Here is a 47,283-nt window from a genome sequence, read left to right on the forward strand (position 1 = left end):
AGCGGGGGCGCGGCGACGGCGAGCGAGGCGGTGGGCTCGTAGCCGGTGATGTCGCGGGCGCCGTCGCGCAGGACGAGCGCGTGTCCGGGCGGCACCCGTCTGACGCCCATGTAGGGCGTGCCGTCGCCGACGGCCTCCGGGGAGTCGGGGCAGGCGAGCAGCGCGCCGAGGTGGCTGACGTCGAGCTGCGCCTCGATGAGGTCGGCGAGCGGGAGCGCGGCGGTGGCGTACGCGGTGCCGCCGTCCCAGTCGGTGTGGAAGACGGGCCGGGCGCCGGCCAGATCACCGGCGATGGTGATGCGGCGGCCGACCTGGGCGACGGCGGTGTAGCTGCCGGGCCAGGCGGTGAGGTGGCGCAGGGCGCCGCCGCGGGCGGCGAACAGGCCGACCCGCAGCTCCTCGTCCGTCGCGCCGCAGCAGCCGAAGACGGCGAGCCGGGTGAAGGGGTCGGCCTGGACGACGCGCACCTCGTCGGGCCGCCAGTCGCCGACCGCCCACAGCGGATCCGGGTCGGACCACAGGAGTTGGGCACCGACCGGCTGGATCGCACGGCCTTCCGGGGGGACCGGGCCAGATGCGGTACTGCTCCACCCCACCAACCACCGCATCGCCGCCTCCACAGGCTGTGGGCATCCAGGGCATCCAAGAAGTAGGTGCCATCATGCACAGCATGTTGACGGTTTCGACATCGAACCGGACAACTACGTGGATCTCTTGGATGTCCCTTGACCGCAGATGACCGCGGGAATCCCAGGAGTTGATCACACCGTGCGGCCCCCGCGGGCAGGCGTCCATAGGAAGCCCAGGAGGGAACCGCCACCGATCACGACGCACCGTTCCGCCGTGGCCCATGCTGCCACGACTGGGGCGCACAACAGCGCAAGGACGCCGACGCGTGTACGAGAAGAGGCCGATGCGTGGAGGAGAAGACGCCGACGCGCATACGAGAAGGCATGACCGCGCCCACGAGAAGCCATCACCGCGTATACGAACAGACCTCAACACGGCCACGGGAAAAGGGGCTTCCCGCGCCGGGCCTCCCCCTCCCCGGCCCGCCGCGGGAGCCCGGCCCTGACAGGCGATATCCGGCCAAGTTCGCCGTGGCGCGCTCGGCGGTCTTGCGGATGCCCCGCCATCCCCCGGACCGCCACGCGCCGTTCGCCTTCACGCCCCCCAACACGACAGTCCGGGAGGCGGCTTCCGCCTCCCGGACCGTTCCGCCACCCGCGGGGAATGAGGCGGCGGCGTCCCCCAGCCCACTGGATCCAGTACAGCGGGCCGACCCACGCAGGTCCCATCGAAACGTTCTCGCCGGGACTGAGACAGAGCGCACACACGGGCGCACAGCCACACACACCGGGAGCACGCGTCACGCCCCGCACGCCCGTTCGTACAAGAATCTCGCCATCCGGGACACCACCTCTTAACGGTCGGGATGCGGCGAACTACGCTGGGTTTACGAATGCCCCGCGCCCATGCCGGGGCGGCCGTCGGTGCTGTCGAGGGGTGCGCATGTCCAGGGAGCCACGCGGGCCGAACGAGAAGCTCGGCACCGTTCTCGCCCTCGCTGGGATCAGCAATGCCGGGCTCGCGCGCAGAGTCAACGACCTCGGCGCCCAGCGTGGCCTGACCCTTCGCTACGACAAGACGTCCGTAGCGCGTTGGGTGTCCAAGGGGATGGTGCCCCAAGGCGCCGCGCCCCATCTGATTGCTGCCGCTATCGGGAGCAAACTCGGCCGTCCCGTCCCACTCCATGAGATCGGCCTCGCCGACGCCGATCCGGCCCCCGAGGTCGGACTCGCGTTCCCGCGCGACATCGGCCAGGCCGTCCGCTCCGCGACCGAGCTGTACCGGCTTGATCTCGCGGGTCGGCGCGGCGGGGTGGGTATTTGGCAGAGCCTCGCCGGGTCCTTCGCGGTCAGCGCGTACGCCACGCCCGCCTCCCGCTGGCTCATATCCCCGGCCGACACCTCGGTCGCGCGCGGGCCGGAGGACGCCGAGAACGCCGAGGACGCCGCCGCCGGTGCGGGCACGAGCGGTACGGGCGGCAGCGGTGCCGACGCCTTACCGCAGCGCGTCGGACACAGCGACGTCACCAAGCTGCGCGAGGCCGCCGAGGACGCGCGCCGCTGGGACTCCAAGTACGGCGGCGGCGACTGGCGTTCCTCCATGGTCCCCGAATGCCTCCGGGTCGACGCGGCACCGCTGCTGCTCGGCTCGTACAGCGACGAGGTCGGCCGCTCCCTCTTCGTGCGCCACCGCCGAACTGACCCGGCTCGCCGGCTGGATGGCCTTCGACACCGGCCAGCAGGAGGCCGCCCAGCGCTACTACATCCAGGCGCTGCGCCTCGCCCGCGCCGCCGCCGACGTCCCGCTCGGCGGCTACGTACTGGCGTCGATGAGCCTCCAGGCCACCTACCGCGGCTTCGCCGACGAGGGCGTCGACCTCGCCCAGGCCGCCCTGGAGCGCAACCGCGGCCTGGCCACCGCCCGCACCATGAGCTTCTTCCGGCTGGTCGAGGCGCGCGCTCAGGCCAAGTCCGGGGACGGCCCGGCCTGCGGGGCGGCGCTGAAGTCCGCCGAGGGCTGGCTGGAGCGGTCCCGGACGGGCGACCCGGATCCGTCCTGGCTCGACTTCTACAGCCATGAGCGGTTCGCGGCCGACGCCGCCGAGTGCTACCGCGACCTGCGGCTTCCGCGCCAGGTGCGGCGCTTCACCGAGCAGGCGCTGGCCCGGCCGACGGAGGAGTTCGTACGGTCCCACGGACTGCGGCTCGTCGTCTCCGCCGTGGCCGAACTGGAGTCCGGCAACCTCGACGCGGCGTGCGCGGCGGGCGCCCGGGCCGTGGAGGTCGCCAACCGGATCTCTTCCGCGCGTACGACGGAGTACGTACGTGATCTGATGCACCGGCTGGAGGCGTACCGGGACGAGCCGCGGGTGGCGGAACTGCGGGAGCGGGCCCGCCCGCTGCTGGTGGCGCCGGCGTGAGGGGCTCTGCGCGGTGGCTGTCTGCGGTGGCTGTCTGCGGTGACGGCGCGGTATCGGTGACGGACCGGCTGCGGTGACGGGCTCGGTATCGATGACGGCGCGGTATCGGTGACCCGCGCGTGAGCTTTGGGCAAAGCCCACGTGATCTTCACGTACCCGTCCGGATCCCAGGCGCCGCATGGGTTTCGGGCCGCTGTCAGTGGCGCAGGTCATGATAGGGATCGACGGTCGGGCGACCGGATGGTTGTGGTGGCGCGCGGGGAGGTGCATGGCGTGGCGGCGGTGGACTGCGACGTGCTGGTGATCGGGGGCGGGATCGTCGGCATGTCGACGGCGTATGCGATCACGCGCGCCGCACCCGGCACCCGCGTGACTGTGCTGGAGAAGGAGGCGGGCCCGGCCCGCCACCAGACCGGGCGGAACAGCGGAGTGATCCACAGCGGGATCTACTACCGGCCCGGATCGCTGAAGGCGCGGTTCGCGGTGCGCGGCGCGGCGGAGATGGTGAAGTTCTGCGCGGAGTACGGCATCGCCCATGAGGTCACGGGCAAGCTCATCGTCGCCACCGAGCGCTCCGAGCTGCCGCGGCTGCACGCCCTGGTCCAGCGCGGCCGGGAGAACGGGATCCCGGTGCGCGAGCTGGGCCCCGCCCAGATAGCGGAGTACGAGCCGTGGGTGCGCGGGCTCGCCGCGATCCACGTCGGGACGACCGGCGTATGCGACTTCGGGGCGGTGGCCGCGCAGCTGGCCCGGCTGGCGCGGGACGCGGGCGCGTCCGTGCGGTACGGGGCGGGGGTGACCCGCATCGGGCGGCGCCCCACGGCGGTCGCGGTCCGCACGGCGGACGGCACGGTGCTGCGGGCGCGCGCCCTGGTCAACTGCGCGGGGCTCCAGTGCGACCGCGTGGCGCGGCTGGCGGGCGACGACCCGGGCATGCGGATCGTGCCCTTCCGCGGTGAGTACTTCGAGCTGGCCCCGTCGCGTACGTCGCTGGTCAACGGCCTGGTCTACCCGGTTCCCGACCCCGCGTTCCCGTTCCTCGGCGTCCATCTGACCCGCGGCATCGACGGCGGCGTCCACATCGGGCCCAACGCGGTGCCCGCCCTCGCCCGCGAGGGATACGCCTGGCACACCGTCCGCCCGCGCGAGCTGGCCGGGACGCTGGCGTACCCCGGCTCCTGGCGGATAGCCCGCCGCCACTGGCGGTACGGGGCGGGCGAGCTGCGCCGCTCCCTGTCCAAGCGCGCCTTCACCGACGCCGTCCGCCGACTGCTGCCGGACGTGACGCCCGACGACCTGATAGCCGCCCCGGCCGGGGTGCGCGCCCAGGCGGTGCTGCCGGACGGCACGCTCGTGGACGACTTCCTGATCTCGCAGTCGCCCCGCGTCGTCCACGTCCTCAACGCCCCCTCCCCCGCCGCCACCGCGTCCCTCCCCATCGGGCGGGAGGTCGCGCGGCGAGTGCTGGAGACGCTGTGAGCGGTCTCATGCCCGCGGCCACCCGGCAGAGGGGCGCGCCTGTCGCCTCGGCCCCACGCCCACGCGGTGGCGGGCCCACCGCGACCACTCTGTGTGCCGGGGGTGGGCCGTAGTCCTTGGGCAGGAAATAATGGAGCCCCGTGCGCCCGGGGGCGTTCCCACTCCAGCCTCGGGGCTTGCCCTCGCGCGGCCGCAGGCCCGCTCGGCTGCGAGGGCGGGCCCGCCGGTGACCACACTCCCGCCCGTAGAATCGGAAGCACTGTGTCCGAGAACTCCACCGCCCCCGATTCCCGCGCGGAGCGCGACCGCACCACACCCATCCCCGCCCGCGACCGCGGGGAGCCGCGGTTCCCCGGCGGGCCCGCCGCCGATCCGGCCGGGTCGCACCATGAGCGCCGCATCCGTTCCTTCCGCCCCCGCCGCGGCCGGGTGACCCCAGGCCAGGGCGAGGCCCTGCGCCGCCTGTGGCCGCAGTGGGGGCTGGACATCGACGGGCTGCACCGCCTCGACCTCGGCAAGCTCTTCGGCGACCCGGACCTCCCCGTCGTCCTGGAGATCGGCTTCGGCATGGGCGAGGCCACCGCGCGGATGGCCGCCGCCGACCCCGGCACCGGCATCCTCGCCGTCGACGTCCACACCCCCGGCCAGGGCAATCTGCTCGCCCTCGCGGAGCGCGACGGACTGTCCAACGTCCGGGTGGCCAACGGCGACGCGATCATCCTGCTGCGCGAGATGCTGACGCCCGCCTCCCTCGCCGGGCTGCGCGTCTACTTCCCGGACCCCTGGCCCAAGAAGCGGCACCACAAGCGCCGCCTCCTCCAGCCCGAGTTCGTCGAGCTGGCCGCCACCCGGCTGCGCCCCGGCGCGCTGCTGCACTGCGCGACCGACTGGGAGCCGTACGCGGAGCAGATGCTGGAGGTCCTGACCGCCAGCCCCTCGTTCGACAACACCCAACCGGACGGCGGCTACAGCCCGCGCCCGGGCTTCCGCCCGCTCACCAAGTTCGAGTCCCAGGGCCTGGACAAGGGGCATATCGTCCACGACCTGATCTTCCGCCGCAACGAGGCTTGACGTCCTCCCCATCATCAATAACGGGGATTCCCCTTCGTCAGGGGGTTCGGCCGGTCACCCGACCTACGGGTTCCTGCTTCACGGACCGGCCAATGCCAAAGTCTCCACAGGCTGAGAACGCGAGCCCCGCGTCCCGTTGATCCTTTGCCGCGTTCACATCGGCGTGGTCCCGGTGACCGCAGGCAGTGCACTCGAAGACCGCTTGGCTCTTGCGGCTCTTCGCGTCCACGTGCCCGCACCGGTTACACGTCTGCGACGTATACGCGGGATTGACAAGAACAATCCGGCTGCCGGTGCGACGAGCAGCATTAAGCAGGGCCATTTCGAGCTTGAACCAGCATTTATCGAGGATGGCGCGGTTGAGTCCGGTCTTCTGCCGCACGTTACGGCCCGGTCGGTCAGCGGTTCCGGACGCAGTCGCGGTCATCGCCTGGATACGCAGGTCCTCCAGCACCACGAGCGCGTTGCGGGTGGTGATACGGCACGCGGTGTACGAACAGAAGTCGGCGCGCCGGTCGGTGACACGTCGCATGATCCGCCTCATCGCCGTAACCGTCTTGGCTCGATTCGCGGATCCCTTGCTCTGTCGGGCCAGCTTCTGCTGCAGTCTGCGGTAGCGAGCCACCTCGCCAGACGTAATGAACGATCGGTCATGGAATGTGCCATCGCTGGTCACGGCCGCAACCGTCACGCCCCTGTCGATACCGACCGCAGTACCGGGCATCCCGTGCCGATCCGGTGTCGTGCACCCATCGTTCACGAGGAAGGATATGAACCACTGACCGGCCCGGTGCCGGACCGTCGCAGATCGGACCTCGCCTCCGAGCGGGCGAGACCAACGAAACCGCACCCACCCCAGCTTGGGCAGTTTCACTCGCCCCCACTTACGGCCCAGCCGCTCCACCTGGATGCGGTTTCCGGCAGGGAACCGGAACGCTGGAGACCACCGCACCTTCGAGCGCCACCTGACGTTGAATGTGCCATGCTCACGGCACGTCCGGTCCAGATCCATCAGAGTCTGTTGCAGCACTTGCGAGGGCGCCGCTGTCAACCAGGGGTGTTCGCGCTTGGCCTCAGCCATTTCGGCCGCCTGCGGGACGTAATTCATCCACGCCCCGCGTCTGCGGTATTCCCTACGCTGCTCAAGGGCTGTATTCCACACTGCGCGGCAAATATCACCTATCTCCTGGCATAACGCAGCCTGTTCCGACGTCAGTTCAAGTCGGTATCTGCGACCGGACAGCACAGGCTCAACCCCCGTCCTCCTCACACATCACGCTAACGCCAGCCACCGACAACGCACCGGACTCCTGCCCAGCTTCACCCCAAAGATGGATTAAGACTACGAAGCGGAGGAAATGCATCCAAGACGCAAGACCAACAGTCCGTTCCTTCCCTGTTCGTTAAGGTCGGTTGAGTGCACCAGTCCCCGTCCCCCCACCAGCCGCCGGATCCGCCGGTCACGCCGTACGACCAGCAGCCGTGGTTCGACGGCGCGGCCGCTCCGGGGGGCTGGCCGCACGCGCCGTACCCGGGGCATGCGGCACACCCGGGGCACCCGAGTCCGTGGGGCAGAACGAGCCGTCTCAGCCGCCTCTGGGACAACAAGGCCCTGCGCGCCACCGCGCTCATCGGACTGCTGTCGCTCTCCGGCCTGGTCATCCTGGCCCTCGTACGCGAGCAGACCGGCACCAAGGGTTTCCTGGTGGGGCTCGGCCTCGCCGTACTGCCCGTACCGCTGATCATCTCGGTCTTCCGCTGGCTCGACCGCGTCGACCCGAAACCCTGGCGGAACCTGATCTTCGCCTTCGCCTGGGGCGCATGCGCCGCGACGCTCGTCGCACTCATCGCGAACGGCTTCGCGACCGAATGGCTCATGACGACCATCGCGGACTCCTCGTCCCCGGGCGGCCGCGCCGACGCCGACACCTGGGGGGCCACCCTCATCGCGCCGTTCGTGGAGGAGAGCGCCAAGGCGGCCGCGGTCCTCCTCCTCTTCGTGTTCCGACGACGCGACTTCAACGGGATCGTGGACGGCGTCGTCGTCGCCGGAATCACGGCCACCGGGTTCGCCTTCACCGAGAACATCCTCTATCTCGGCTCGGCCTTCGTCAGCGACCAGGAGTTCGGCTACTCGGGCATCCGGTCCACCACCGCCGCGACGTTCTTCATCCGCGGCGTGATGTCCCCCTTCGCGCACCCCCTGTTCACTGCCATGACCGGCGTCGGCTTCGGCCTGGCCGCCGCGGCCGCCCGGCACCAGCGCGTCCGCCGCATCCTGCTGCCGATCGCGGCGCTGCTCGCCGCGATGGTCCTGCACGGCCTCTGGAACGGCTCGTCCACCCTCGGCGGCTACGGCTTCATCATCGTCTACGCCGCGTTCATGGTCCCCGTCTTCGGGCTGCTGACCTGGCTCACCATCTGGTCCCGCAACAAGGAGCTGCGCACCGTGCGCGAGCAGCTCACCACCTACCAGGCGGCCGGGTGGCTCACCCCGCCCGAGCCGATCGCGCTGTCCTCGATGCGCGCCCGCGGCATCGCCCGCGACCTCGCCCGCCGCAGCCAGGGCTCGGCGGCGGCCCGCACGGTCGGCGAGTACATCGCCTCCGCGACCTCCCTCGCCTTCCTCCGCCGCCGCGCGCACCGGGGCACGGCGGGCCCGGACTTCACCACCCGCGAGCGCGAACTCCTCGACCGCCTGTGGGAACGCCGCGAAACCGCCCAGCCGGCCCTGGCCCACGCGGCCCTCTCCCTCCCCCTCCCCTACCCGGGCCCGCCCCAGGGCCCGATCCCCCCGCCGTACTGGCCGACGCCACCGTACGGGGGCTACGGCTACGGCACCCCCGGCCCGGCATACGGCTCGCCGAGCCCCGGATACGGCCACGGCCCCCAACCACCCCAAGCCCAACGAACCCCGCACCCGACGTACGCGCTCCCCCCGTCGTACGCGCCCCAACCCCCACACCTCCCTGCGGGCCCGCGAGGTCAGCTCTAACCACCCAGTCAGACAACGCCAGGAGGCGCTGGGCCACGCCTCCCAAGATCATGCGCTTATATGACTAACGTGTGGGTCGACCATGATTGATGGATCTTGGGGGACCCATGTGGGACATAGCGCCTGGCGATCAGAACAAGCGGACGGAGATACAGAGCGAGTACGGCGGCAGTCGCCAGGGAGGAATCGCCCACTCCAGCTCATCGTCGAACGTTCTGCTGTTCACCAACCCCAAGCGTGGCCGCAAGGTCGGCTACTTCGACGGCTGGGGCACGGACGGCTGCTACCACTACACCGGTGAAGGCCAGAAGGGCGACCAGCAGATGGTCCGGGGAAACCGGGCCGTACTTCAGCACGTCCAAGAGGGGCGCGCGCTACGTCTGTTCGACGCAGTCTCCAGTGGTGTCTACGCATACCTCGGGCAGTTCACCCTCGCAGACCCTCCCTGGTACTACCGGGACGCGCTCGACGCGAAGGACGAGTTGCGCAGCGTGATCATGTTCCGCCTCAAGCCGATCGGCCCATCGGCCCAGCTCGGCGACGATCTCTCGTTCACACCGCGCAATGACGACGTGATCGAAGACGTCGAGATCGAGCAGCACCATACGGAACGCATGGCCGTCAGCTCGAAGAGCAAGGGACACGAAGCTGAGCGGCGTGAGGCCCCCTTGGTCACGAAGTACCGCGACTACTTGGAGATGCAGGGGCACACCGTCAAGCGCAAGAAGATCATCCCTGCCGGTGAGGTGCGGGCCCTCTACACCGATCTGTACGACGTCACCGACGAGGCTCTCATCGAGGCCAAGGGCAGCGTGACCCGTGAAGCCGTGCGCATGGCCATAGGGCAGCTGTATGACTATCGGCGCTACATCACACCCCGGCCCTCACTTGGTGTATTGCTGCCATCACAGCCGCGACAAGATCTCATTGACCTGTGCAACGCGTCGGGCGCGACGGTGATCTGGCCCGACGGGGACGTGTTCGACAGCAGCGCTGCAGACCCAATGCACTGACACTCGTCTGTCCGCAGGCGATCCAATCAGTCGCAGTGTCAGAGTCAGTTGGTACAACTTCATTGCCACAAAGCGACGAGGGGAGCTGCGATGGTCGAGCACTTTGCGGACCAGGCCACGCCAGTGCCTGGTGTGTACGAGCGGCTGATCACCTCACGCATCGAGGACCAGCTGAAGGCGCTGGACGCCGCAGGGTGGAAGACCGTCCAGCAGAAGGTCGGCGCGCACTCCTCCCCTCACGTCCTCGCGCGCCACGTCGCCGACACCGTGCGCCGGGTCTTCCTTGACCTGCCTCCCGATGAGCAGGTCATCGCGGCCAACCACATCCTTGAGTCGATCAGCACGCTCGACGGCGCCAAGCAGTGGATTGACCTCATCGCGGACGGCCCTCGACAGCTGATTGCCGTCGCCGAGCAGGAGGCGCCGGGCGTCTACTCCATGCGCCCGGCGACGCCGCTCTCCGAGACGGCACTCATCACCAACTCCCCCGAGGACCCGAACCTGGGCTTCGAGCTGCGGGCCGAATTAGCTACCGCAGACCGCGTTGACCTGCTCTGTGCGTTCGTGAAGTGGCACGGTCTGCGCGTCCTGGAGGAGTCGCTGAAGGCGGCGCGGGATCGCGGGGTGCCGATCCGCGTCATCACGACCACATACATCGGAGCCACCGAGCGGACCGCCCTGGATCGACTCGTCCGGGAGTTCAACGCCGAGGTCAAGGTCAACTACGAGGTGCGGTCCACGCGGCTGCACGCAAAGGCGTGGCTGTTTCGACGGAACAGCGGCTACGACACCGCGTACGTGGGAAGCTCGAACCTCTCCAGGGCCGCACTGCTCGACGGCTTGGAGTGGAACGTCCGCCTCTCATCGGTAGCGACGCCGCCGGTGTTGAAGAAGTTCGAGGCCACCTTCGACTCGTACTGGAGCGAGCCCTCCTTCGAGACGTATGACCCCGACAGCGACGCCACCCGGCTCGAAGAGGCGCTCACCCTGGCGAGCGGGAAGCAGCGGACCGGAACGCGCGTCATCAGTCTGTCCGGCCTCGAGGTGCGGCCATATCCTCATCAGCAGGACATGCTCGAGCGGCTTCATATCGAGCGGGACATCCACGGTCGTCACCGAAACTTGCTTGTCGCCGCAACGGGCACCGGCAAGACCGTCATGGCCGCGCTCGATTACAAGGCGCTGAAGAGGAAGCACCAGGGGCGCCCGCTCAACCTCCTCTTCGTCGCTCACCGCCAAGAGATCCTGAAGCAGTCGCTCCGCACCTATCAAGAGGTGCTCGATGATGCCAACTTCGGAGAGCTCCTCGTCGGAGGCAATGAGCCACAGGACTGGACTCATGTCTTTGCTAGCGTCCAGTCCCTCCACACTCGTTCCCTGGAAAAGCTCGCGCCGGACCACTTCGACGTCGTGGTCATCGACGAGTTCCACCACGGTGTTTCGCCGACCTACCGACGCATCATCGACCACTTCGAGCCGATGGAGCTTCTGGGCCTGACGGCCACACCAGAGCGCATGGACGGCCGGAACGTCCAGGATGAGTTCTTCGACGGCCACATCGCCGCCGAGATGCGCCTGTGGGAGGCGCTGGAGAATGATCTGCTCAGCCCCTTCCACTACTTCGGCATAGCCGACAACACGGACCTCGAAGGGCTCACCTGGAAACAGGGGTCCTACGACACGGGCGAGCTGGGCCAGCTCTACACGGGAAACCATGCGCGAGCCCGTCTCATCGTGAAGGCCGTGCAGGAGAAGGTGACGGATCCCGGCGCAATGCGGGCGCTGGGCTTCTGCGTCACCGTTGCGCACGCGCACTTCATGGCCGACTTCTTCCGCCAGGCTGGCATCAGCGCCCAGGCCCTCGATGGATCCACCCCCACCGCGGAACGCGCACAGGCCCTGCACGACCTGCGCGAGGGCAAGGTGCAGGCCCTGTTCTCGGTCGACCTCTTCAATGAGGGGCTCGACATCCCGGATGTGGACACCCTCCTCCTGCTCCGTCCGACCGCCAGCGCCACGGTGTTTCTCCAGCAACTGGGCCGGGGCCTGCGACGCACGCCGGACAAGGCGGTGCTCACTGTCCTCGATTTCATCGGACAGCACCGCAAGGAGTTTCGCTTCGAAGAGCAGTTCCGTGCGCTGACGAGCTTCACCCGCAACCGGCTCACGGAGCACATCGAGCGCGACTTCCCACAGCTGCCGTCGGGATGCGAAATCATCCTCGACCGCAAGTCCAAGCAACGGATCCTGGACAACATCAAGAGCCAGATCAACGTCAACGTCCGGCAGTTGACGCAAGAGGTGGCCGCATACGCCGAACCACGGCTCGATGCCTATCTCCGCGAGAGTCGCCGCGAGCTCAAAGAGCTCTATCGCAGCAACAACTCATGGACACGTCTCTTGAGGCGAGCACGCCTGCTGGGCGAGGAGCACCCCGAGGGCGAAGAGGCACTGCTCAAGCGGGTCTCGGCGTTCCTCCATGTCGATGATCCACAGCGCGTCCATGCCTACCGCCGGGTGCTGGCCGATGACGCCCCGGGGTACGACTCGCTCGATGCATCAGGGCAGGCGTACGCGCGGATGCTCTTCTTCTCCCTGTGGCCCCTGGGCGGCGGATTCGCCAGCTACGCCGAGGGCTTTGCGTCCTTGCGCCAGCAGAGCGCCTTCCGCAGCGAGCTGAGCCAAGTGCTCGCGTACAACCTCGAGCACACCGACCACTACCCGATCCCACTCCTGGGCGACCACGGCGGAGTCCCGCTGGCCGTCCACGCCTCCTACAGCCGCGAGGAAATCCTGCCCGCCCTCGGCCAGGCGGATGTGGGCGGCTTCATGCCGGGCAACTTCCGCGAAGGCATGAAGTGGTGCGAAGGGCTTCGGACCGACGCGCTCTTGATCACCCTCGAAAAGGATGACAAGGACTTCTCGCCGCAGACCCGGTACAAGGACTACGCGATGAGCCCAGATCGCTTCCACTGGGAATCGCAGAACCAGACCTCGGAGTCGTCCCCCACGGGCCTGCGCTATCAGCAACACCAGGAGCGCGGCACTCACGTACTGCTTTTCGTACGGCGCTACAAGAAGACCGACATCGGTGGCCCTCAGCCATGGATGCTGCTCGGCCCCGCTACGTACGCCTCTCACGAGGGCAGCAAGCCCATGGGCATCGTCTGGCGGCTCCAGCACAAACTGCCTGCCGACGTCTGGACGTACTCGGCCATCGCAGCGGGGTAGTGGCTCAGCTGACCGCGCCGAGCTCGGATTCGAAGTGCATTTGGGCTCGGTCCAAGACCGTGTCGGGGTCCTGCCCATGGGCGCGGAACCAATGGAGCAGGTCGGCGATCACGGCAATGGCCACCTCCTCCGCCACCGCATGGCTCAACGGCGATGTGGAGCGTGCCGCAAGCAGTGGCTGACCGTAGAGGGTCAGCAGGGCGTCGGCGCGCTGCACCTGCGGTCGATCAACGTGGGTGTCGTGTCGCCTGAGCTCGGTGGCGATCTCGCACCAGGTGGTCTTGCCGCGCTCGGTCGGGATCACGCCCCAACGGTCGGTCATGGCAGTGACCAGCGCCAGCCCCCGACCCGACTCGGCCGTGGTTGATGCACTCAGCAGCGTGGGCAATGCACGGGAGTCCGGATCGCTGATGGCAATGCGCAGGTAGGTGCCGTTCATGTCGACGGCCATGGTCGTCGGAGTCCCGAGGCCGACGTGGGTGATGACGTTGGCGACGAGCTCGCTCACGCAGATCTGCGCAGCCTCCACGAGGTCAGGTAGGCCCCAGAGTGTGAGGTGCGTACGCATGATGCGTCTCAGCGCGGCCACTTCGCCTGGTTCCGCCAGGAAGGGAAGGTCCCACGCCTTCCTCTGCATGCACTGCTCGACAACCACGCGCTTCAACCCCTTGCCGTTGCGCCACACCAAGCGGTCACCCACCGCAACAACTGAGTGCCTCTTGGTGACTTCACGTGAGAGCATGGCACCGCACATTCCTACATGCAATGTGCATAAGAGGATTCGCCCGATTGAGTGACTGACGTATGGCGAAACGCCGACAAGACTGAACGGACGTCACGAGATGAGGAGTTCACGGTGCCTGGATCACCCACTGCACGACGTCGCCGCTTGGCGATTGAGCTCAAGAAACTTCGCGAGGAGCACCAGCTCACCTGCGGTCAGGTAGGCACGGAACTGGACTGGAGCGGTTCGAAGGTCAACCGCCTGGAGACGGGCCAGGGTCGAGTCCAGCCATCGGACGTCGATGCGCTCTGCCGCTTCTACGGCACCTCCGACGAGCTGCGCGAACTCCTCAAGGAGCTGGCCAAGCAGTCCAAGATGCGCGGGTGGTGGCATGCGTACGGCAGCGCGGTGCCCTCTTGGTTCTCGGTCTACGTCGGGTTAGAGCAGGCCGCCTCAGGCCTGCGGACGTACGAGTGCGAGTTCGTGCCCGGTCTGCTTCAGACAGCCGACTACGCCCGAGAGCTCCACCTCGCCGCGCCCACTCAGGACCCCGACGACGGTGAGCGCATGATCAACGTACGGATGGAGCGACAGGCCCTGCTGACGAGCGCGACGCCTCCCGACCTGTGGGTGATCATCCACGAGAGCGTCCTGCGACACACGATCGGCAGCCCCAAGGTGATGCATGGGCAACTCGAACGCCTCCTGGAAGTCGCCCAGCTGAAGAACGTCACAATCCAGGTTCTGCCGTTCGATGCCGGGAGCTACCCTGCCGTGGGGGCGTTCAGCATCTTGGAGTTCCCCGAGCAGGAGGACCTCGACGTCGTCTATCGCGACGGCCTGACGGACGCCGTGTACCTGGAGCGTCCGGAAGACATCGCTCAATATACGAAGGCGTTTGACAACCTACGTGCGTTGTCCTTGAGTCCTCAACGAGCCAGCAATCTCATCAGGCATGCGATGCGAGGACTGACGGATGACTGACATAGCAACGCTCGTGTGGCACAAGAGCAGCTACAGCAACGGGAGCGGGGGCAACTGCGTGGAGACGGCGAAGCTGCCGGACCACGACACCGCCGTGCGCGACTCGAAGCGTCCGGATGGGCCCGTGCTCGGGTTCTCTCACGACGCGTGGGGCGACTTCGTCACCGCCGTGCGGCGGGATGAGCTGAGCTGAGGTTCCTGCCACCTCTAGTCGGTTCGGGCCTGAGGGCGGTGCCTCCCTGCGTAGGGTCGGGGCAAGGAGACCCTTCAACAGGGAGGTAGCGGCATGGCTGGGGTACCGGCGGGGCTGGTGGCTGCGGGTGGGTTGATCGGGGGGTATGGGGTGGCCCGGTGGACCAAGCGGCGGCCGCTCGGTGGGGTTGCGCTGGCAGCGGCCGGGGCCGTGGCTGCCAAGGGGTGGCGGGACAAGGCCGGGAACGGGACGGCGGCCGCGCTCAGCGGGTTGTACGTGGCCGCGTTCGCCGGGTCGCATCCGCTGGCGAAGAAGGTCGGCGCGTGGCCGTCCGTCTTCGGAGTCGCCGGTGGGGTCGCCGCCGCTTCGTGGGTGCTCGCCGATCGGCGCGGGGAGTAGGGCCGCCCGCTGCTCGGGTCCGTCCACGATCACGGCGTACTCGATGGGCATCGGTCCGTGACCCCCTTCGGCATCCCGGCACCGCGGGCTCGTCACTGGGCCATTGGACGTGACCCAAGGACAGTCCTTGGGCCGTGTGGATCAATGTCGGCGTCTCCCTCAGCCTTTTTCATGACTTTCTCTCTTAAATCTGAAGTGACAGTCGACATCCGACTGCGCTTCATATGGAGGAATCATGCAGATCGCGAAGAAGGTGGCCTTCCTGGCCGCGACCGCCGGCAGCCTGGTGCTCCTCGGGACCGGCACCGCGGCCGCCTACGGTGGCACGGACCACGAGGTTCCGCCTCCCCCCGTCAGCGTCCAGTCGTGCAGCGTCAACACCGGCGAAATCAGCTTCACCAACGGTGACGTCACCACCGGGAACGTCGGGGACAACTCCCCGGTCGCCAACAACACCGTCATCATCAGTGTCAGCTGCTTCAACACCACCGATGACGACTGAGGCGGTTTGAGAGTAAAAAAGTTGGGAGTCACCGGGCGCGGATCATGCATTGAGCGAGTTGGAGAAACGCGCCGTGCATGTCGCCCCGGGACTCCCGGCGCCGCTTCGTGGGTGCTTGCCGATCGGCGTGGGGTGTGGGGGCGTAAGGGGACCGGGACGGCGGGTTGCCGTCCCGGCGGCGCGGTGTCAGTCCGAGGCGGACGTGAGGAGGTTCAGCTCGGGCTGGGTGAGCTGGAGGTCTACCGAGGCCAGCAGGGCGGGGAGCTGGGCGGGGGTGCGGGCGCTGGCTACCGGGGCGACCACGGTGGGCTGGGCGGTGAGCCAGGCCAGGGCGACGGTGGCGTGGTCCGCGTTGTGGTTGGCGGCCACGTCGTCCAGGGCGGCGAGGACCTTCTGGCCGCGCTCGGTCTCCAGGTGCTGGGCGGCGCCCGTCGCGCGGTGGCTGTCGACCGTGGTGCCGGGGCGGTACTTGCCGGTGAGGAAGCCGGACGCGAGCGCGTAGTACGGGAGCGTCGCCAGGCCGTAGCGGGCGGCGACGTCGGCCAGTTCGCCTTCGAAGGTGTCGCGCGAGACCAGGTTGTAGTGGGGCTGGAGGGCGACGTAGCGGGCCAGGTTCTCCTGGGCGGAGAAGGTGAGGGAGGCGTCCAGGCGCTTGGCGGAGATGTTGGAGGCGGCGATCTCGCGGACCTTGCCCGCCTTCACCAGCTCGTCAAGGGTGGAGATGATCTCCTCGACCGGCACCGAGGTGTCGTCGTAGTGGGTGTAGTAGAGGTCGACGTAGTCGGTGCCCAGGCGCTGGAGGGACTCGTCCAGGCCGGACTTGATGGCGGAGGAGGTGAGTCCGCGCATCTCCGGGACGCCGGCGCCGACCTTGGTGGCGAGGACGATGTCGTCGCGGTTGCCGCGGGAGGCGAACCACTTGCTGAGGACGGTCTCGGACTCGCCGCCCTCGTTGCCGGGTGCCCAGGCGGAGTAGACGTCGGCGGTGTCGATGAAATTGCCGCCCGCGGCCACATAGGCGTCGAGCACCTCGAAGGATTCAGCCTCGCCGGCCGTCCAGCCGAAGACGTTGCCGCCCAGGGAGAGCGGGAAAACGGACAGGCTGCCGATGTTCTTACGGGTGTCAGTCATGCATCGTCACAACGCTGAAGGCTGAGGGGGTTATTCCGTCGGAGGCCGCAGACAGAGAGGCCGCGGACAGAGAAGAACCGGCGGCCCTGGCGTCAAGGGGGGAGAGAGCGCCAGAGCCGCCGGAACGAGGGGCCGTCGTAGCGACGACGGCCGGATCAGGGGGTCACGGGTTCAGCCCGTGGTCGCGCAGCCAGGTCAGCGGGGCGATCGGCGAACCGCCGCCCGGCCGCACCTCCAGGTGGAGGTGGGGGCCGGTGACATTGCCGGTGGCGCCGACGCGGCCGATGGTCTCGCCCGAGGACACCTTGCCCGAGGTGACGACCATGGACGACAGGTGGCAGTACCAGATCTCGGTGCCGTCATCGAGCTTGAGCACGATGCGGTAGCCGTACGATCCGGCCCAGCCCGCCTGGGTGACGGTACCGCCGCTCACCGCCTTGACCGGGGTGCCGGTCGGGGCGGCGAAGTCCTGGCCGGTGTGGTCGGCGGACCAGATGTCGCCCGCCTGGCCGAAGCCCGCGGTCAGGGTGTACGAGGCGACGGGGAGGGTGAACCCCGTCGAGGTGGAGGTCTTGGCGGGGGTGTCGGCAGCGGCCTTGGCGGCGGCGGCCTTCTTCTCGGCCTCCGCCTTCTCCTTGGCCGCCTCGGCGGCCTTCTTCTTGGCGGCGGCCTCGGCCTTCTTCTGCTCCGCCAGGTCGCGGGCCTTGGCAGCGGCCTTGGCCGCGTCGTCGGCGGCGGCCTTGGCGGCGGCGCGCGCCTCGCTCTCGCGTCTGTCGTCCTCCGCCGCGGTCTGCTGGCTCTCGGCCTGCTGGAGGATGCGGGTGCGCAGGGCCTCGCCCGCCTCGGTGCCGCTGGTGCTGAGGCCGGTCGCGGTGGTCTGGGCGGAGTCCTGGTCGTCGGCCATCAGGGAGCCGATGCCGGGCAGGTCCTTGGCGGCGGGCAGCTGGGCCTTGACCTCGTCGGCGACATGGGCGACGTCCGGCATGGAGATCGGTACGGTCGGCCGGTCCTTGGCGCTCGCCATGCCGCCCGCGCCGACCGCCGCGATGACGCCGACGCCGAGGACGGCGCCGCTGCGGGCCATGGTCCCGCCGCGCTGCTTACCGACGCGGTGCCGGCCGCGGAGCGGAGCGATGGATTCCTCGGTGGGGTTCCACTCGTCCCAGACGGCTTCCTTGCCCAGGGACGGATCATCCGGTTCGGCACCGAGGCCGACCGTGGGGCGGGCGCCGGTTCCGGCGTCGAAGCCGACTCCGTACGCGGTCGCGGTGCCGAGTCCCGTACCCGACGAACGGTACGGAGCTTCGTCCAGTACGGACCTGTTGGACGCCACCGGGGCGCACTCCTTTCCTTCCTTCTCGCCTACCGGGTTAGCTGACGGGTTCGGAGCAGGAAGGTCTCCTACGGGTCAGGTTCGACCCGATTCACCCCAAGGTGGTGGTTCCCCGGTTCCCTGGTGCTGGTAGTGCCTGGTGCTGATGGTGGTGCTGGTGCTGGCGCTGCACGTACGGGATTCGGCGACGGCGCACGGTGCCGCCTCTGCGACGGCTGTGTCGACCGCGCTGCGTTATCGAACGTTAATAGAGAGCGCGACATGATTCCAAGCTCTTCTGAAGAATCCGCGCAGCTTTGGCATGAACTTAGTAAGCAAGGAAGGACAGATGGGGGCGTTTCACCCCGGTTGAAAAGGGATGGTAAAAACCTCCGGCGGGCTGATCGTGTGTCAATCGTTATGCGCACGCGTCACGGTTGACTACGGTCCGTGTCCGGAGCGGGAGTCGTGGTTCCGTTCGTTCCGGGCGGTCGCCGGATCGCGAGCAGCGCCATATCGTCCGAGGTCTCCCCGCCCGCGTGCAGCGCGACGTCCTCCACCAGCGCGTCGAGCAGCGCGCCCGGTCCGGTGAAGCGGCGGCCGCGCAGCCGCTCCTCGGGGACGTAGAACGTGCCGTGCCGGTCGCGCGCCTCGGTCACCCCGTCCGTGAAGAGCAGCAGCATCGCGTCCTCGGGAAACCGCAGCTCCGTCACCCGGTCGGGCCACCCGCCCAGTTCGCCCATCCCCAGCGGCAGCGCGGCCGTCTCCGGCTCCAGGCGGCGCACCGCGCCGTCGCCGGGCAGCAGCAGCGGCGACGGGTGGCCGCGGTTGATGAGGCGGAGGGTGGAGTCGCCGCGCGGGATCTCGCCGAGGACGGCGGTGGTGAACCCCTCGAACGCCTCCAGCTCGGCCCGTCGCGCGCCCTCGCGCCGCAACGCCCGCTCCAGCCGCCCCGCGAGCCCCTCCAGCGTCGCCTCCTGCTCCGCGGCCTCCCGGAAGGCGCCGATGAGGACCGCGACGACCTCCACGGCCTGGAGCCCCTTGCCGCGGACGTCCCCGACGATCAGCCGTACGCCGTGCGGGGTGTCCTGCACGGCGTACAGATCGCCGCCGATCGCCGCGTACCGCTCGGCCGCCACATAGCGCGCCGCGACGTCCAGCCCGACGATGCGGGCGGGCGGTACGGGCAGCACGGCCCGCTGCGCCGCCTCCGCGATGCCGCGCGCCGAGGCCAGCCGCCGGCCGCCGCGGCGGACGACGCGGTTGATCACGAGCGCGAGCAGGGCGACGGTGGCCACCGTGGCGATCTCGGTCGCGGCCTGGGTCGGGTCCCGTACGCCGTGCAGCTCCGCCAGCAGGCAGACGGCGGTGAGGGCGAGGACGATGGTGACGATGGTCTGCCGCAGCGGGAAGAGGGAGGCGGCGACCAGGGGGGCCGCGGCGAAGAAGGGGGAGGCGGTGTACGGGGCCGGGGCGGCGAGGTCGAAGGCGACGCCGCCGAGCAGGAGGATGGCGGGGGTCCAGCGGGCCAGCCGCCGCCCCGAGGATGCCTGGAGGGCCTCCTCGGCCGTGACGAGCCCGGCGGCCGCGCCCGAGGAGTCGGCGGCGGGCGTACGGGCGCCCGGACGAGCCCTGCTCCCTCGCACCCGCGCCACCGGCCTGTCTCGCTTTCCCTGGTTCGTGACCCCGTCGGTTCGTGACCCCGTCATCAGGCTTCCGGGTGCCGGGCCGCCGTGCGAGTCGGTGGCGGCCATGTGGGTGCGCCAGACGCACTGCCCGGACGGCCCCGGACGCACCGCGGCCCCGGATGGCAGGCATCCGGGGCCACAGGGTGAGCCGTGGCGTTCGCCAGGGCTTGGTGAGCGTCAGCCGTGGCCGTAGCCGTCGTTGCCGAGCGCGATGTTGGTGCAGTTGCTGGTGACGGAGGTGTTACCCGTGGGGGCGGCTCCGCCGATATGAGTGATGGGACCGGTGCCCGTGCCGCAGTCGTTACTCTGGACCGCCGCAGTGCCGTTGGTGTAGTTGAGGCAGGAACTGTCGATGGTGACCTCGCCCGTGGGGGCGGCTCCGCCGGCGGCGATGATGGCGCCGGCCCCGGAGTAGCACTTGTTGGTCTGGACCGTCCCGAAGGGGTCAAAGCCCCCGAAGCCGTGGGCGGACGCCCCACCCGCACTCCCCAGGACCAGGGCGCCTGCCGCCACGGTCAGGACAGCAACCTTCTTTCCGATGTTCACGAGATTTCCTCCAGAAGAACCGAATCCGCGGAAAACCACACATTCCGATTCAACGAAAGGACATCCGCGACATCGGGGAGGCGCGCACGCACTTCACCCGATGGGCCCACTGTCGGATCATTCCGATGTCGGGAGATTCAAAGATCGACACCAAGGGCGCGGGCGTGGCGGTCGGCCGCCAGCTCCGCCGACACCTCGTCGAGATACACCTCGCACACCAGTCGCCCGTCCCGGGTCAGGTTGTGCTCCAGCTCCCACAGCACGATCTCGTCCCCGCCCGCGAGCAGGAAGGCGTGCTCGTAGAAGCGGCACCAGGTGGCGTCGGGGCCGCCGGAGCGGCGGCGCGGCTTGGGGGCGAGGGCGATGTCATGGGCGAACGCCGTCATCAGCAGCCGCTCGGTCTCCTCCCCCGGCCGGTCGGGGTTCTCGGCGCGGCGCAGGACGCGGCGGGCATGGTCGGCCGAGTTGTCGGCCACGTACGCACGCTGGACCGCGTGGGGCTCGGCGGCCTGGAGCATCTGTTCCGGCAGCCACAGCGGTAACCCGTCCAGCTCCTCCCAGCGGGCGCCGCCGATGCAGCGGTGGACGCGGCGCTCGGCGAGCGCGAGGGCGTCCTCGTCCGCGTACAGCTCGAACTGCGGGCGGTCGTCCGGGCCGGTGTTGTGCTCCAGCTCCCACAGCAGCAGGCTGCTGCCGTCGGGCAGCAGGAAGACATGCCGATACGTCGTGTACCCGCGCGGCCCTGACGGCTCGTTGCACTGCCGGCAGGAACGCAGCTCGGACTGGTGCATCAGGGCGCTCCGCGCCCGGCTCAGCACCGCCTCGCCGATCTCGAAGCCGTTCTGCGCACGGGCCAGCAGCCCGTCCATCAGCTCGGCGGGGGTGCCCCCCGCCACTGAGTGCCCCATGCCTCTCCTCCCGCCCCCGGGTGACTGCCTCGCACACTTAGCGTAGCGGCGTGAACACGGGCCGCGCGTGTGGTTGCGGGAAGCAGCCGGTCGGACTTGTGCCTCACTCACTCCTGCGCCGTGGAGCCAGGATGTATCACTCGTTCGGCCAGTCGAACAACTCCGGGGGCCGCCGCCTGCCCGCCGCCCCCTCCGCCGCCCGGCCACCGAGCGGTCAGCGTGGGCCCGTGTCCTGTTCGGGAGCCTTGCCCTACAGGGGTCCCTGCTCATTCACATAAGAAAGGGCCAGGCGCCCCTTGCTCCAATTGCCTCTTCTGACGGTCTCGTTTGTGGGATTCCCGGACAACACACACCGGAAGAACCGCGCTATGCCGGACGGGTGAAGCTGACTGGAAGCCCGAAGCCTTGCCCGATGAGTTTCGTTGTCTCATGCGTCCGTTGAATCCGCGGACCAACCCAGACGGAGGACTTTAAGTGAACATCGGCAAGAAGGCGATTCTCCTGACCGCAGCGGCCGGCACGCTGGTCATCGGCGGAGCGGGTGGTGCCCTGGCCTACGGCAACGGCGACCACGTTTCTCAGAGCAACAAGTGTGACACCGAGACCGGCCTCACCGCGACTGGCGGTTTCACCCTCGCTCCCACGGGCGACGTCGCCATCGGCTCCGACTGCATCAACTTCACCAACACGGGCGCGGTCTCCCAGAGCAACGACTGCGACACCAGCACCGGCGTCGACGTCACTGGAGGCGCGACCCTGGCTCCCGAGGGCGACCTCGACATCGGCAGCAACTGCGCCAACATCGCCATCGACGACCGCCCGTGAGGCGTTGACCACCCGGTGGTGTTCCGGCCGAGCCGGAACACCACCGGGGTGGCCCCTGGGGAATGCGGCCCTGGAAACTCCCCTTCCAGGGCCACTGCCACGTAAAAAGATTGACAACAGCTTTCGATTCTGTGAGCCGAACGGGTACAGGTGCCGCTGATTTCGGTCCCTCAGTCCACCGCCATCGTAGACCAGACGTTCGCTGATATCGCGAAGAACTCATATGGAGGCTCTTTATGCATATGCGTAAGAGGACGGCGCTTCTTGTAGCGAGCATGGGTGCGCTGCTCATCGGCGGTGCGGGCGGTGCCGACGCCGCCACCCCTGGCCCCGGACTCAATGACGGGGGCGCCCAGCGCAATCGCTGCGATACGAGTTCCGTCATCGGCGGTGTCCAGCTCACGGCGTCCGATACCACGACCGAGACCAACTGCCTCAACAGCGCCGAGTCAGGGGTGACGGAACAGAGCAATCGCTGCCGGACCCACTCGGTCATCGGTCCGGTCACGGTCGCCCTGGCTCCGGGCTCCACGACCACCAACCGGACCAACTGCGTCAACTACAGCAAGTCGGGTGGCGTGACGAAGCAGAGCAACGACTGCAAGACGACCTCCGTCCTCGGGCCCATCACCATCGGCCCCGGGGAGGTCACCAACGAGACCAACTGCGTCAACCTGGCCGGCACCGATGACGGAAGCAACAATAGCGGGGACGGCGCGAAGAACGGTTAGAGCAGAAAGAGCGCAAATCAAGAAAGTCGCCAGAAGTCCTGAGCTCCTGACAAGAACGCGGTCCCTGGGGTACATATACCAGGGGCCGCGTTCGCACGTCCGGGGATTTAAACCGGAAGGGCACATCCTGCGATTTTCTCCGACACCATCGAATATGTAATTCTATGGACCGCACCATACCTTTAGTGCGGCGAACGGGTGATGCTCTCCATGATCCCGGATCCTGAACTGCCGGGATTCGTTGAAAGGGGTGTCTGCGGAACATTCGCGGAGACCCTGATATGGAGGCACCAGCAAGATGCAGATCAGCAAGAAGGTAGCTCTCATGGCCGCGGCGGCCGCGGGCACAATCGTCGTCGGCGGAGCGGGTAGCGCGAATGCCCATGGCTTGTTCCCGCAGCCCAGCGGCACCAGCCAGAGCAATTCCTGTGACACCGACCTCGGCCTCACCACCACTGGCGGCCTCGACTTCGCTCCCGAGGGCGCATTCGAGCCCAACTCCGAGTGCGTCAACTTCACCAACAGCCGAGCCGTGTCCCAGAGCAACGACTGCGACACGACCACCGGCATCACCACCACGGGCGGCCCCAATATCGCCCCCACCGGTGACGTCGACCTCGGCAGCGAATGCACCAACATCGCGATCGCCGACAACGGGGTCAAGCACGTCGAGCACCACAAGGCCAAGCACAAGGACCCGCACAAGGCCAAGCACAAGGCCAAGGACCCGCACAAGGCCAAGCACAAGGCCAAGGACCCGCACAAGGCGAAGGCGAAGGCCAAGGCCAAGGCGAAGGCCAAGGCGAAGAAGGACTGCAAGCACTGACACGTCGGCCCCCGGTCGAGCCACCGGTGCCCCCGAAGCCATCGCTTCCGGGGGCACTGCGGCGCTCAGTCGGTCCGGTACGTGTTCTACCCGGAGCAGCCCGCGAGCGCCGGGACGCAGTTGTTGGGATTGTTGCCGATCACGTTCGTCGCCATCAGCGAAACCGAACCGCCGTCGGAGAAGATGCCACCGCCCTGGCCGCCATTGGCCGTATTGCCGGTGACGTTGGTACCGATGATTTGCGTGTTTCCGGCGTGACTGAAGAGCCCACCGCCATTGAGGGTGGCGATGTTTCCGGACACCACGGTGGCCTGCAAATGCAGTGCGCTGCCGAAGTTCGCGATACCGGCGCCGTTACTGCCCGCCGTATTTCCGATGATGCGTCCGCCGTTGAAGGTCATACTCCCGATGGACGTCCAGATACCGCCGCCCTCGAAATTGGTCGCGTGATTGGTCTCGAGCGTCACGGCGCTCAGGGTGGAATTCCCCCAGTTCGCGATGGCGCCGCCAGTGCTGTCGGCGGTGTTGTCGGAGAACGTGCTGCTGTTCGCGGTCAGCGAGGCCCCCGTACCGACGTGGACGCCACCGCCGTCGTTGGCGCTGTTGCCCGAGAGGTGGCTCAGGGAGAAGGTGGCCGCGGCGCCCGGGGCGACCTCGACGCCACCGCCGGTACCGCTCGCGACGCTCGTGGTGACCGCGCTCCGCTGCAAGCGCAGGGCGCCCGCGTCGAGGATCCCGGCCCCGTCCGCCGCCCTGCCGCCCGAGAGGGTCACCCCACTGACGGTGAGACTTCCGCCGGACGCGACCTCCGCGATGCGGAAGTCCGGGGCCGAGGCGCTGCGTACGATGGTCGCTCCGGTGCCGGTGATGGTCACGCCCCCGGTGATGATCGGGAGCCCGTCGGGGCCGTTGGCGCCCGTCGCCGCCACCGAGGTCAGGGTGTACACGCATCCGGGGGCGAGGGAGACGGTCCCGCCCGAGGCAGCCACCTGGCCCACCGCGGCGACCAACGCCGCCGCGTCCCCGCAGGGCACGGTGGCCAGGGACGCGTCGTCACCACCTGCCCTGGTCGCCCCTCCCTCGGCCGACGCCGGCGCGGCAGCGCCCCACGCCAAGAGCGCCAGCACCATGACGGGGAGGGTTCCGCGGATGGTAGTCACGAGTCGCACGAGGGTCTCCTAACGCAATTTCCTGGGGGAGCGAGTCCTGGGGGAGCGAGCAGGCTCAGCCTGTGCGGCCAGGAGGCGTTCGGCATCCGCTCGGGCGCCGCCCGTGTGACCGCCGATCGGCCGCGCACACGGCGGGCGAGGCCCCCGGAAAACGACGAAACCGCAGGTCAGCGATGCTGCCTGCGGTTTCCTCTGTGGGTCATCAGGGGCTCGAACCCTGAACCAATGGATTAAAAGTCCACTGCTCTGCCAATTGAGCTAATGACCCGCACCCCCGCAGCATAGCCCTGCCAGGGGTCCGCCCCGAGACAATATCGTCCCGGGTCGAAAGGCCGTGCAACCGCGGGGGGTTGCACGGCCCCGGACGGCGTCGATCAGCCGTCGCGGTTACGGCTTCGGTCAGCCGTTGCGCTTCCAGCGCGGCTTGTCGGCGCGGCGGTCGTGGGAGCGGCCGCCGGCGTTGCCACCGCGGTGGTCGTCACGGCGCGCCGGGCGGTCGTCGCGGCGGTCACGGTTGAAGGGGCGGTCCCCGCCGCGGTGGTTGTGGTCACGGCGCTCGAAGGAGCGGCCGCCCGACGGACGGTCGTCGCGACGGTCGCGGTTGAAGCCACCACGGTCGTCACGACGCTCGAACGAACGGCCACCGCGGTCGTTGTCCCGACGGTCCCGGTTGAAGCCACCACGGTCATCGCGGCGGTCCCGGCCGCCCGACGGACGGTCGTCCCGGCGGTCGCGGTTGAAGCCACCACGGTCGTCACGGCGCTCGAACGAACGGCCGCCACGGTCGTTGTCCCGACGGTCCCGGTTGAAGCCACCACGGTCATCGCGACGGTCCCGGCCACCCGACGGACGGTCGTCCCGGCGGTCGCGGTTGAAGCCACCACGGTCGTCACGGCGCTCGAACGAACGGCCGCCACGGTCGTTGTCCCGGCGGTCCCGGCGGTCGAAGTTGCCGCGCTCGTCCCGGCGCTCACCGGCCGGGGCCGCGGACTCGGTCGAGCGCTGCGCGGGTACGAACGGAACGGTGCCCTCGGCGGTCCCGGACGTCCCGTCCGCCGTCGCACCGGCCGTCTCGGCAACGGCCGCGTCGACCTGGGCGGGGGTCTCGCCGCGCTCGCGCGCCGCGCGGGCCGTCAGCCGGTCGGCCTCCTCGCGCAGCTCGCCCGCGCGCCGCTGCACCTTCTCCAGCTCCCGGGTGAGGTCCTGCACCTCGCGCTCGGCCTGCTTGGCGGCGTTCGCGGCCGCCTCCGCCTGCACCTCGGTGAGCGAGCGGGCACCGGTGATCCGGGCCACGTCCTCGTCGAAGACGCCCGCACCGCCGACGATGTGACGGGAGGCGTCGACGCCCGCGTCCTCCATCAGCCGGAAGATCTGCCGCCGCTGGTGCGGCAGGGCCAGCGACACGACGGTGCCGCTCTGGCCCGCCCGCGCCGTACGGCCGGAGCGGTGCAGGTAGTCCTTGTGGTCACCGGCCGGGTCCACGTTGAGCACCAGGTCGATGCCGTCGACGTGGATGCCGCGGGCGGCGACGTCGGTGGCGACGAGCACGTTGACGTACCCGTCCTTGAAGTCGGCCAGGGTCCGGGTGCGGGCGCCCTGCGTCATGCCGCCGTGCAGCGCGTCGGCGCGCACGCCCGCGTCGCACAGCTGCTCGGCGACGCGGTCGCAGCCCAGCTGGGTGCGGACGAAGATGATGGTGCGGCCCTTGCGCGCCGCGATGGCGGCGGTGACCGGGGCCTTGTCCTTGGGCTTCACCACGAGCACGTGGTGGGTCATCGTGGTGACCGCGCCCTGTGCCGAGTCGACCTCGTGGGTGACCGGGTCGACCAGGTAGCGCTTGACCAGGCTGTCGATCTCGTTCTCCAGCGTCGCGGAGAACAGCAGCCGCTGGCCGCCCTGCGGCACCAGGTCCAGGATCTCGGTGACCTCGGGCAGGAAGCCCATGTCGGCCATCTGGTCGGCCTCGTCGAGGACGGCGACCTGGACCTTGTCGAGGGTCGCGGCGCCGCGGTCGATGATGTCGCGCAGCCGGCCCGGGGTGGCGACCAGGATGTCCACGCCCCGCTCCAGCGCGTAGATCTGATTGCCCATCGAGGTGCCGCCGCAGACCACCTTGAGCTTGAGGCCGAGGACGTCGCCGTACGGCTGGAGCGCGTCGCTCACCTGCATCGCCAGCTCGCGGGTCGGGGTCAGGATGAGACCCCGGGGGCGCTTCTTCTCGGTGTGGCCGCCGGCCAGCGAGGTCAGCAGCGGAAGACCGAACGAGAGGGTCTTGCCGGAGCCGGTGCGGCCGCGGCCGAGGATGTCCTTCCCGGCCATGGCGTCGGGGATGGTCGCGGCCTGGATCGGGAAGGGCGTCGTGACGCCGTTCTGCGCGAGCTTGCGGACGATCTGCTCGGGGAGGCCGAGTTCGGCGAAGGTGATTTCGGGGCCCTTGGAGGTCTCGGGGGTGCTCTGCTCGGCGTCCTCGGCGTCATCCACTCCATCGGCGGAGACGTCGGCGCCGGGCTCGGCGGGGGCAGTGGTGGGCTCGGCGCGCTCGGCCTGCTGGAGCTGCTCGACCGGCTGGGGCTGGTCCCCCGGGTCGCCCTGCTCGTCGGTGGCGGGCATGACGGCGTGATCAGTGGAAACGGACATGCGAAATGCGAAACCTTCCGGAGTCTCGGCACGCGCCCAAACTCCGTGTTGTCGCAAACGACCGCCTCTATGCGGTCAGCCACGGGATGGCAAGGAACGCGCCTCACGGCGCACTTCGATGAGGCGCCGGGCAAATGGGATCAAACGATCTACCACCATACGCACCCTCACCCCCCAAGAGCAAATTCGCTCCGCCAACCGAGCATCCCTGCCCCCTGAGCCGTACATCACACCCCGGGCCGTCGCTGCGTTCGCCCGCGCTATCCCGCGGGCTCGGCGGGCGCCGAGGCGGGCGGGGACGCCGGTTCCGACGAGGTGGGCTTGGGGTCGGGCGCGCTCGGCGCCGGGCTCGTCGGACGCGGCTCCGGGGCGGCCTCGGTGGGCGCGGGCTGGCCCGGCTCCGGCGGCGGGGAGGGCACCGGGCGGTGCGCCGGGGAACCGTGCTTCCCGGCCGACGGCGAGGGCTCCGCGCCGGGCTCCGCCTTCGCGGACGCCGACGGCGAACGGCGCTCGCCGCCCTTGCGCTTGTGCCCCTTGGCGTCCCGCGGCGCCACCGTGTACGTGCGCCCCTGGCCGTCCGTACGCACCACCACGCCGCCGCCGGGTTCCGCCGCCCCACCGCCCTTGTCGGAGCCGCCGCGGTGCCGGTCCGGCTTCCCGGGGTCGTCGGAGATGCTCATGCAGCCGCCCAGGGCCAGGGCCCCGGCCACCAGGGTCACCACCACGGCACTCCGCGCCGAGACGCGGGGGCCGCGCGAGGCGCGGGGCGCGTCGGTCCGGGAGGAACGGTCGGTGCGAGGAGCGGGGGTTCCAGACATGCGTGGGACACCTCCAGGCCGCAGGGCTGTGACGCAGTGCCCAACTGGCCCCGCCCCCCTTAGGACACGCGTACGGCGTAACCCGTGCGCCGGAGGCGGGCGCGTACCCCCTTGGCCTCACCCGTAGCCGAGCGCGTGCAGCCGCTCGTCGTCGATGCCGAAGTGGTGCGCGATCTCGTGGACCACGGTCACCTCGGTCTCCTGGACCACGTCCTCGCGGGTCGCGCTCATGCGCAGCGTCGGCCCCCGGTAGATCGTGATCCGGTCGGGCAGGACGCCCGCGTACCACTCGCCGCGGTCGGTGAGCGGCGTCCCCTCGTAGAGCCCCAGCAGTTCGGGGTCGTGGGACGGCGGCTCGTCCTCCACGAACACCGCGACGTTGTCCATCAGCCGTGTCAGCTCCGGCGGGATCCGGTCCAGCGCCTCGGCCACCAGTTCCTCGAACTCCTCGCGCGTCATCTCCAGCACGTGGCCATTGTCGGACAGCCGGAGCCGGAACGGGGCGGTCCGCGCCCGGGAATGGTGGCCCGTGCGGCCGGGCATACGGGCCCCATGGCCCGCGACCCGCTCGCCCTCGCCGCCGCCACCGAGCGGCCGCGGCCGCTCTTACGCGCCGCCGGGCTGGCCGCGGTGACCGTCATCGGGGCGTGGATGGGGCTGCTGGTCGTGGGGAGCGTCCATGCCTCGGTGGGCCCGATGGACACCCGGATGGCGCTCCGGCCGTCCCTCACCGGCGGCACCGAGATCAATGTCTCGCCGCTCGGCGCCCTCGAACTCCGCAGCCATCACGCCCCGCTCCGCCTCGACGTGGACGTGGACCGGCTGGACCCCATCCGGTCCGCGGCGCTGGTCGACCACCCCGAGCGGCTGTCCGGGCTCCAGGAGGAGGTGGCGGGCGACGTCGTCCGCGGCACCCGGGACCTGGCGGTGCGCTCCTGCGCGGCCGTCGTCTTCGGCGCCACCGCGCTGGGTCTGGCCGTCTACCGCCGCCCGCGCCGGGCGCTGGCCGCGGGCGGCCTCGCGCTGGGGCTGCTGGCCGCCTCGGGCGGCGCCGCGTACGCGACCTGGAACCCGGACTCGGTGCTGGAACCGCGCTATACGGGGCTGCTGTCGAGCGCCCCGTCGGTGGTCGGCAACGCGCGCAGCATCGTCAGCGACTTCGATGTGTACCAGCGGGAGCTGGCCCGGCTGGTGACCAATGTCACGCAGCTGTACGAGGCGACCTCGACCCTGCCCGCCTACCGGCCCGACCCGACGACGATGCGGGTCCTGCACGTATCGGACATCCACCTCAACCCGGCCGCCTGGCACATCGTCCAGTCGCTGGTCCGGCAGTACAAGATCGACGTGATCATCGACACAGGCGACACGATGGACCACGGCACCGCCGCCGAGAACGGCTTCCTGGAGCCCGTCTCCGACCTCGGCGCCCCCTATGTATGGGTACGCGGCAATCACGACTCGGCGACGACGCAGCGCCATCTGTCCGGCCGCAAGGGCGTCCACGTCGTCGACGGCGGCCGGACGGTGACGGTCGAGGGCCTGCGGATCGCGGGCATCGGCGATCCGCAGTTCACCCCGGACCGCTCCGCCGCCGTGGCGGGCGACGCCGCCGAGCACCGGGCGGGCCGGGAGCTGGCCGCCGCGATCCGGGCCCGGAAGGCGGAGGGCGCGCCCGTGGACATCGCCGTCGCCCACAATCCCCTCGCCGCCCGGGAGACCGACGGCACGGTCCCGCTCGCCCTCACCGGTCATGTCCACCACCGCCGGACGGAGGTGCTGCCCGGCGGCACCCGGCTGATGACGGAGGGCTCGACGGGCGGCAGCGGGCTGCGCGCGGTGGACGACGCCGAGCCCGACACGGTGCAGGCGTCGGTCCTCTACCTGGACCGGGGCACCCGGCGGCTCCAGGCGTGGGACGAGATCGATCTGGGCGGGCTCGGACTGGCCAAGGCCGAGGTCAGCCGTCACCTCCCGGCCGAGAACCGGCCCGGCGCGACCCCGGCGCCGACCGCTCCGTAAACCGTTTTGGCGAACCTCACCGGCATCCCATATGCTTCTCGCGTCCCCGAAAGCGCCGTAAGGCGCCCAGGTGGGCCATCGGCCCTCATCGTCTAGTGGCCCAGGACGCCGCCCTTTCAAGGCGGTAGCACGGGTTCGAATCCCGTTGGGGGCACCCACAAGGTTTTGGTGCGAAGGCCGCGTCTCGCAGAGCGAGGCGCGGCCTTCGTGCTGTCCGCTGCCTTCAGTTCGGCAGGGTGAAGCCGACGCCGAACCGCGTCCGGGTGGCCCGCAGCTCGTACGGGGCGAGGACGCCCGGGCCGCAGGACGCGGTGCCGATGCCGTGGTGGGCCACGTCCAGGTCGAGGTGGAGCACCTCGCCCGGAACCAGGTCGGCCGGGTGCCGGGCGGCCTCCAGCTGCCCGGTGGTCCAGCGGCGCGCGGTGAGCGCGAAGGCGGGGCGGCCCTCGATGCGCAGCCCGCCGCCGTCCGGGCCGCGCAGTTCGGCCCAGCGGACATCGCCGCGGCTGCCGTTCTCCTGCGGGAAGACGTACGGCGTCTGGAACCCGTCCACGGTCGTCGCCCAGCGGCCGATGCGCGCCGCGCGCCGTGTGTCGGGGTACGACTCGCCGGGGCCGCCGCCGTACCACTCGATCCAGTCCAGCGGCGCCAGGATGCCCATGGCCACCCCGAGCCGCGGCAGCGGGCAGGGCCATTCGCCGTCCGGGGTGATGTCGACGGAGAGGTCGAGCCGGGTGGCGTCGCCGGTCTGTTCGCCGGTCCAGCGGTAGACGACGGAGAGGCCGAAGAAGCCCCCGGGCGGCGCCACCCGCGCCGTGACCACCAGCGACTCGCCGTCCACGGTGACGCCGTCGCAGCGGTGCCGCATCCGGTCCACGGCGTGGCGGTGCCACTGCGCCGCGACGGACGTCTCCTCGTCCGGGCCCCGGTCGTTGTCGGTGGTGGCGCGGTAGACGTTCAGCCGGGGCGGGACGGCGACGGGCAGGCCGTGGAGGGTGCGGAGGCCGCCGTCGAGGGGGTCGAAGGTGCCCGGACCGAGTGTGATGGCGCCGTCCAAGCTCGGGGAGCTGGGGGCGCGTACGGGGGTGATGCGCGCCCCGGGCGTACGCGTGGCGGCGGGCCCCCGGGCGCGCGCCTGGCCCCACGCCACCTCGTGGCCCGCGGGCGCCCAGGCGGTGCCGTCCGCCAGGACGGCCCGTACGGTCCACCACTCCTCGCCGTCCGCGTCGTCCTGCGCGACGGACCCGGCCTCCCGGACGCGCTCGGCCTCCGGCAGCGCCACCTCGGCGGACTCCCCGGGACCGAGCGGCGGCACCTCGAGCGCACCCTCGGCCACCCGGCGCCCCTCCACCTCGCGTGACCAGCCGAAGGCGAGCCCCGCCAGGTCGATCACGTCGTACTTGTTGGTGACGCGGACAGTGCGGGCGGCCGCGTCCACGCAGATCCCGACCGGCTCGACGACCTTCTTGAACTCCAGCAGCCCCGGGGACGGCGTCCGGTCGGGGAAGAGCAGGCCGTCCGCGCAGAAGTTGCCGTCGTGCAGCGGCTCGCCGAAGTCGCCGCCGTACGCGAAGTACGGCCGCCCGGCGGCGTCCCGGGCCCGCAGCCCGTGGTCGATCCACTCCCAGACGAAGCCGCCCTGGAGCCGCTCGTACGTCTCGAACAGCCGCTGGTACTCGGTGAGGCCGCCCGGTCCGTTGCCCATCGCGTGCGCGTACTCGCACTGGATGAACGGCAGGGCGCGGCGGCGGGCGTCCAGCCGGGGATCGTCCAGCGGCTTCTCGGCGCGGCGGCCGATCGCCTCGACCTCCTCGTGCGAGGCGTACATCCGGCTGTAGACGTCGGTGTGCTCGCAGGACCGGTCGCCCTCGTAGTGGATCAGCCGGTGGGGGTCGCGGTCCCGGATCCAGCGGGACATGGCGGCCAGATTGCGGCCGGTGCCGGACTCGTTGCCCAGCGACCACATGATCACGCTCGGGTGGTTCTTGTCCCGCTCGACCATCCGGGCGGCCCGGTCGATCAGGGCCTCCTCCCAGGCCGGGTCGTCGGCGGGGTTGCCGCGCCAGTCGTCGTACGTGAAGCCGTGGGTCTCCAGATCGGCCTCGTCGATCACCCACAGCCCGAACTCGTCGCACAGGTCGAGGAAGGCGGGGTCCGGCGGGTAGTGGCTGGTGCGGACGGCGTTGATGTTGTGCCGCTTCATCAGCAGCACGTCCTCGCGCATCGTGGCGTATGGGACGGCGCGGCCGTGGTCGGGGTGGAACTCGTGGCGGTTGACGCCGCGCAGCAGCAGCGGCCGCCCGTTGACCGTGATCACCCCGTCCTCGACGGCGACGGTACGGAAGCCCAGGCGCAGCGGGACGCGCTCGCCGTCGATCGCGAGCTGCGCCTCGTACAGCCGGGGCACCTCGGCGGACCAGGGCTGGACGCCGGGGACGGTCACGGTCTCGCCCGTGGCGAGGGTCAGGCCCAGCTCGGGGACGGTGACGCGGCCTCCCGGATCGGCGTCAACGCGCAGGGTGCCGTGGCCGGTGCGGTGGTCGTACCCGGCGTGCACGAAGACATCCCGGACGGCGCCCTCGGGCCGGTGGAGGAGCGTCACCCCGCGGAAGATCCCGGCCAGCCACCACATGTCCTGGTCCTCGACGTAGCTGCCGGAGGACCACTGGTGCACGCGTACGGACAGCACATTGCCGCGGCGCAGCAGATGGGGGCCGGTGTCGAACTCGTGCGGCAGCCGGCTGCCCTTGGCCGTGCCCAGCTCCCGGCCGTTGAGGCGGACCCGGTAGCAGGACTCCACGCCGTCGAAGCGCAGCAGGGTGCGGCCGCCGGCCCCCTCGTCCGGCCCGGGCCAGTCGTCGGGGAGGTCGAAGACGAGGCGGTGGTCGCCGGTGGGGTTCTCGGTGGGGACGCGGGGCGGATCGACCGGGAAGGGGTAGCGGATGTTGGTGTACTGCGGGGCGCCGTGGCCGTGCAGGGCCCAGTGGGAGGGGACGGGGAGCTTCTCCCAGCCGTCCCCTTCCGCCTGCTCTGCCGCCTCCGCGTGGGCCGCGGTGGGGAAGAGCCGGAAGTCCCAGTCGCCATTGAGGGAGAGGGTCCGCGCGTCGGAGCGGAAGGCGGCGCGGGGGGCGAGCGCTCCGGTGCCGGGCGAGAGGTCCTCGTAGTACGTGATCTTGGCGGGATTTGAGCGTCGGCGGGGTCCGATGACTGACCTCCGGAGCAGGCTGTCGCTTAAGACGGCGAGAGGGGCCGCACGCCCGGTGGAGTGCCCGGGCGCGTGTTGATCATTGTCGGGAAGCCGCCCGACGGACGGAGAGATGCCCTGTTCAGACAGGGATATGGAGGTGATGGTTCCGGCTTAGCAAACAACACGGCACAGAGCGAAACAAGTATTGACAGCCACCCCGGACCGCTCTAACGTCCCGCCATCTGGTTCGTAAACATAACCAGTGTTCATCTATGCGAACGGGCGGTGGCCATGTTCAGACACTCAGCCACAACGAGACGACTGGCACCTCTGGCATGCGCGGCACTCGCCGGTTCCCTCGTCGCCGGATGCGGCGCGAGCACCAGCGGCAACGGCGGTGGCGACGCCAAGGGCCCGCTGGAGGTGTGGACCCGCAGCGACACCGTGGACGCGAAGGCCTACAAGAGGATATTCGCCGCCTTCACCAAGAAAACCGGCATCAAGGTCGATTACAAGCCCGTCGTCGACTTCGACAAGCTCCTCCAGCAGCGCGCGGCCTCCAAGAACCTGCCCGACGTCACCGTCAACGACATGGGAAGCCTGGGGAACTACCAGTCCCAGGGGCTGCTCCAGCCCGTCGACAAGAAGGCGATCAAGGGCACCTCCGACATCACCGGCACCGCCTGGTCCGGCGCGGTCGGCACCGACGGCAAGATCTACGGCATTCCGTTCTCCCGCCAGGCCCAGGGGATGTTCGTCCGCAAGGACTGGCTGAAGAAGGTCGGGATGAAGGCCCCGAAGACCTGGGCCGAGCTGCTGGACGTCGCCAAGGCGTTCACCGACAAGGACCCGGACGGCAACGGCAAGAACGACACGTACGGCCTCCTCGTCCCCGGCTCCACCAACAACGGCTACCTGGCCTGGTTCGCCTCCAACTTCATCTGGCAGGGCGGCGGCGACATCGTCGCCTCGCGCGGCGGCGGCAAGTACGAGGCGGTCGCCGACTCCCCCGCGAACGTCAAGACGGTCACCTGGCTCAAGGGCCTGTACTGCTCCAGCAAGGTCACCCAGCCCGGCTCGCTCACGATGACCACCGGCGACTCGTACCCCTTCTTCACCCAGGGCAAGGTCGGCATCTCCCTCACCGGCCCCTATGAGTTCCCGCTGTTCGACAAGACCCCCGGCAAGGACAAGCTCGAGGTCATCCCCGCACCCAAGGGCCCGGACGGCAACACCGTGCTGGCCGAGGGCGAGAACGTCTATCTGATGGCGGGCTCGAAGAAGTCCGAGCAGCAGCGCAAGCTCGCCGAGTTCATGATCAGCCCCGAGGCGCAGAAGCTCGGCATGACCGCCCCCGACGCCCCCGTCGTGCGGCTGTCGGTCAACACCAAGGTGGACACCGGCAAGGTCTACAACGACCCGCGGTGGAAGATCTTCTCGGACGCGTACGCGAACGACTCCAAGCCCTTCCCGTCCGCGATCAACTACCAGCCCATCCGCCAGGACACCGCCGAGTCGCTGAACAAGCTCTTCGCCAACTGCGGCTCCAGCGTCAAGAGCGGACTGGGCGAGCTGAACTCCACCCTTCAGCAGGAGCTGAAGTCCCAGGGAGTGGCCAAGTGACCCAGCCCCTGGGCCACTCGGGGATCTCGACGGCCGTCTCCACAACGGCGGCCACCGAGCCGCGGCCCGGCGGGCGACGCCGGGCCGCCGCCCCGCCCGCCGGGGTGGTGAAGCGGCGCCCGCGCGGCGGCCGCCGCTTCACCGCCTCGTCGTGGGTCCCGTGGCTGTTCGTGGCCCCCGCCCTGCTCCTCTTCGTCGTCTTCAAGTACCTGCCCATGGCCAAGGGCGTCGAGCTGAGCTTCTACGACGTGCGGCCGTTCCTCGGCAACCTGTGGGTGGGCCTCGCCAACTACCGGTCGGTCTTCGGCGATCCGCAGTTCCAGGCCGCGCTGGGCCACACCGTGGTGCTGGCGGTCGGCGGAACCATCGGCTCCGTCATCGTCGGCTTCTTCCTGGCGCTGCTCCTCGAAGGCCCGGCGCGCTCCCTGTGGTTCATGCGCTCCGCCGTCTTCCTGCCGGTCGTCACCGCCACGGCCGTCGTCGGCGAGATCTGGCGGCTGCTCTATTACCCGACCAGCGCCGGGTTCCTCAACACCGTCCTCGGCTTCCTCGGCATCGGCCCGCTGCACTACCTCGACCACACCAGCTCCGCCCTGTGGTCCGTCATGGCGGTCGCCATCTGGACCGGCGGCCCCTACAACATGGTGATCGTCCTCGCCGGGCTCACCCAGGTCGACCGCGGGCTGTACGAGGCGGCCGCGCTCGACGGCGCGAACACCTGGCAGCGGCTGCGCCACATCACCCTGCCCGCGCTGCGCCCCGTCGTCACGATCCTGCTCACCCTCGCCGCCATCCGCGGCTTCCGCACCTTCACCGAGGTCTACGTCCTCACCGGAGGCGGACCCGCCGGATCCACCGACGTCTGGATGACCCGGATCTACCAGCTCGGATTCACCCGCAACGAGATCGGCGTCGCCTCCGCCGCCGCCACGCTGCTGTTCCTGGTCACGGTGTGCCTGACGGTCGCGATGCAGTGGTACCAGCGACGGAAGGAGGCCCGGCCGTGACCCTCTCCCTTTCGTCCCCGCGGCGTCGTCGTCCCGGCGTCGGCGTCTCGCAGAGCGTCGAGACCGCGCTCGGCTGGCGCACCGGCCGCAGCCACCTGCTGAGCATGGCCCTCCGGGCCCTGCTGTGCCTGCTCGCGCTCGCCGTCTTCGCCGGACCGCTGATCGTGCTGTTCTCCGGCGCGTTCGACAACAACCCCGACCCGACGAAGCTGTCCGTGATCCCCAATTCCCCGACCCTGGAGAACTTCAAGGTCGCGGGCGAACGGGACGTCTGGCACTACCTCGCCAACTCGCTGATCGTCGCGGGCGGCGCGCTGCTGCTCCAGGTCAGCGTCAGCGTCTTCGCCGCGTACGCCCTGGCCCGTAAGCGGTTCCGGGGGCGGGCCATCCTGTCGCTGCTCTTCCTGACGACGATGATGCTGCCCGAGGAAGTCATCGCGATCCCGCTCTCGCTCGTCCTCGGCGACCTTCCGGTCGTCCATCTGAGTCTCAAGGGCACCCTGCTCGGCATGATCCTGCCGCTCGGCGCCTGGGGGTTCTCGATCTTCGTGATGACCGAGTTCATGAAGGAGCTGCCCACGGAGCTGGAAGAGGCCGCCAAGATCGACGGCGCCGGGGAGTGGCGCATCTTCGCCCAGGTCGTGCTGCCGCTGTGCCGCCCGGCGCTCGGCGTGATCACCGTCTTCGGCTTCATCATGATCTGGGACCAGTACCTGCTGCCGCTGATCGTCGCCAACGACCCGTCGGACTACACCCTGTCCGTCGCCCTCTCCACGATGCGCAGCGACACGATCGGGCCGGGGCTGGTGCTGGCCGGTTCGCTGCTCGCGCTCATCCCGAGCCTGATCGTCTATCTGCTGCTCCAGCGGTCGCTGATCCGCGGCATGACGGCCGGAGCGCTGAAGGGCTGAAGGGCTGACGGCTGCTGACTGACGGAATCCGTCAACGCGCTGACAGTTATCGCTATTTGTCAGCCGTCATCCGCTATCCGTCAGCCGTCATCTGCCATCCGTCAGCCGTCATCCGCAATCCGCTATCCGTCTTCCGCCACCCCCACTGCTGAGGTCCCGCATGAGACTCACCGGAGTGCTCTTCTTCCCCGTCACGCCCTTCGCCGCGGACGGCACCGTCGACGAGAAGACCCTCGCCACCCACATCGAGCAGGGCGTCGCCGCCGGTCCTGGCGGGGTGTTCGTCGCCTGCGGCACCGGTGAGTTCCACAGCCTGGAGCCCGGCGAGTACGAACGCGTCGTCCGCATCGCCGTCGAGGTCACCGGCGGCCGCGTCCCCGTCTACGCGGGCGCGGGCGGGCCGGTCGCGCTGGCCGACCGGTTCGCGCGCGCCGCCGAGCGGGCCGGTGCGGACGGGCTGCTGCTCCTCCCCCCGTACCTGGTCACCTTCCCGCCCGAGGGCCTGGTCCGCTACGTCGAACAGGTCACCGCCGCCACCCGGCTGCCCCTGATCGTCTACCAGCGCGGCAACGCCGTCTTCACCCCGGAGACCGCCGCCCGCATCGCCGCCCTCCCCGGCGTGACCGGCTTCAAGGACGGCACCGGCGACCTCGACCTGATGCAGCGCATCGTGCTCACCGTGCGCTCCACGGTCGGCGAGGACTTCCAGTTCTTCAACGGCATGCCCACCGCCGAGATGACCGTGCCCGCCTACCGGGCCGTCGGCGTGGACCTCTACTCCTCCGCGGTGTTCTGCTTCGCCCCCGAGGTCTCCCTCGCCTTCCACCGGGCGGTCGGCTCCGGCGACACCGCGACGGCGGAACGGCTGCTGGCCGAGTTCTTCCAGCCCCTGGTCGCCCTGCGGGACACGGTCCCCGGCTACGCCATCTCGCTGATCAAGGCGGCGGTGCGGCTGCGTGGGCTGGACGTCGGCGGGGTACGACCGCCGCTGGTGGACCCGAGCGACGACCACCTCGCCGAACTTCAAAAGATCATCGACTCCGGACTGGGACAGGTGTGACCACACGTATGCGCATCAAGGACCTGGTGATCACCCCGATCGCCTTCCGCGACCCGCCCCTGCTCAACGCGGACGGCGTCCACGAGCCATGGGCGCTGCGCAGCATCGTGCAGCTGGTGACGGAGGACGGGGTGACAGGTCTCGGCGAGACGTTCGGCGACACCCTCCACCTGGAACGGCTCGCGGCGCTGCGTCCCCATCTGACCGGCCTGAGCGTGTACGCGCTGGGCGAGCTGTACGAGAAGGCCGCGACCCTCTTCGACCACGCGGGCGGCGGGATCTCCTCCTTCGACCTCGGCCGGGTGCACGCCGCCGTCGAGGTCGCCTGCCTCGACGTCCAGGGCAAGCTGGCGGACCGCCCGGTGAGCGATCTGCTCGGCGGTGCGGTCCGGGACTCCGTCCCGTACAGCGCGTACCTCTTCTACAAGTGGGCCGGGCACCCGGACGCCGAACCCGACGAGTGGGGCGCGGCGCTCGACCCCGAGGGCGTCGTGGCGCAGGCCCGCCGCATGATCGACCTCTATGGCTTCGGCTCGATCAAGCTCAAGGGCGGCGTCTTCCCGCCCGACCAGGAGATCGCCGCCATCCACGCCCTCCGCGAGGCGTTCCCCGACCACCCGCTGCGGCTCGACCCGAACACCGCCTGGACGCACGAGACCTCCCTCGAAGTCGCCCGGGCCCTGGACGGCGTCCTCGAATACCTGGAGGACCCGACCGGCGGCATCCCCGGCATGGCGCGGGTCGCCGCCGAGTCGCCGCTCCCGCTGGCCACCAACATGTGCGTGGTCGCCTTCGACCACATCCCCCCGGCCGTCGCGCAGGGCGCGGTGCAGGTCGTCCTCGGCGACCACCACTACTGGGGCGGGCTCACCCGCACCCGCCACCTGGGCACCCTCTGCGACACCTTCGGCCTCGGCATGTCCATGCACTCCAACTCCCACCTGGGCATCAGCCTCGCCGCCATGACCCACCTCGCCGCCGCGACCCCCAACCTGAGGTACGCCTGCGACACCCACTACCCGTGGAGCGCCCAGGACGACGTGGTGCGCCCGGGCGCGCTGACCTTCGTGGACGGCACGATCCCGGTCCCCACCGGCCCGGGCCTCGGCGTCGAACTGGACGAGGACGTCCTCGCCCGGCTGCACGAGAACTACCTGACCTGCGGGCTGCGCAAGCGCGACGACACGGGGTACATGCGGCGGGTGAACCCGGACTTCAAGGCGGGCCTTCCCCGGTGGTGACGGCGATCGCGTATCTGTACCCCTGGGACGTGGTCGGCGACCCGGCCGCCGCCGAGCGGATCGCGGCCCTCGGGGTGGACGCGGTGGCCCTGGCCGCCGCGTACCACTCCGTACGGGCCGCTACCCCGTTCCACCCCGAGCACCGGGTGGTCGACGCGCACCACGCCGCGCTGTACCTGCCGGTGCGGGACGCGGCATGGTCCGGGTCCCGGCTGACCCCGGGCACCCCTGGCTGGATGCCCCGCCCCGACTCCTTCCTGGCGGCCCGCGACGCCCTGCGCGCCGTGGGCCTTCCGGTCCACGCCTGGACGGTCCTCACCCACAACACCCGCCTCGGCCGCGCCCACCCCGACCTCGCCGTACGCAACGCCTTCGGCGACCCGTACCCGTACGCCCTGTGCCCCGCGTCCGCCGAGGTCAGGGCGTACTGCACCACGCTGGTGCGGGAGGTCCTGGCGCTGGGCGCGCCGGACGGCCTGGTCCTGGAGGCGTGCGGCCCCCTCGGGCTGGGGCACGGCGGCCACCACGAGAAGACGGACGGCGCGGACTGGGACGCCTCCGCGGACCGGCTCCTGTCGTGGTGCTTCTGCGGTGCCTGCGTGGCGCGCTACGAGGCGGCGGGCCTGGACCCGTCGAGCCTCCGCCACCAGGTAAGACAGGACGTGGACGGGGCCACCCCACTACCCCCCGCCCTGATGTCTGCGGTTCGTACGATCCGCACCACCCTGACCGCTGACCTGCGCCGAGAGGTGCTGGCGGCCGCCTCCGGCCTCATCACCCTGCACGCGAGCGCGGACCCCTGGGCCACGGGCCCCTTCGCGACGATCGCCGACGCCGCCGCCCCACCGCCCGTGGACACCCTGGTCGCCTCCGCCTGGACCAGCGCCGACCAGGGCGCCGCCAACCTCACCGCCCTCCGCCCCCTGGCCGCCCCGACCACCCGCCTCGCCGCCTACGTCCCGGCCCTCCCGCCCCGCCCGGCGGACCCTTCAGTCCTGGCCGCCGAGTGGTCGGCCTGCCTGGCGGCCGGCGCGGACGAGCTGCACCTCTACCACGCGGGCCTCGCCTCCCCGGCCCGCCTGACCGCCCTCCGCACGGCTCTCGACGCGGTCAGGACACGGCCTGAGGTCTGATACGCTGATCCAGCGACATCGACGCGGCGGAAAGCCAAAACTTCCGCCAAGAAGATCGCAGGTAGTGCGACCCCCCGACGGAAACCCGTTAGGCCCGCACGCCGCCTTGTGCGAGACTCGTGCTCGCACACACGCAAGGTCCTGTGGAGCAGTTTGGAGTGCTCGCCACCCTGTCAAGGTGGAGGCCGCGGGTTCAAATCCCGTCAGGACCGCTGCGGCTGGGTAGCTCAGTTGGTACGAGCGTCCGCCTGAAAAGCGGAAGGTCGCCGGTTCGACCCCGGCCCCAGCCACCGCCGAGAAAGCCCCCGACGAGACCACTCGCCGGGGGCTTCTTCGTTGCCGGTGACGCCTACATCAGGCCGACCCCTGCTTGTGGGACTGGTTCGTGGCGGCAATTCCGGCCCATGGATCGCGCTGTTCCGCGAAGCTGGACACATGCGCAGGGCAGGCAAAGATCGTCGCCCCGCCGACGCTGCCCCCGTGGCCCATCGCCACCGGGATCGGCTCGTCGGTCGGCAACTGGCAGCGGTAGCAGAGCTGTCGCCCACCCGCGGCAGGGCCCAGGATGTCGGTGACCGCCTGCGCCAAGGCCTTATGCAGCCGTAGGGCGTCGGTCAGGCACCGATCATGGGCGAGAGGAACCCGCCAGTAGGTGCGGTGACCGGTGGTCCAGTGCACGGGAGGCACGCCCAGCAGGGTGGTTTCGTCGGCCAGCGCGGTGAGGACGCGGACCTGGCGCAGATGCCAGCTCCTGGCGCTTCCGGTCTCGATCAGCCAGTACACGGTGCCGTATCCGTCGTCCTGAATGACGGCACCGGACGCCTCGCCGAGCACCTCTAGGGCGCGGTTTCCGATGTCGGCGGTCGCGCGCACGGCATCCCACCAGCGGCCCACCGGTAACGCCTCCACGTCGGCATCGTTCGGCGGGGTCCACGACAAGGATCTGGTCGTCACGTCGATCTCTCCTGCGGTCTGCGCGGAGCGGCGCCGACCCGTGCCCTTGCGGGCATAGGGCCGACGGCGCCATCGTGCGGATCACGCTAGGTGTGTGCGCGATCACAGCCCAGTGGCGCAGTGCACCAGAAGCTGGGGCAGTGTGGAGTGGCTAGGACGCCGCGTCCCAGTCAGAGCGCGGGCTCAACTCCTAGGCGGGCGGCCAATCCGCGGAGCCGGGTGTTGCGCCGCCTCTCCTCCTCGCGCATCTCCAGCACAGTGGCCCGCGCGAGAGCCTGATACCGGATCCACTCGGGCTGATCGGCCTCGACCTCAAGCAGCGTCTCCAGCGCTCCCTCGTCGTCGCCGGTCTGATACTGCGCTTGGGCCACGTCCAGCCGATGAGCCGCCAGATGCACCGGCCGCTTGATCAACTCGTGACGCACCTCGCCCGACGCCTCCAGCGCCTTCGCCGGATCCGGTTCGTTTCCAGCAAGGGCAATGTTCACGATCTGCGTCTTCACGTCGACCGGGGAGAACGCCGTCCCGTACACGCGCACCGAGCCGGACCGTACAGCCGCAGCCTCAGCAAAGTTGAGGAACTGATCGGCGTCGTCCTTACGATCCCGCCGCGCGGCGGGCGTGGCCGCGGCCACGAGCAGATTCCCGTACACCGCGTACTGCGCGCTCGTGCCGCCCCGCATCGGCGGTTCCAGGGCGTCCGCCTTCCGCTCGGCGACCGACTGCGCCTCTTCCCACCGGCCCTGCCGCAACAGCACCCACGACAGCGTGGACACGCCCATGCCCTCCATGAGCGGATCGGACGCCCGCTGCGCCGCGTCCAGTTGCTTGGCCACCGCCTCGAACGCCCAGTCGGGGTGCCCAGCTTGCGCGGCCAGGCCGGCCGCGAGCTGATAGGCGAGCGCAAGCTGCTTCCAGACCTGTTCCACGAGCGAACCGGTCGCCTCCCGGGCAACCACGCGCCCATCGCGAAGGACGAACGGCAACGAGCCGGCGAGCTTGCTGTATCCGCCCTTCCAGTAGAGCGTCGTGGCCGCGCGGACCTGGTCCATCCACGCCTCCGCGGAGGGCGGATCCTCATCGAGGCCGTCAGCGGGGACACCGGGCAGCGCGCTGATGTCCTGGATCGCGTCGCGAAGGGCGATCAGGCCACCGTCGTCGGGAAGTTCCGTGGTCACGGTGGGCTGCCCCAGGAGCCGGTCCAGCTCAGTGTCGAGCGCCCTCGCCAAGGCCCGGAGCGTGGACAGGCGCGCCGACTGCCGGATGTTCTGCTCCAGCTTCCGGATGGTGTCGACGTGCACCCCGGACCGCTCCGCCAGCCCTTCTTGCGTGACATCGCGATACCGACGGAGTTCGCCGAGGCGGTCGCCAATGGTCTTGTCACTCATGGTGCGCACCCCCACCAGACGGTCTTTCAGTCACGGTACGCCTGGCGGGCGGGCTCGAGCGGTGCCGCACACGAAAGAGCACCCTGCCGGGATCGAGATGTGCGCAGGAGAGGGTGCAGTGCCAACCGCGTCGGCGGAGACGACCTCGGCTCGCAGGCGCATGGCAGCGGCCACGGTCAGAACGATGCCTCCGGCGGGGGATCGGTCGCCACCGGGATGGAGGGGGCGCCGTTCCCGGCTGCGGGTCCGGGCGGCGCCCTACCAGTAAGAAGAGGGCTGTCATCCGCAGCGATCCCTGAGGCAGGGCACCAGGCTGCCCAACTCACCCGCGTGCACCGGTGCTCAGAAGCCTGGACTCACCCAGTGGGCCATGACTCCGGTGCGTCCGTCGCCACCGCTGCTGATGCCAGCGACGGCGGCGGCGGGCCCTTCGCGGTGCGCGTAGAGTGCCACTTCGTCTTGAGCGGCGAAGGTGTGCAGGAGCGTCTGCCCGGCGGTGGACTGGAAGCCGAAATACTCGGACGATCGAATGCCGGACACTGCTTCACTGCCAGGAATGATGACACTGTTGTTGTACAGCGCTGTGCGGATCAGCAATACCGCGCCGTTCGAGGGCAGAGAGAAGTTTCCGTGGGCGTGGTAGGCGATCTCCCATACCCCCGCGTAGGGAATGGTGAGCGTCGGGACCTCGGAAATCTGCTCCCAGGCGCCGTCGGCGCCGGAGAGGCTGTGGCTGAAGGAGAGTGGACCAGTCTGGACCCAGGAGCCGCTCTGCTGGGGGGCTGCGGCGTTTGAGGTGGTCATACCGGTCAAGCTAGCTCTGGCAGCAGCAGCCGCGAAGGAGAGTGATCATCTTAATGGCCGTAAATTCACGTTTACGTAAGAACCGGCCAACCCGGATCGGCGGGGTGAAGCCGAAGACATGACGCGAACTTCGCTCGCTCGTGTGAGTAACTGGCAGGTATCGCCTTGACATATGCACCATCGGCGAGCGGAGTTGCCCGGAGGCAGAACAGCGAAAAAGGCCCTGACGGGTACACCGTCGGGGCCTTTTGCATCTATAGGTGCTACGGGGCGGTCAGACGTCGGCGCAGATGGCGAAGACGCTGATGCCCACGTTGTCGGTGGCGGTCTGGCGGCCCAGGCCGATCCAGCCGGTTCCGTCGTCGGTGGGGAAGCTGCCGAGGAGGATCGCGGTGTCGCCGCGGGCCTCGGCGCCGCCGCCGAGGGCCTTCTTGCCGTGGGGGCAGTAGACCGTGCGCCGCTGGAAGTTGGGGACGTTCTCGTTGGGCAGGGTGACCAGCTCGTAGCCGGGCACCCCCTCGCCGGGGCGGGGGTCTCCCTGGGAAACGGACTCCTGGTCGCCGCTGCCGTCCGCCGCCCAGGCGGCGCCTGGCGTCAGGGCCATGGCCAATGCTCCGGCAGCGATGACGAGCCTTCCACGCATGCGGGTCTTCCTTTCGTCACGGGTCCCTGGACGGGACCGGCACCGTGAGAAGCGTGACCAGGCATAGAGGGGAATAAGGCGTAAAAGTATGCAAATCCTACGTACGGGGGAAGCGTGAGAGGGCGTACGGGTGCTTTGGGGTGGAACCGGGTCGCCCCCGGTCCGGCGTCGTACGGTTCATGGACGATGGCATCCGGGTTCGCGTGGCCTCCGTCGGGGAGGCGGAAGCCATGGCGGACATTCACACCAGGGCTCGCTCCGCCTATTACCTGGCGGGGGGAGCGGTTGAAGAGGTGTCCGACGATGCGGGGGTCTGTACGGAGCGCGAGGCCGCTTGGGGCCGGGCGATCGCCTCGGCCGGGCTGACTGCCCTGTGCGTCGAGGTTCGGGGCGGGGGGATGGTGGGCGTCTTGGCGATGGGGGCGCCGAAGGACGCGGACGTCGACGCGTCGGTATATCGGCAGCTGTTCCAGATTCATGTCCATCCCGACTTCTGGGGGCGTGGGGTGGGCGGAGCCTTGCATGAGGCGTTTGCCGGGCGGCTGGTGGCGGGCGGGTTCACCGGCGGGGTTCTGGAGGCGTGGGAGGGCAATCCGCGGGCGCGGGGGTTCTACGCCAGGCGCGGCTGGCGGGAGGACGGTGATCGGCGGCCCGGGCCGCGGGACGTCGACTACGTACGGATGAGGCTGCGCGTCGGCTGACGGAAAAGGGCAACCTGGTGGTGGCTGCCGGGCGTCCCTGGGGGCGTGGTCGGTGCTCATTCGCTTGTTCAGCAGTTGCTGCGCTTCGCCCGGTTGCAGACGCGCAGCTGCGCGTTCGCCGTGGCGCTGCTCTCCGGGGTCGCGGCGTCCGCGGTGGTGCCGCGGTTGCCGGTGGCTCGGTATGACCTGCTGCTGGTCTACGGGCTGCTGCTCACGGTGGTGTTCCGGTGGTGTGGCTGGGAGACCGGGCGGGATGTGGCGATCATCGCGGTGTGCCATGTGATCGGGCTGGCCTTCGAGCTGGTGAAGGTCTCGCTCGGGTCGTGGAGCTATCCGGAGCCCGCGGTGTTCAAGTTCGCCGGGGTGCCGCTGTACGGCGGGTTTCTGTACGCGGCGCTGGGGAGTTATGTGTGCCGTGCGTGGCGGCTGCACGACCTGGAGCTGGTGCGTTACCGGCCGTGGCCCACGGCGGTGGTGGCCGCGGGCGTCTATGTGAACTTCTTCAGCCACCACTGGCTGCCCGATGTCCGCTGGGTCCTCGCCGTGCTGCTCGTGGCGGTCACCGCCGGTACATCGGTGCGGTTCACGGTGGGGAGCGTGCGCTACCGCATGCCGCTGGCGCTGTCGTTCGCGCTGATCGGCTTCTTCCTGTGGCTGGCCGAAAACATCGCCACGTACGTGGGGGCCTGGCGCTACCCGAATCAGATGCACGGCTGGCAGCCGGTCGCGGTGGAGAAGTTCGGGGCCTGGGCGCTGCTGGTCAGCGTCACTGTGGTGCTGGTGGCCGCCGTACAGCGGCCCAGAGCAGTGCGATGATGCGACACATGTTCGTACAGTTTCTCGCCGCCGCCGGTGTGCTCGCCGTCCTGACCGTGGTTCCCGGGCCGGACATGGCCGTGGTGACGAAGCGAGCCGTCTCGTGCGGCTGGCGGGACGGCTTGCGGACGGCCGCCGGGATCACCACCGGGCTGCTGGTGTGGGGTGTGCTCACGCTGGTCGGGCTGGCGGCCGTGCTGGCCGCGTCCGCCGTGGCGTACACGGTGGTGAAGCTGGCTGGGGCCGCGTATCTGATCGTGCTCGGGGTTCAGTCGTTGTTGCGGAGTCGGCGGGGCCGTGCCGATGCCTCGACGGCGGGCGCGGTCGCTCCGGCGGGACACCCCTGGCGTACGGGGCTGGTCAGCAATGTCTTCAATCCCAAGATCGCCGTCTTCTATACGGGGCTGCTGCCGACCCTCGCCCCGGCCGGGCTCTCTCCCCACCTGGGGATGGCGATCCTGGTGCTGCTGCATGCGTCGATCACCGCCGTCTATCTCGCCGGCTACGTGATGCTGCTGGCCAAGGCCCGCGGCTTCTTCGAACGGCCCGCCGTGCAGCGCACCTTGGACCGGGTGACCGGTGTCGTCCTGATCGGGTTCGGGGTCAAGGTGGCCGCGACGCGGCACTGACGGGCACGCGCCCGGAGTTACCGGGGGGAACTCCTGTTTCAAACGGAGCCGCTGGCACAGAATCGGAAGCCGCGGGCCGTCAGAGGGAGAAGTGGAATGTCACGGGGATGGAAGATCGCGCTCATCGTGCTGGTGGCAGGGGTCGTCGGCTGGTTCCTGTGGCCCTGGTTCCTCTACTCCTGGGCGCGCAGGGAGTGAGGTTCCCGCCGCAGCGCAGCGACAAGGTCGCCACGACGCGGACCTGAGCCATCCCAGTCAGCGGAACGCCTTCGTTCCCGCCGGGGAAGCCGCGGCGAACAATCACCGCCCAAAGCCGAGCCGCAACATTGGAGAGTCGGCATGGCAGATGAAAAGGGCGCCCCGCGCGAAGTACGCAAGGCAGCGATCGCAAGCCTGTTCGGCAGTGCATTGGAGTGGTACGACTTCTTCCTTTACGGCACGGCCGCCGCGCTCGTGTTCAACACCTTGTTCTTCCCCACCTTCGACCCGCTCGTGGGAACGATCGCCGCCTTCGGCACCAACGCGGTCGGCTTCCTCGCCCGGCCGCTCGGCGGGATCGTCTTCGGGCACTTCGGTGACCGGCTCGGCCGTAAGTCGATGCTGGTCATCACCCTGGTGATCATGGGCGTCGCGACGTTCCTGATCGGCCTGCTGCCCACCTACAGCACCATCGGGGTGTGGGCACCGGTGCTGCTGGTGGTCTTGCGGGTCGTGCAGGGCATCGCGGTCGGCGGCGAATGGGGCGGGGGCGTGCTGATCGTCAGCGAACACGCGCCGAGCCACCGCCGCGGCTTCTACTCGGCCTGGAGCCAGAGCGGTATCGGCCTCGGGTTCGTCCTCTCGGCCTCCGTCTTCGCGCTGGCCCAGGGGGTGACCAGCAACGAGTCGTTCCTCGCCTGGGGCTGGCGGATTCCGTTCATGGTCGGCATCCTGCTCACCGCCGCCGGGCTGCTGATCCGGCTGCGGATCATGGAGACCCCCGCGTTCCAACAG

General features: G+C 69.7%; 39 protein-coding genes, 4 tRNA genes, 2 pseudogenes and 1 riboswitch. Of the genes and pseudogenes, 27 read left to right on the plus strand and 18 right to left on the minus strand.

All coding sequences use genetic code 11. The features are described from left to right. Positions 1–608: pseudogene (locus SSOG_RS20480) on the minus strand (asparagine synthase-related protein); the annotation flags it as partial. Between the two features lie 904 nt (positions 609–1,512). On the opposite strand from SSOG_RS20480, the pseudogene SSOG_RS20485 reads away from it, so the two are divergent. The 3 genes and pseudogenes from SSOG_RS20485 to trmB all read left to right on the plus strand — a co-directional run bounded on the left by SSOG_RS20485 (position 1,513) and on the right by trmB (position 5,539). Next, positions 1,513–2,989 (plus strand): annotated as a pseudogene (locus SSOG_RS20485) (NsdA family TPR-like regulatory protein). A gap of 273 nt (positions 2,990–3,262) precedes the next feature. Further along, positions 3,263–4,468: an L-2-hydroxyglutarate oxidase gene (gene lhgO / locus SSOG_RS20490; RefSeq protein WP_039941425.1), complete on the plus strand. Its 1,206-nt coding sequence runs from the start codon at positions 3,263–3,265 to the stop codon at positions 4,466–4,468. 318 nt (positions 4,469–4,786) lie between these two features. Beyond that, complete coding sequence (gene trmB, locus SSOG_RS20495) at positions 4,787–5,539, plus strand: tRNA (guanosine(46)-N7)-methyltransferase TrmB (RefSeq protein WP_245606621.1); 753 nt, start codon at positions 4,787–4,789, stop codon at positions 5,537–5,539. A gap of 37 nt (positions 5,540–5,576) precedes the next feature. Here the strand turns inward: trmB and SSOG_RS48625 are convergent, their stop codons facing one another. After that, positions 5,577–6,809, minus strand: coding sequence for an RNA-guided endonuclease InsQ/TnpB family protein (locus tag SSOG_RS48625; RefSeq protein WP_342634311.1), 1,233 nt, complete (start codon positions 6,807–6,809; stop codon positions 5,577–5,579). A 147-nt stretch (positions 6,810–6,956) separates the two neighbouring features. Here SSOG_RS48625 and SSOG_RS20500 point away from each other — a divergent pair, with 147 nt between their 5' ends. From SSOG_RS20500 to SSOG_RS20510, 3 genes are all read left to right on the plus strand, one after another. Then, a complete protein-coding gene (locus SSOG_RS20500) occupies positions 6,957–8,534 on the plus strand; it encodes a PrsW family intramembrane metalloprotease (RefSeq protein ID WP_009716163.1) in 1,578 nt (525 codons plus the stop codon). A 107-nt stretch (positions 8,535–8,641) separates the two neighbouring features. After that, positions 8,642–9,547: an SRA domain-containing endonuclease gene (locus tag SSOG_RS20505; protein ID WP_106516427.1), complete on the plus strand. Its 906-nt coding sequence runs from the start codon at positions 8,642–8,644 to the stop codon at positions 9,545–9,547. Positions 9,548–9,637: 90 nt separating this feature from the next. After that, positions 9,638–12,778, plus strand: coding sequence for a DEAD/DEAH box helicase (locus SSOG_RS20510; protein ID WP_009716165.1), 3,141 nt, complete (start codon positions 9,638–9,640; stop codon positions 12,776–12,778). Positions 12,779–12,782: 4 nt separating this feature from the next. On the opposite strand, the gene SSOG_RS20515 is transcribed toward SSOG_RS20510, so the two are convergent. Then, complete coding sequence (locus tag SSOG_RS20515; RefSeq protein ID WP_009716166.1) at positions 12,783–13,415, minus strand: ATP-binding protein; 633 nt, start codon at positions 13,413–13,415, stop codon at positions 12,783–12,785. Between the two features lie 252 nt (positions 13,416–13,667). Between SSOG_RS20515 and SSOG_RS20520 the strand changes: the two genes are divergently transcribed. From SSOG_RS20520 to SSOG_RS20535, 4 genes are all read left to right on the plus strand, one after another. Further along, positions 13,668–14,486: a helix-turn-helix domain-containing protein gene (locus tag SSOG_RS20520; protein ID WP_106516428.1), complete on the plus strand. Its 819-nt coding sequence runs from the start codon at positions 13,668–13,670 to the stop codon at positions 14,484–14,486. Next, complete coding sequence (locus SSOG_RS20525; RefSeq protein WP_009716168.1) at positions 14,479–14,679, plus strand: DUF397 domain-containing protein; 201 nt, start codon at positions 14,479–14,481, stop codon at positions 14,677–14,679. The genes SSOG_RS20520 and SSOG_RS20525 overlap by 8 nt, the downstream gene beginning before the upstream one ends. 93 nt (positions 14,680–14,772) lie before the next feature. Continuing rightward, entirely contained in the window at positions 14,773–15,078 is a 306-nt protein-coding gene (locus tag SSOG_RS20530) for a hypothetical protein (RefSeq protein ID WP_009716169.1), read from the plus strand. Positions 15,079–15,313: 235 nt separating this feature from the next. Continuing rightward, positions 15,314–15,580, plus strand: a complete 267-nt coding sequence (locus SSOG_RS20535) for a hypothetical protein (RefSeq protein ID WP_009716170.1) — start codon at positions 15,314–15,316, stop codon at positions 15,578–15,580. 186 nt (positions 15,581–15,766) lie between these two features. Here the strand turns inward: SSOG_RS20535 and SSOG_RS20540 are convergent, their stop codons facing one another. The 5 genes from SSOG_RS20540 to SSOG_RS20560 form a co-directional block, all read right to left on the minus strand. Further along, a complete protein-coding gene (locus tag SSOG_RS20540) occupies positions 15,767–16,711 on the minus strand; it encodes an aldo/keto reductase (protein ID WP_009716171.1) in 945 nt (314 codons plus the stop codon). Between the two features lie 163 nt (positions 16,712–16,874). Then, positions 16,875–18,044, minus strand: coding sequence for a M23 family metallopeptidase (locus tag SSOG_RS20545; RefSeq protein WP_009716172.1), 1,170 nt, complete (start codon positions 18,042–18,044; stop codon positions 16,875–16,877). 11 nt (positions 18,045–18,055) lie between these two features. After that, positions 18,056–18,196: riboswitch (cyclic di-AMP (ydaO/yuaA leader) on the minus strand. A 258-nt stretch (positions 18,197–18,454) separates the two neighbouring features. After that, positions 18,455–19,669 carry a PP2C family protein-serine/threonine phosphatase gene (locus SSOG_RS20550; RefSeq protein WP_009716173.1) on the minus strand — a complete coding sequence of 405 codons (1,215 nt, stop codon included), beginning with the start codon at positions 19,667–19,669 and terminating at the stop codon, positions 18,455–18,457. A gap of 219 nt (positions 19,670–19,888) precedes the next feature. Beyond that, entirely contained in the window at positions 19,889–20,257 is a 369-nt protein-coding gene (locus tag SSOG_RS20555; protein WP_009716174.1) for a hypothetical protein, read from the minus strand. 137 nt (positions 20,258–20,394) lie between these two features. Continuing rightward, on the minus strand, positions 20,395–21,165 hold the full coding sequence (locus SSOG_RS20560; RefSeq protein WP_009716175.1) for a DUF6227 family protein: 771 nt from the start codon (positions 21,163–21,165) through the stop codon (positions 20,395–20,397). Between the two features lie 474 nt (positions 21,166–21,639). Between SSOG_RS20560 and SSOG_RS20565 the strand changes: the two genes are divergently transcribed. From SSOG_RS20565 to SSOG_RS20575, 3 genes are all read left to right on the plus strand, one after another. Beyond that, the gene (locus SSOG_RS20565) at positions 21,640–21,990 is read left to right on the plus strand and encodes a hypothetical protein (protein ID WP_009716176.1); all 351 of its coding nucleotides are present in this window, start codon (positions 21,640–21,642) and stop codon (positions 21,988–21,990) included. Between the two features lie 236 nt (positions 21,991–22,226). After that, positions 22,227–22,721: a hypothetical protein gene (locus tag SSOG_RS20570; RefSeq protein ID WP_009716177.1), complete on the plus strand. Its 495-nt coding sequence runs from the start codon at positions 22,227–22,229 to the stop codon at positions 22,719–22,721. 298 nt (positions 22,722–23,019) lie between these two features. After that, positions 23,020–23,547 (plus strand): hypothetical protein, encoded by a 528-nt coding sequence (locus tag SSOG_RS20575; protein WP_009716178.1) that lies wholly within the window; start codon positions 23,020–23,022, stop codon positions 23,545–23,547. 86 nt (positions 23,548–23,633) lie between these two features. On the opposite strand, the gene SSOG_RS20580 is transcribed toward SSOG_RS20575, so the two are convergent. The 5 genes from SSOG_RS20580 to SSOG_RS20600 form a co-directional block, all read right to left on the minus strand. Then, a complete protein-coding gene (locus SSOG_RS20580; protein WP_167542498.1) occupies positions 23,634–24,422 on the minus strand; it encodes a right-handed parallel beta-helix repeat-containing protein in 789 nt (262 codons plus the stop codon). A 489-nt stretch (positions 24,423–24,911) separates the two neighbouring features. After that, positions 24,912–24,984 (minus strand) — tRNA-Lys (locus SSOG_RS20585). A gap of 131 nt (positions 24,985–25,115) precedes the next feature. Continuing rightward, positions 25,116–27,353, minus strand: a complete 2,238-nt coding sequence (locus SSOG_RS20590; protein ID WP_039938191.1) for a DEAD/DEAH box helicase — start codon at positions 27,351–27,353, stop codon at positions 25,116–25,118. A gap of 260 nt (positions 27,354–27,613) precedes the next feature. Beyond that, positions 27,614–28,171: a hypothetical protein gene (locus SSOG_RS20595; protein ID WP_009716181.1), complete on the minus strand. Its 558-nt coding sequence runs from the start codon at positions 28,169–28,171 to the stop codon at positions 27,614–27,616. Positions 28,172–28,288: 117 nt separating this feature from the next. Continuing rightward, positions 28,289–28,639: a metallopeptidase family protein gene (locus SSOG_RS20600; RefSeq protein WP_184503447.1), complete on the minus strand. Its 351-nt coding sequence runs from the start codon at positions 28,637–28,639 to the stop codon at positions 28,289–28,291. A gap of 84 nt (positions 28,640–28,723) precedes the next feature. Here SSOG_RS20600 and SSOG_RS20605 point away from each other — a divergent pair, with 84 nt between their 5' ends. Together SSOG_RS20605 and SSOG_RS20610 are read left to right on the plus strand one after the other, a co-directional pair. After that, positions 28,724–30,193 (plus strand): metallophosphoesterase family protein, encoded by a 1,470-nt coding sequence (locus SSOG_RS20605; RefSeq protein WP_039941430.1) that lies wholly within the window; start codon positions 28,724–28,726, stop codon positions 30,191–30,193. An 81-nt stretch (positions 30,194–30,274) separates the two neighbouring features. After that, a tRNA-Glu gene (locus SSOG_RS20610) sits at positions 30,275–30,347 on the plus strand. A gap of 69 nt (positions 30,348–30,416) precedes the next feature. Here SSOG_RS20610 and SSOG_RS20615 read toward each other — a convergent pair. Continuing rightward, positions 30,417–33,416, minus strand: coding sequence for a glycoside hydrolase family 2 TIM barrel-domain containing protein (locus tag SSOG_RS20615; protein ID WP_009716184.1), 3,000 nt, complete (start codon positions 33,414–33,416; stop codon positions 30,417–30,419). Between the two features lie 255 nt (positions 33,417–33,671). Here SSOG_RS20615 and SSOG_RS20620 point away from each other — a divergent pair, with 255 nt between their 5' ends. The 8 genes from SSOG_RS20620 (at position 33,672) to SSOG_RS20655 (ending at position 40,645) form a co-directional block, all read left to right on the plus strand. Further along, positions 33,672–35,003 carry an ABC transporter substrate-binding protein gene (locus SSOG_RS20620; protein ID WP_039941432.1) on the plus strand — a complete coding sequence of 444 codons (1,332 nt, stop codon included), beginning with the start codon at positions 33,672–33,674 and terminating at the stop codon, positions 35,001–35,003. Further along, entirely contained in the window at positions 35,000–36,010 is a 1,011-nt protein-coding gene (locus SSOG_RS20625; protein ID WP_342634313.1) for a carbohydrate ABC transporter permease, read from the plus strand. The genes SSOG_RS20620 and SSOG_RS20625 overlap by 4 nt, the downstream gene beginning before the upstream one ends. After that, positions 36,007–36,921, plus strand: a complete 915-nt coding sequence (locus tag SSOG_RS20630; RefSeq protein WP_009716187.1) for a carbohydrate ABC transporter permease — start codon at positions 36,007–36,009, stop codon at positions 36,919–36,921. Before SSOG_RS20625 ends, SSOG_RS20630 begins: the two co-directional genes overlap by 4 nt. A gap of 160 nt (positions 36,922–37,081) precedes the next feature. Next, entirely contained in the window at positions 37,082–37,981 is a 900-nt protein-coding gene (locus SSOG_RS20635; RefSeq protein WP_039938194.1) for a 5-dehydro-4-deoxyglucarate dehydratase, read from the plus strand. Between the two features lie 8 nt (positions 37,982–37,989). Beyond that, positions 37,990–39,222, plus strand: a complete 1,233-nt coding sequence (locus SSOG_RS20640) for a glucarate dehydratase family protein (RefSeq protein WP_039938195.1) — start codon at positions 37,990–37,992, stop codon at positions 39,220–39,222. Beyond that, the gene (locus SSOG_RS20645; RefSeq protein ID WP_039938196.1) at positions 39,216–40,355 is read left to right on the plus strand and encodes a hypothetical protein; all 1,140 of its coding nucleotides are present in this window, start codon (positions 39,216–39,218) and stop codon (positions 40,353–40,355) included. The genes SSOG_RS20640 and SSOG_RS20645 overlap by 7 nt, the downstream gene beginning before the upstream one ends. 137 nt (positions 40,356–40,492) lie before the next feature. After that, positions 40,493–40,567, plus strand: a tRNA-Asp gene (locus tag SSOG_RS20650). Between the two features lie 4 nt (positions 40,568–40,571). Beyond that, positions 40,572–40,645, plus strand: a tRNA-Phe gene (locus tag SSOG_RS20655). Between the two features lie 64 nt (positions 40,646–40,709). Here SSOG_RS20655 and SSOG_RS20660 read toward each other — a convergent pair. From SSOG_RS20660 to SSOG_RS20675, 4 genes are all read right to left on the minus strand, one after another. Next, a complete protein-coding gene (locus SSOG_RS20660; RefSeq protein WP_009716191.1) occupies positions 40,710–41,309 on the minus strand; it encodes a hypothetical protein in 600 nt (199 codons plus the stop codon). A 170-nt stretch (positions 41,310–41,479) separates the two neighbouring features. Next, the gene (locus tag SSOG_RS20665; RefSeq protein WP_009716192.1) at positions 41,480–42,697 is read right to left on the minus strand and encodes a helix-turn-helix domain-containing protein; all 1,218 of its coding nucleotides are present in this window, start codon (positions 42,695–42,697) and stop codon (positions 41,480–41,482) included. A gap of 342 nt (positions 42,698–43,039) precedes the next feature. Further along, a complete protein-coding gene (locus SSOG_RS20670; protein ID WP_039938198.1) occupies positions 43,040–43,501 on the minus strand; it encodes a hypothetical protein in 462 nt (153 codons plus the stop codon). A 274-nt stretch (positions 43,502–43,775) separates the two neighbouring features. After that, positions 43,776–44,144 (minus strand): hypothetical protein, encoded by a 369-nt coding sequence (locus SSOG_RS20675; RefSeq protein WP_009716193.1) that lies wholly within the window; start codon positions 44,142–44,144, stop codon positions 43,776–43,778. 179 nt (positions 44,145–44,323) lie between these two features. Here SSOG_RS20675 and SSOG_RS20680 point away from each other — a divergent pair, with 179 nt between their 5' ends. From SSOG_RS20680 to SSOG_RS20695, 4 genes are all read left to right on the plus strand, one after another. Beyond that, complete coding sequence (locus SSOG_RS20680; protein ID WP_009716194.1) at positions 44,324–44,845, plus strand: GNAT family N-acetyltransferase; 522 nt, start codon at positions 44,324–44,326, stop codon at positions 44,843–44,845. Between the two features lie 45 nt (positions 44,846–44,890). Continuing rightward, positions 44,891–45,661 (plus strand): DUF817 domain-containing protein, encoded by a 771-nt coding sequence (locus SSOG_RS20685; RefSeq protein WP_039938199.1) that lies wholly within the window; start codon positions 44,891–44,893, stop codon positions 45,659–45,661. Between the two features lie 8 nt (positions 45,662–45,669). Then, a complete protein-coding gene (locus SSOG_RS20690; protein WP_009716196.1) occupies positions 45,670–46,290 on the plus strand; it encodes a LysE family translocator in 621 nt (206 codons plus the stop codon). A gap of 339 nt (positions 46,291–46,629) precedes the next feature. After that, a partial coding sequence (locus SSOG_RS20695; protein WP_039938201.1) for an MFS transporter occupies positions 46,630–47,283 on the plus strand: 654 nt, incomplete at its 3' end.

Origin of the sequence: Streptomyces himastatinicus ATCC 53653 (assembly GCF_000158915.1) — a bacterium.
GTDB lineage: Bacteria > Actinomycetota > Actinomycetes > Streptomycetales > Streptomycetaceae > Streptomyces > Streptomyces himastatinicus.

Bases quoted from the DNA above. Each gene is read 5' to 3' on its own strand.
- SSOG_RS20505 (WP_106516427.1), top strand. From the start codon at position 8,642: ATGTGGGACATAGCGCCTGGCGATCAGAACAAGCGGACGGAGATACAG.
- SSOG_RS20510 (WP_009716165.1), top strand. From the start codon at position 9,638: ATGGTCGAGCACTTTGCGGACCAGGCCACGCCAGTGCCTGGTGTGTAC.
- SSOG_RS20515 (WP_009716166.1), bottom strand. From the start codon at position 13,415: ATGCAGAGGAAGGCGTGGGACCTTCCCTTCCTGGCGGAACCAGGCGAA.
- SSOG_RS20525 (WP_009716168.1), top strand. From the start codon at position 14,479: ATGACTGACATAGCAACGCTCGTGTGGCACAAGAGCAGCTACAGCAAC.
- SSOG_RS20530 (WP_009716169.1), top strand. From the start codon at position 14,773: ATGGCTGGGGTACCGGCGGGGCTGGTGGCTGCGGGTGGGTTGATCGGG.
- SSOG_RS20535 (WP_009716170.1), top strand. From the start codon at position 15,314: ATGCAGATCGCGAAGAAGGTGGCCTTCCTGGCCGCGACCGCCGGCAGC.
- SSOG_RS20540 (WP_009716171.1), bottom strand. From the start codon at position 16,711: ATGACTGACACCCGTAAGAACATCGGCAGCCTGTCCGTTTTCCCGCTC.
- SSOG_RS20560 (WP_009716175.1), bottom strand. From the start codon at position 21,165: ATGGGGCACTCAGTGGCGGGGGGCACCCCCGCCGAGCTGATGGACGGG.
- SSOG_RS20570 (WP_009716177.1), top strand. From the start codon at position 22,227: ATGCATATGCGTAAGAGGACGGCGCTTCTTGTAGCGAGCATGGGTGCG.
- SSOG_RS20575 (WP_009716178.1), top strand. From the start codon at position 23,020: ATGCAGATCAGCAAGAAGGTAGCTCTCATGGCCGCGGCGGCCGCGGGC.
- SSOG_RS20590 (WP_039938191.1), bottom strand. From the start codon at position 27,353: ATGTCCGTTTCCACTGATCACGCCGTCATGCCCGCCACCGACGAGCAG.
- SSOG_RS20595 (WP_009716181.1), bottom strand. From the start codon at position 28,171: ATGTCTGGAACCCCCGCTCCTCGCACCGACCGTTCCTCCCGGACCGAC.
- SSOG_RS20605 (WP_039941430.1), top strand. From the start codon at position 28,724: ATGGCCCGCGACCCGCTCGCCCTCGCCGCCGCCACCGAGCGGCCGCGG.
- SSOG_RS20620 (WP_039941432.1), top strand. From the start codon at position 33,672: ATGTTCAGACACTCAGCCACAACGAGACGACTGGCACCTCTGGCATGC.
- SSOG_RS20635 (WP_039938194.1), top strand. From the start codon at position 37,082: ATGAGACTCACCGGAGTGCTCTTCTTCCCCGTCACGCCCTTCGCCGCG.
- SSOG_RS20640 (WP_039938195.1), top strand. From the start codon at position 37,990: ATGCGCATCAAGGACCTGGTGATCACCCCGATCGCCTTCCGCGACCCG.
- SSOG_RS20665 (WP_009716192.1), bottom strand. From the start codon at position 42,697: ATGAGTGACAAGACCATTGGCGACCGCCTCGGCGAACTCCGTCGGTAT.
- SSOG_RS20670 (WP_039938198.1), bottom strand. From the start codon at position 43,501: ATGACCACCTCAAACGCCGCAGCCCCCCAGCAGAGCGGCTCCTGGGTC.
- SSOG_RS20675 (WP_009716193.1), bottom strand. From the start codon at position 44,144: ATGCGTGGAAGGCTCGTCATCGCTGCCGGAGCATTGGCCATGGCCCTG.
- SSOG_RS20680 (WP_009716194.1), top strand. From the start codon at position 44,324: ATGGACGATGGCATCCGGGTTCGCGTGGCCTCCGTCGGGGAGGCGGAA.
- SSOG_RS20690 (WP_009716196.1), top strand. From the start codon at position 45,670: ATGTTCGTACAGTTTCTCGCCGCCGCCGGTGTGCTCGCCGTCCTGACC.